Here is a 57,671-nt window from a genome sequence, read left to right on the forward strand (position 1 = left end):
CCTACAACTCAAATAGAACACTACGATCACATGGCTAGTTTATTTGATGCCATGAAACGTGTAAATACCATTTTAATTGATTTAGATAGAGATATTTGGACATATGTTTCAATGGATTATTTTAAACAAAAAATAAAAAAAGGAGAAGTAGGCTCTTCTGCAATGCCTCATAAGGTTAATCCTATAGATTTTGAAAACTCTGAAGGTAACTTAGGTATTGCCAATGCTATTTTAGAGCATTTAGCAGCAAAACTTCCTGTATCTCGTTTACAACGTGATTTAACTGATAGTACTGTATTAAGAAATATTGGCGTTCCGTTTGGACATACAATTATTGCTTTTAAAGCTACTTTAAAAGGTTTAAATAAGCTGTTGCTTAATCAAGAAAAATTTGAAGAAGATTTAGAAAGAAACTGGGCTGTTGCTGCAGAAGCTATTCAAACCATATTAAGAAGAGAAGCTTATCCGAATCCGTATGAAGCTTTAAAAGGATTGACGCGTACCAATACAAAAATTACACAAAAATCGATTGCAGATTTTATTGATACTTTGGAAGTTTCTGAAAATATCAAAGACGAATTAAAACAAATAACACCAGCTAACTATACTGGTATTTAAAACAATATGAAACATTTTTTATCAATATTTACAGTAATTTTTATCATAACCGGTTGTTCACCAAAAACTGAAGGTAATCCTGAACGCTTTAAAGTAGGTAATTTTGAAATTCCTGCAGGTGATGGTTATGGAAAAACTACAATTACTCGTACAGATTCTTTACAAATAGAAAAATACACAAAATTAATTAGCGTTTCAAATGATAGTGCTAACTATACTAAAGAAGAAGTACATATTGATACATTATTTGTAACCTGGAAAAATAATTTTGCATACACTTTACGTATGAAAAACCCAAAAACAGCATTAGATAAAGATCCTATTTTTGTTCAAATAACCAAAGTTACGGACACTTCATACAGTTTTAATGCAAAAATTGGCTATTCTAATTTTAAAAATAGCGGAACTGTGTATATTAGCAAAAATTAAAAATTAATTGTAAATGGAAATATTCTTACAAGCAGATACTTGGGGAGCATTAGTAACACTAACTTTTTTAGAAATTGTTTTAGGTATAGATAATATTATTTTTATATCTATTGCTGCTAGCAAATTACCAGAAAATCAGCAAAAGAAAGCAACCAATATAGGTTTGTTTTTAGCCATGGTATTGCGTATAGCGTTACTATTTGGTATATCGTTATTAATTGCCATGAATGCCCCATTATTTCATGTAAATTGGTCTTGGTTTGAAGGTGGTTTTACAGGACAAGCATTAATTTTATTTGCCGGAGGAATATTTTTACTTTATAAAGCTACTAAAGAAATACATCATAAAGTTGAAGGTGGTTTTGATGAAGGTATTAATGAAGAAACAAAAAAGAAAAAACATACCTTATCGCAAGCAATTTTACAAATTACCTTAATAAACATTGTATTCTCTTTTGATAGTATTTTAACAGCAGTTGGAATGACAAATGGTGTTGAGGGAGCCATGATAATTATGATTGTTTCTGTAGTACTATCTATGATTATAATGATGTTGTTTGCTAACCCAGTAGGAAAGTTTGTAAACAAACACCCAACTATTCAAATGTTAGGGTTATCTTTCTTAATACTAATAGGTTTCATGTTAATTGCTGAAAGTGCACATTTATCACACGCAAAATTATTTGGTGAAACTATTGGTGCAATTCCAAAAGGTTACTTATATTTCGCAATTACTTTCTCATTAGTTGTTGAAATGTTAAACATGAAAATGAGAAGCAACAAGAAAAAATAAAAAACTGAAATCATTTAAAAAACATATTGCCATTGTAAGCTTACTTGTATTGCTAACTCCTTTAGCAATACAAGTAATTCATGTTTTTGAAAATCATGAACATTCTGTTTGTGTATCTATTAATGATCCTCATTTTCATGATAATGATAATCTTGACTGTGAACAGTTGCATTACTTACAAAAAGTATTCTCAACGGAAGTTTATAATGATTATGAGCCTATTGCTCTACAATTTTATATTGACAAAAGCCACGAACAACCATCAATTTTAAAGGTTGTTCATTCTTCTAATCAATCGTCTAGAGCGCCACCTGAAGTATAGTTTAACGTTTATTTACAAATTTGTTAAAACTATTAATTTTATTAATGATTCATAGAATTTTATTACCTCTTGTTTTTCTATGTATTAATATTACTGTAGCTCAAAACTGTAACTTAGTTTTTGAAGGAAAAGTAGAAGATTTTCATGAAAAATCATTCTTAAACAATGCAGTTGTACATATTAAAAACTTAAAAAGGTATACAACAACCGATGAAAATGGATATTTTAAGTTTTCTGATATTTGCGAAGATCAAATTTTAGAAATTGAGATATCTCACATAGCTTGTGAAAACAAAAAGATTTCACTTACTATTACAGAAAATACGTATAAATTATTTTTGTTAGAACACCATACTGAAGACTTAGATGAAGTTCATGTTAGTTCTACTGAAAGAAATACAGCTACTAAACAAACTACAAGCATTAAAACCTCTACACTAGAAAATTACAGTAGTGGTAATCTTGGTGATGCTTTAAAAGAAGTTTCAGGTGTATCGTCGCTAAATACAGGTTCTTCTATAGTAAAACCTGTAATAAACGGAATGCATAGTAGTAGAGTTTCTATTTTAGTAGATGGTGTTAGATTACAAGATCACGATTGGGGTGTTGAGCACGCTCCTAATGTAGATGTAAACTATGCAAATAATATTACGGTTTACAAAGGTGCTAACGCATTAGAGTTTTCTGGAGATGCTATTGGTGGTGTTGTTACCATTGAGCCTAAACATGTTATTTTAAAAGATACCTTGTTTGCTTCAACAATAGTAACTCAAGAAACTAACGGTAGATTATTTTCTGTAAATACAAAAGTTCATAAATACACACAAAACGGTTGGTATGGTTCTGCTTATGGTACATATAAAAAATCTGGCGATGTAGAAACTCCAGATTATTTTTTAACAAATACAGGAGCACAATCTTCATCATTAACATTACAAACTGGTTTAAAAAAGTTTGAATATGGTTTTGATATTATGCTTTCTCAAGTTAAAAATGACATCGGTATTTTAAGTGCTTCGCATCTTGGGAATATAGAAGATTTAGTGATTGCTTTAGAAGCTGATGAACCTTTAATAATAGATGATTTTAGTTTTGACATAAATAATCCAAAACAAAAAGTAACACATCAAATTGCAAAACTTGCTGGTTATAAAAGATTTAAAGGATTAGGTAGATTAGACGTTTTTTACACATTTCAAAAAAATAGAAGACTTGAGTTTGATAAAAGAATAGGAGAAAATAAGTTTAAACCTGCTTCAGATTTAGCCTTAAAAACTCATACACTTAATAGTATATTTAAATTTGACGCCAATACTAACAAAGTATTTAAGGTTGGTTTTAATTTACAATATCAAAACAATTTTGCGGATCCTGCAACAGATGTTAGAAGATTAATACCTGACTATAACAAATATGATTTGGCTCTTTTTGCTATTAGCAATATAAACTTATCTGATTTTCTTATAGATTTTGGTGTTAGATATGATTTCAATTATTATGATTCTAAGAAATTTTATATAAAATCTAGATGGGAATCATTAGGTTATGATCAAAATTTTGCAAATTTTGTAATCAACGAACAAGGTAATCAATACTTAACAAATCCTGTATTTTCATATCACAACCTAGCATTATCAGCGGGTATTAATTATTCTTTAAATAATTACCAAAGTATAGCATTTAGCTACGGTTTATCAAACAGAGCTCCAAATCCATCAGAATTATTTAGCGAAGGTTTACACCATTCTGCATCAAGAATTGAAATTGGTAGCTTATATTTAAATCAAGAACAATCTAATCGATTTGGATTAACCTATCGATACAACAACAAAGCATTAAACTTTAATGCTGAAGGTTATGCTAATTTTATTAACGACTATATTTTTATAGCACCAACAGGAACTGAAAAAACCACTAGAGGCGCATTTCCTGTTTATAATTATCAGCAAACAAATGCTGCTATTTATGGAGTAGACACTAATTTAAATTACAATTTTATAAAAAATGTAATTTATAGTAACAAGTCTTCATTTATTATTGGTGATGATTTAACAAATAACACACCCTTAATAGATATACCTCCATTCCAAATCACCAATAGCATTACCTATAGAAATGAAGAAATTAAAAATATCTATTTGACGTTTGAAAATATTTATGTTTCAAAACAAAATAGATATCCAGATAATAATTTTTATACTTTTTTACCTGTCAGACAAGAAGAAGTTTTAGTAGACATTAGTAGCACTCCAAAAGCATATAGTATTTTTAATATCAAGACAGGAGCTAGCTTTACTATAAATAAAACTAAATTTAGTTTGAATTTTTCAGTAAATAATTTATTAAATACAAAGTATAGAAATTATCTAAACAGACTTCGTTTTTATAGTGATGAATTGGGCCGAAATTTTAAAGCACAATTAATTATTAACTATTAAATTTTTCAAATTATGAAAACAATTAAATTATTATCAATTTTATTTATTGGATTAACCGTTTTTACTGCATGTTCAGACGATGACAACCCAATATTGATTAACGAAGAAGAAGTAATTACAACAGTAGAAGTAACACTAACTAATGATGCTGATACTACAGATCAAGTTATTTTAACTAGTACAGATTTAGATGGTGATGGACCAAATGATCCTGTTGTTACCATTCAAGGTACTTTAACAGCAGGGGTTATGTACAATGGTATGGTTAAGTTTTTAAACGAAACAGAAGATCCTGCTGAGGATATTACTGAAGAAGTTGCTGCAGAAGCTGATGAGCACCAAGTATTTTATCAAGTTGGTAACTTAGGAACTGTTACTTACAGTGACGAAGATGCTAATGGTAACCCAATTGGTTTAGCCTTTGTTTATAATGCAGCTGCTACAGCTGGAACTGGAACAATCACGGTTACTTTAAGACATGAGCCAGTTAAAGATGCTGCTGGAGTTAGTAATGGCGACATAACTAATGCTGGAGGTTCTACAGATGCTAGTGTTTCTTTTGATGTAACATTAACTGAATAATTAACTAACATACACACATGTAACAAGAAAAGGATGGTTTATAAAACCATCCTTTTTCTTTATAAAAAATCAAATTATTGAATAATATTAAGCGATATCAAACCTATCTGCATTCATCACTTTTACCCAAGCTTTAACAAAATCATTTACAAATTTCTCTTTACTATCATCTTGTGCATATACTTCTGCATAAGAACGTAAAATTGAATTTGAACCAAACACTAAATCAGTTCTAGTTGCTGTCCATTTAACTTCACCAGTTTTACGGTCTTTAATCTCATACAAACCTTCTGAAGTTGGTTTCCATTCATACCCCATATATGTTAAGTTTACAAAGAAATCATTAGTTAAAGCCCCTTCATTGTTTGTAAAAACACCATGTTTTGTTCCTCCAAAATTAGTACCTAAAACTCTCATACCTCCTAACAAAATAGTCATTTCAACTGCTGTTAAACCTAATAATTGTGTTTTATCCAATAACATTTCTTCAGGACTCACAATATAATCTTTCTTTAACCAATTTCTGTATCCATCTGCTAAGGGCTCTAAGTATTCAAAAGATTCGGCATCTGTCATTTCATCTGTAGCATCACCTCTACCTGGTGAAAACGGAACAGATATATCAAAACCAGCAGCAGAAGCAGCTTTTTCAATACCTACATTTCCAGCTAAAACAATAACATCAGCAACACTAACATTAAATTTATCAGCAATTGGTTCTAAAACACCTAACACTTTTGACAATCTAGCTGGCTCATTTCCTTCCCAATCTTTTTGAGGAGCTAACCTAATTCTCGCTCCATTTGCTCCTCCTCTCATATCAGATCCTCTGAATGTTCTTGCACTATCCCAAGCTGTAGCAACTAGCTCTGAAACTGTTAAGTTTGAATTTAGAATAGCATTTTTTACTGCTGCTACATCATAATCTGAATTTCCAGTTGGAACTGGATCTTGCCATACTAAATCTTCTTTTGGAACATCAGGCCCGTAGTAACGAACCTTAGGTCCCATATCACGGTGAGTTAATTTAAACCATGCTTTAGCGAATGTTTCTGAAAAGTAAGCTGGATCATTCATAAACTTTAAACAAATTTCTTTGTAAACTGGATCCATTTTCATTGCCATATCAGCATCTGTCATGATTGGATTATGTCTTATAGATGAATCTTCAACATCTACAGGCTTATCTTCCTCTTTAATATCTACAGGTTCCCACTGCCATGCTCCTGCCGGACTCTTTTTTAATTCCCATTCATGATTAAAAAGCATGTCAAAATAACCATTATCCCATTGCGTAGGATATTTAGTCCATGCTCCTTCAATTCCACTTGTTACAGCATCTCTACCCTTTCCTTTACCGGTTGGATTTCTCCACCCCATTCCTTGTTCTTCAACTCCAGCTGCTTCAGGCTCTGGGCCTAATATATCTGCATTTCCATTACCATGAGCTTTACCAACAGTATGTCCTCCTGCTGTTAATGCAGCAGTTTCCTCATCATTCATAGCCATTCTCTTGAATGTTTCTCTTACATGAGCTGCTGTTTTTAATGGATCTGGCTTTCCGTTAACACCTTCTGGATTCACATAAATTAATCCCATTTGTACAGCTGCTAACGGATTTTCCATTGTTTCAGGAGCATCAACATCTTTGTAACGTTCGTCGCTGGGAGCTAGCCATTCTTTTTCAGCCCCCCAATACACATCCTTTTCTGGATGCCAAATATCTGGTCTACCAAAGGCAAATCCGTAAGTTTTAAGCCCCATATTCTCATAAGCTATAGTACCTGACAGTACTATTAAGTCTGCCCAACTAACTTTGTTACCGTACTTCTTTTTTAAAGGCCATAATAAACGTTTTGCTTTATCTAAACTTGCATTATCTGGCCAAGAATTTAACGGAGCAAAACGTATGTTTCCAGTCCCTCCTCCTCCTCTTCCATCAGAAATTCTATATGAACCTGCGGAATGCCAAGCTAAACGAATCATTAAACCTCCATAATGTCCCCAATCTGCTGGCCACCATTCTTGACTATCAGTAAGTAAAGCATGCATATCTTTTTTCAATGCTTCTACATCTAAGTCTTTTAATGCTTCATGATAGTTATAAGCTTCTCCTAATGGGTTTGTTTTTGTATCATGTTGATGTAAAATATCTAGATTTAAACTTTTCGGCCACCATCCAGTTACTTCATTTTTTAAGGTTGTATTTCCCCCGTGCATAACAGGGCATTTTCTATTACTTTCTTGAGTTGGGTAGATTCCATTTCCACCTCTTTCAGACTCATGACCAAAAGGACATTTTCCTTGTGATTGTGATTCGTGAGAATTATTATAGTTTTCCATATGTATTAAGATTAATTTGGTTTTAAAATTTAGCTACTTCAAATTTACAATTTTATTAACTATTGAAAATCAAATGATTAATTTTTAAGATTTATTTCACTATAAATTAATATTATAGAAACACTAAATCAGATACTTAAATCAAATACCTGAAACAACAAAAAAAGCCATCTAAAATTAGATGGCTTTTAAAATAAATTTGATAACAATTGTTAATGAACGTATTTTGTTTTTTTCATAGTTGACAAAATAATATAAGAAGCTAAAAAGAATATAGCCAAACATAATACACTCCATTGCATAGAATCTGTAATTGCATATAGTACTCCGTATACAGCAGTACCTAATACAATGGCTATTTTTTCTGTAACATCATAAAAACTAAAATATGTAGCATGGTCTTCAGTGTCTGGTAATAATTTTGAATAGGTAGAACGCGTTAATGATTGTATGGCTCCTTGCACTAAACCCAACAATCCACCAAGTCCGTAAAAATATATTCCTACATTGGGTTGATTTTTATCTAGCATAAAAGCGGCAAAACAAACTAACATCCAAATAACAATGGTAGTTTTTAAAGCATAGATATTACCGTATTTATCTGACAATCTAGAAAAAAGGAAAGCGCCTGCAATGGCAACTATTTGAACTAATAAAATGGTAATAATTAAATTAGTAGAAGATAAACCTAGTTCAGACGAGCCAAAAATAGCAGCCATTAAAATAATTGTTTGCACACCAATACTTAACAAAAAGAAAGACATTAAAAACTTTTTTAAACTTGGATTTCCTAGAACTTCTTTTAAAACCATTTGCAACTCCTGATATCCTCTCCATAAATAATCTTCCGCTGGTTTTTTATTGTAAATATTTCCGGGTAATTTTTTAAAAGTGAATTGGGCAAAACCAATCCACCATACACCCACCATTACAAATGATAAACGAGATGCTAAACCACTTGTTATTCCAAACAATTCAGGCTTTTGAATTATAACTAGATTAATAATTAATAAAATTACAGACCCTGTATATCCATAAATAAATCCTTTAGCACTGGCTCTGTCTTGTTGTTCAGGTAAAGCTATTTCAGGTAAATAAGCATTGTAAAATACTAAACTCGCCCAAAACCCAATACTTGCTAAAATGGTAAATACAATTCCAATCCAAACTGTATCAACGTCTTTAAAAAAATATAAACTCATAACAGACAAACCACCCAACCAACAAAAAAATTGCATGAATTTCTTCTTGCTTCCTGTATAATCTGCGATTCCTGATAAAACAGGAGAAATAAAAGCTACTATTAGAAAAGAAAAAGACAAAGCATAACTGTATAAACTACTTGGGTGTGACCAGTCAATCCCTAAAAACTGAACTATCTTTCCTTCTGTTATAGCATCATAATATAAGGGAAAGACAGCCGTACTAATTACTAATGAATATACTGAGTTAGCCCAATCGTAAAAAGCCCAACTGTTTATCAGTTTTTTATCTCCTATTTTATACATAAATGAATTGTTTGTTTTAACAATAAAAAAAACCGCTCTTAAACAGAACGGTTTGCAATATAATAAAAGTATTTTGTTACTTTTTTGATGAACCTACAGAAGCAGCTTGCTTATTATATTTTGCAGCCAAAGCTTTAGCTTCAGGTAAGTAAGCTCTAAGTGTTTGAATTCTTGATTGATTAGATGGGTGTGTACTTAAAAACTCTGGTGGAGCTTTTTGTCCGCTTTTTTTAGCATTTTCACTCATTCTTACCCAAACTTTTGCAGCTTCTTCGCCTTTATAACCTGCCATTATCATAAAAACCAAACCTAACTTATCTGCTTCTGTTTCATGGGTTCTACTAAAAGGAAGCATAACTCCTACTTGAGAACCTAAACCATAAGCCATGCTCCATAGTTGTTGTTTTTGAGGACTTTCATTCGCTGTTGCAATAGCCACAGCAACTCCTCCATATTGTTGTAATTGAGAAGATGACATTCGTTCTTGACCATGTTTTGCAAAGGCATGTGCAACTTCATGCCCCATAACTGCTGCAACACCATCTGTGTTAGCACAAATTGGCATAATTCCAGTGTAAAAAACAACTTTACCACCAGGCATACACCATGCATTTATTGTTTTATCATTAATTAAATTAAACTCCCATTTGTAAGCATTTGCCTCTGAAGTCATTCCGTTAGCCCTCATAAACTTATCTACTGCATCTGCAATTTTGTTTCCTACTTCTACAAGTTCTTTTGCTTGAGGTGTGTTCTTTATTACTTTGCTACTATTTTCTTTTAAAAAACCATCATATTGTTGAAAACTCATGGGTAAAATTTGAGCATCACTAACAAAATTTACTCGTTTTCTTCCTGTAATTGGCACTGTACTACACTGAATAAAAAAAGCAGATACTAATGCGGTAATTAAAATTTTCTTCATTTTCTTTCTTGATTTTTTGTTATCATCAACACTACAAAGATGTAGCTTTTTCTAAAATTTAAAGATACAAATTTCTATCTTTATAGTTTAAACGTTACACTCTAATATACTAATGGCTAATTTCAACACCTTAAATACAATGCCACCAAGCTTAGCTGTTCCTAAATTTATAAAAAACACAGCTAAGGGTATACAATTTATATCTAATCACTTAGCAATGCGATTTTCAGGTAAATTATTCATGACACCTGTTAACTTCCAAGTTCCAGAAAGAGAAAAATTCATGTGGAAGAGTGCTCAAAAAAAAAGAGTAAAAATAAATGCATTAAATAAAGAAATAGATGTGTTAACCTATGGTTATTCACCTAAAAAAGTATTATTGGTTCATGGTTGGTGTGGCCGAAGTACTCAATTATTTATGATTGCTGACAAACTCTTAGAAAAAGGCTTCATGGTGGTATCTTTTGATGGGCCAGCTCATGGAAAATCTGAAGGAAAACAAACCAACATGCTCGAATTTATTGCAACTATCATGCAATTATCTGAAGAGTTTGGACCTTTTGAAAGTGCTGTAGGACACTCTTTTGGTGGAATGACACTTTACAATGTTGCTAATGAAATTGGATTAAAAAATTTTGTTTCCATAGGCGCAGGAGATAAAGTAAGTACCATAATTAATAATTTCACAACAAACATTGGTTTACAACCCAAAATTGGAAAGAAATTATACCATCATTTTAATAAAAAAATGAAATTGACTGCTGATGATTATGCAAGTTCCGTAAAAGCAAAAGCCATAAAAACTCCTGTTTTAGTTGTTCATGACGCAAATGATGGAGATGTAGCTGTAAGTTGTGCCATAAATATTCGTCAAAATTTACAAAATGGTAGTTTATTAATTACAAATGGTTTAGGTCATACTAAAATTTTAAGAGATAAAACTACTATGAATACTGTAGCTAATTTTATTATTAATAATTTATGAGAACAATTTACTTGCTTTTAATCACTTTATTATTAACACATTGCAAAACCGCATCACAAAACAAAAAAATGGAAAACGATAAAAAAAATTACGAAATAGAAAAAACAAATCAAGAATGGAAAACGAAATTAACTCCAATGCAATTTCATGTTTTGAGAGAGGCTGGTACAGAGCGCCCTGGAACTAGTGAGTTTGATCAGTTTTTTGAAAAAGGAACTTATGTTTGTGCGGGTTGTGAAACACCTTTATATAAATCAGACAGTAAATACGATGCGGGTTGCGGATGGCCCTCTTTTGACGAGGCTATTAAAGAAAATATTGAATTGGATGTTGATTATAAAATAGGATATGCCAGAACTGAGCTAAAGTGTAAAACTTGTGGTGGTCATTTAGGACATAGATTTAATGATGGACCTAGAAATACTACTGGAATTAGACATTGTGTTAATGGAGCTGCTTTGAAATTTATTCCTGACAATAAATAACCTAATAAAGTTATTTTAAAACTTAAAATAATTGACATACAAATTATTAACTATTAATTAATAGAACTTACAAAATACCAATTAAATAGCTATATTTGTGCCTCTAAAAATGAAGTAGACACAGATGTTTAATAATTTAAGTGATAAATTAGATAAGGCGTTTCATACGCTTAAAGGACACGGAAAAATTACGGAAGTTAACGTTGCTGAAACCATTAAAGAGGTTAGACGTGCTTTGTTAGATGCCGATGTTAACTTTAAAATAGCAAAACAATTTACCAATTCAGTTAAAGAAAAAGCACTTGGTCAAAACGTATTAACTACGTTAAACCCAAGTCAATTAATGGTTAAAATCGTAAAAGATGAATTAACTGAATTAATGGGTGGAGATACCGTAGGTATTAACCTTGGTGGAAATCCTACTGTTGTTTTAATGTCTGGTTTACAAGGATCTGGTAAAACTACTTTTTCAGGTAAATTAGCTAACTACTTAAAAACAAAAAAAACAAAACAAGTTTTATTAGTAGGTTGTGATATATATCGTCCTGCCGCAATAAACCAGTTAAAAGTAGTTGGTGAGCAAATTGGTGTAGAAGTATATGCCGAAGAAGGAAATCAAAATCCTGTAGAAATTTCTCAAAATGCTATCAAACATGCGAAAGCAAATGGTAAAAATGTGGTAATCATTGATACCGCTGGACGTTTAGCTGTTGATGAAGAAATGATGACTGAAATTTCTAACATTCACAAAGCAATAACACCACAAGAAACTCTATTCGTTGTAGACTCTATGACGGGGCAAGATGCTGTAAATACTGCAAAGGCCTTTAATGATGTTTTAAATTTTGATGGAGTTATATTAACCAAATTAGACGGTGATACTCGTGGAGGTGCTGCTTTATCTATTAAATCTGTAGTTGATAAACCAATTAAGTTTATTGGTACAGGTGAAAAAATGGATGCTATTGATGTATTCCACCCAAATCGTATGGCAGATCGTATTTTGGGAATGGGAGACGTTGTATCTTTAGTAGAACGTGCACAAGAACAATACGATGAAGAAGAAGCTAGAAAGCTTCAGAAAAAAATAGCGAAAAATCAATTTGGTTTTGATGATTTCTTGAGTCAAATTCAACAAATTAAAAAAATGGGTAGCATGAAAGACTTAGTTGGTATGATACCTGGAGCTGGTAAGGCTTTAAAAGATGTTGATATTGATGATGATGCTTTTAAAGGCATAGAAGCAATAATACATTCTATGACTCCTGAAGAAAGAAGTAAACCATCTGTAATAAATGCGAGCCGTAAAAAAAGAATTGCTAAAGGTTCTGGTACCACTATTCAAGAAGTGAACCAACTAATGAAGCAATTTGATCAAATGAGCAAAATGATGAAAATGATGCAAGGTGGCGGCGGAAGACGTATGATGCAAATGATGCGCGGCATGAAATAAAAAACACAAAAAAGGGAAGCTTATGCTTCTCTTTTTGCTTTAAAAAGAAAACGTAACAACAACAAATACAACACAACACACATACAATGATTTTATTAGACGGTAAAAAAACATCCGCAGACATTAAAGAAGAAATTGCTTTAGAAGTTGCTGAATTAAAAAGAAACGAGCAAAAAGTACCTCATTTAGCAGCTATCATAGTTGGTAATAATGGCGCTAGTGTTACTTACGTAAACGCTAAAGTAAAAGCCTGCGAACGCGTTGGTTTTGAATCTACATTAATTAGGTTACCTGAAAATATTTCTGAAGAAGATTTATTAAACGAAATTGAAGTTTTAAATGTAGATAATGATATTGACGGATTTATTGTTCAACTTCCACTACCCGATCATATAGACGAACAAAAAGTTTTAATGGCTGTTGATCCGGATAAAGATGTAGATGGTTTTCATCCTACAAACGTAGGTAAAATGGCACTAAACTTACCTACATTTATTTCAGCAACACCATTTGGTATTTTAGAACTTTTAGAGCGTTACAATATAGAAACTTCAGGCAAAAATGTAGTTGTTATTGGAAGAAGTCATATTGTAGGAAGTCCAATGAGCATCCTATTATCTCAAAAAAGAAAAGTAGGAAATGCAACTGTAACATTAACTCATAGTAGAACAAAAAATTTGTCTCAAATAACAAGAGAAGCAGATATTATTATCGCAGCTTTAGGTATTCCTGAGTTTTTAAAAGCTGATATGGTTAAACAAGATGCTGTAATTATAGATGTAGGAATTACAAGACTTGCTGATGCTTCTAAAAAAAGTGGATATCGATTGGTGGGCGATGTAGCTTTTAACGAAGTAGCAGAAAAAGCCTCTCACATTACTCCTGTTCCGGGAGGTGTAGGTCCAATGACAATAGCCATGTTGTTAAAAAACACACTATTAGCTAACAAAAGAAGAGCTTAATAAAAAACAAAAAACCAACTTTTTAAAAGTTGGTTTTTTTATACTATTACTTTTGAGTTACTTGGTATTTCTCTAGGTGATTCATTAGCTTTAAATAACCTTGCGGTGTAATCTCCACGCAATACAATATCTTTATTAATTACTTCTAACCAACTACCTTCACGCAAACCTAAAACTGGTGTTGTATTAAATACATGATACTCTTTAATTCTAGTTTCTCTTGTTTCACCCATGTGAGTTGAATCTGGGTTTGGATCTAAATAATGTGCATTAATGTTAAAAGGTATAAAGCCTAGTGTAGTAAAACTTGGTGGATAAACAATTGGCATATCATTAGTATTCATCATAGTTACTCCACAAATATTACTACCTGCACTTGTTCCTAAATAAGGAGTTCCTCCATTAACCGCTTCCTGCAAACTATTAATAATATCTTGTTTGTATAATTGATTAACCAACTCAAAAGTATTACCTCCTCCGGTAAAAATTGCTTCAGCTTTTAAAACTGCATCTTTAGGATTATTATATTCATGTATCCCTTTCACTTTTATATTTATTTTTTCGAAAGCTTTTTTTGCTTTAATAGTGTAATCATCATAAGAAATCCCACTAGGTCTTGCATAAGGAATAAACAAAATTGTAGATACTTCTTTGAAAAAAGTAGCCAACGTTGGTAAAATATAAGATAAATAATCACTTCCGTGAACAGTAGATGTACTTGCTATTATTATTTTTTTCATTTTTCAAAATTAACAAAAGTTTACCACAGCTTTAAAACATTTTTAAGACCTATTGCAACTTTATTTGTAGCATGAAAAAACTATGCTTCATTTTAATTCTCATTATCAGTTTTTATTCATTTGGGCAAAAAACACCTAAAATTATTCAAGGAACAGTATTTATTGATAGTATTCCGGTTGAAGATGTTCATATTTTAAATAAAACTAAAGAAATAGGAACTACTTCATCTAACAAAGGCTTTTTTCAAATAATAGCTAATGAAGGTGACGTACTTTTAATCTCACATTTAAACTATGAAATACAAGAGTTTAATATTACTAAACAAAATGTTAAATCAGAACTGATTAATTTATTTTTAGAAAAAAAGACGTATCTTTTAGATGAAGTTGTTATTAATGATAGAAAAGGAATTTTTGATATCGATAGTGACATTAAAACTAATTTTTCACCAGAAATAAACGCCAAAACGTTAAAATTGCCTTATGCGAAATCAATGGCTGACAAAGAAAAAACCATAAAAATTAGATCTGGTTTAACAGTTAATATTAATGGGGTTTACAATAGTTTAAGTGGAAAAAACAAACAAAAAAAACTGTTACAAAAACTTACTAAGGAACAAGAAGTTTTAAATAAAATAAGAACTTTTTATACTGATGGCTTTTTCATAAAACAATTACACATTAGTAAAGAACAAATTAATTACTTTTTAGACTTTTGTTACAGTAAAGGGATTTTACAACTTTATAGTCAAGAAAAATACTTAGAACTCACTACAGTATTTGTAGAAAGAAGTAAATATTTTAATTACAATCAAAACAAAGATAGCACACGAATCACAAAAAAATAAACATGAAAATAAAACTACTAACCACTTTATTATTGTTAACATCATTAGTTATCTATTCTCAAAATAAGAATCGAATTTTACATGGTTTTGTATTAGACAAATTAGGCCCTGTTCCCGATGCGCATGTTATCAATAAATCTCAAAAAAGAGGGGCTTATTCAGATATTAATGGAGAGTTTACAATAACTGCTAAAGAAAATGACAGCATTCATATTAGCTCAGTTGGATATAAAACCTTTAAAATAAAGGTTAACAATCAACACTTTAGTATTCAAAACAACAATTTTAATTTAGAAAAAATTACTATTGAATTAGATGAAGTTGAAGTTAAAAAACATGATTTAACAGGTAATTTAGAATCTGATCAAAAAAAAACACCTGTTGACAGAAGAGCCAAAGCTTTAAAAAGTACTATGGATTTTTCAAATATTGACATGGATGCGCCCAGAATAGAACCCATAGATCAAATACAAAGAACAAAAGCACCAGATTCACGTCTAATGACAGATCCTACCGCAGCATTTGCAGGAGTTGGAGGTGCAGCAACCATACCCTGGAAAAACTCCGAAAAACTTTGGGCTCTTAGAGAAGATCTTGCCTTTAAAGAAGGTATGCCTAAAAAATTATTAAGTGAATTAGGGGAAAAGTTCTTTTTTGAGGAATTAAAAATACCTGTAGATCGGTATTATCATTTTCTAGAATATTGTAATCCGCTTGGTATAGAAAAGCTTTACAAAAAAGGCAAAACCTTAGAGGTAATAAAAATTTTAAGGCAAGAGCACGTAACTTATTTAGATATTATTAAAAAAGAGTAATTTGGCATCAAATTAGATTATAAAAATCATATGAAACAATTAACAGCTATTTTATTCTTAAGTATAACTTTAATTAGTTTTAAAGCACATAAATATTATTTAGCACTTACAGAAATTGAGCATAATATTGAAAATAAGAGTGTTCAAATGATAATGAATGTGTTTATGGATGATTTTGAATTAGCTATAAATAACGATTATAATGTTGATTTAAAATTGGCCTCTAAAGAAGAATTAAAAAATGTGGATGAGTTATTTACTAACTATCTAAAAAAACACTTTAAAATATCAATTAACAATAAACAACAAAGCTATAACTACATTGGTAAAGAGTATGATGGCAATATCATCTATTTTTATTTAGAAATAGAAAATATCTCCGAAGTAAAAACAATTGATATTCAAAACACTATACTTACAAATCATTTTTCAGACCAACAAAACTTAATAAAAGCTAAAATCAATGGAGAGAGAAAAAGTTTATTTCTTTCTAAAAAAAATGATAAAGGTTTGTTAAAATTCTAATAAAATCACAGCAACACTGCCATAAATTCTGTATTTTTCAGCTTATTTTTTAAATCAATTCAAACTACAATGAAAAAAGTAACAACCTTACTACTTTCAGCTCTTTTAATTTCTGCATCGGTTTTCGCACAAGAACCTGCACAAAAAGGGCCTCAAAAAGGTCATACGGATGATAATAAATTCCGTCAACTAAAAGACCAATTAGCAACGCCAAATAGCCAAAGAAATGCTGCTGGTGCTCCAGGTCATGCATACACACAGCAAAAAGTTGACTATGTAATGGATCTTCGTTTAGACGAAAACACTAATAAACTATATGGTAATGAAACTATTACTTACCATAATAACTCTAAAGATAATTTAGAATATTTATGGTTACAGTTAGACCAAAATATGCGTGCTCCAGACTCGCAAACACCATTAGCTGAATCTAAAGGAGCTAACGGATGGCAAAGCCCTGCTAAATTTGTTGAAGACAACATGGGGAAAGCAAAAGATTTTGGTTTTAAAATTGAAGAAGTTAAATACGTAGATGGTAGAGATTTATCTCACACTATAAACCAAACTATGATGCGTATTAACTTACCTACTCCACTTGCTCCGGGTGAAACATTTAAATTTAGAATTAAATGGAATTATTTAATTAATGATATTAATGTTGACGGCGGTCGTTCTGGGTTAGAAACTTTTCCTGACGGTAACATAAACTATACTATTGCACAATTCTTTCCAAGATTATGTGTTTATGATAACGTAGAAGGATGGCAAAATATGCAGTTTTGGGGACGTAGTGAATTTGCATTAGAGTTTGGTGACTATGATGTTAAATTAACAGTACCTGCTGATCATATTGTTGAAGCTACTGGTGAACTACAAAACGAAAAAGACGTTTTAACAAAAGAACAACGCGCTAGATTTGAGAAAGCAAGAAAGTCTTTTAAAAACCCAGTATTTATTGTTACACAAAAAGAAGCTGAAGCAAACGAAAAGAAAAAATCTAATAAAACAAAAACTTGGCATTTTAAAGCCAATAATGTTCGTGATTATGCATTTGCTTCTTCAAGAAAATACATTTGGGATGCAATGGCTGTAAATATTAATGGAAAAACTGTAATGGCTACTTCATTATACCCAAAAGAAGGTAACCCTTTATGGGAAGAGCACTCTACAAGGGTAGTTGCTAATACATTAGAGGAATATTCAAAAATGACTTTTGATTATCCATACTCAAAAGCTGTATCTGTGCATTCAGAAAGACAAGGTATGGAGTATCCAATGATTTGTTTTAACTACGGACGTCCAAATCCTGATGGAACATATTCAGACAGAGTAAAGCATGGTATGATTGGAGTAATTACTCACGAAGTTGGTCATAACTTCTTCCCGATGATTGTTAACTCTGATGAGCGTCAGTGGACATGGATGGATGAAGGTATTAATTCTTTTGTTGAAATTTTAGCAGAATTAGATTACGATCCGAACTTTAATACTGGTAATTTACCAAAAGACATAGTTCGTTACATGAGCTTAGATCAAGAACGTTTATCTCCTATCATGTCACAAGGAGACTACGTTAAAAACTTTGGTCCTAATGCATATACTAAGCCAGCTGCTGGTTTATACATGTTACGCCAAACAATTATGGGTCCTGAATTATTTGATTATGCATTTAGAACTTATGCTAGAAGATGGATGTTTAAACACCCAACTCCGGCTGATTTCTTTAGAACTATGGAAGATGCTTCTGGTATGGACTTAGATTGGTTCTGGAGAGGATGGTTCTATACTACTGACTATAGTGATATGGGAATTAAAGAAGTTAAAACTTTATATGTTACTGACAAACAAAGTGACCGTGTTAAAGAGTTAATTAAAACAAACCCAAGAGCTAAAGCTTATTTTGAGTCATTAGGTGATTTAGTATTCTTAACTGATAAAAAAGAAGATGCTAACACAGGGAAAATTGACACTTATTTAAAAACATTACCTGCCGATAAAAAAGCAACTATTAAAAGTATACCTAAATACATTTACCAAGTTGAATTTGAAAAACCAGGAGGTTTAGTTTTACCGTTAATTGTAGAGTTAACCTATGCTGATGGTACGAAAAAGCGTGAAAAGTATCCTGCTGAAATATGGAGAAAAAATGATGAAAAAGTATTCAAAGTATATACATCTGACAAAGAAATTAAGAGTTTCCAAGTAGATCCAGATTTAGAAACTGCAGATATTGATACTTCTAACAATAGCTGGCCTAAACAAACTGAAAATAAGTTTGATAAATTTAAAAAATCTGTAAAAAACTAATTTTTACTTACATAAAATTTAAAAACGCAACTAATTAGTTGCGTTTTTTTGTTGATTATTTATAATAATTATAAAAAAATACTTCTATTTGCACTCTCTAAATAAAAGACTTGTTAAATACATTTCTTTATATTAAATTCACTTTACAACAAAAAAACAAATAAAACGGTTGTTTAATATGGGTTACAGCGCAACGAAAGAAGAGGAAAATAAAGAGATAGCAAATCGCTATAAAGACCTGTTAAAAGGAACCTATCAAACACTTTCTGAAGAGGACAAAAAAATGATCAGAAAAGCGTTTGATGTATCTGTAGAGGCACATTCCGAACAACGAAGAAAATCTGGAGAACCTTATATTTTTCATCCAATTGCTGTTGCTAAAATCGTAGCATATGAAATCGGTTTGGGAGCTACTTCTATTGCTGCTGCTTTACTTCATGATGTTGTTGAAGACACACACTACACTGTTGAAGATATTGAACGTTTGTTTGGTGAAACAGTTGCTAGAATTGTAAGTGGTTTAACTAAAATTTCTAAGCTAAAAAAAGAGCAAGATTATTCTATTCAAGCAGAGAATTTTAGAAAAATGTTATTAACCCTAAACGATGATGTAAGGGTTATTTTAATTAAGATAGCGGATAGATTGCATAACATGCAAACTATGGATGCTATGCCTAATTACAAGCAAGTAAAAATAGCTTCTGAAACCTTATATATTTATGCACCACTTGCTCACAGATTAGGTTTATATAATATTAAAACCGAATTAGAAGATTTAGGTTTAAAATATACAGAACCTGATGTTTACAATGACATTTTATTTAAAATTAAAGAGAGTAAAGAAGATCAGCAGCAATATATTGATCGATTTACTGATAAAATTAAAGAAGCCCTTTCCAAAGAAAATTTTGAATATGAAATAAAAGGACGTTTTAAGTCTATATACTCTATCAGAAGAAAAATGCTAAAGCAAAATGTTTCTTTTGATGAAGTGTACGATAAGTTTGCTATAAGAATTATTTACAAACCAACTAGTTTAGATGAGAAATTTGATGCGTGGAAAATCTATTCTATTGTAACTGATTTTTACAAACCCAATCCATCTCGACTTCGTGACTGGATTTCTCAACCCAAATCTACCGGATATGAAGCGCTACACATAACAGTAGTTGGTCCAGAAGCAAAATGGGTTGAAGTTCAAATACGCTCACAAAGAATGGACGAAATTGCCGAAAAAGGCTACGCAGCACACTTTAAATATAAACAAGGAGACGCCAAAGAAACAGGTTTAGAGGGTTGGTTAAATAAACTAAAAGAAACGCTAGAAAATCAAAGTTTAAATGCAGTTGATTTTGTAGAAGATTTTAAACTAAACCTATATGCTAAAGAAATCTATGTATTTACACCTAAAGGTGACTTAAAATCATTACCTAAAGGTGCTTCTTCTTTAGATTTTGCTTTTGCTATTCATACAGATGTTGGTTTAAAATGTAGAGGAGCAAAAGTAAATGGTAAATTAGTTCCGCTAAGTCACGAGTTAAAAAGTGGTGATCAGGTAGATATTTTAACCTCGCCTACCAACAAACCAAATACTCGATGGTTAGACTTTGTAATTACAGCAAGAGCTAGAACCAAAATTAAATCAGCATTAAAAGCCGAAGAAAAAAATATTGCTGAAGAAGGTAAAGCTATTTTAGCACGTAAATTAAGGCATTTAAAAATTACGTATAATGAGAAAATTGTACATGAAATTGCCAGCTATTTCAACCTAAAAACAAGCTTCGACCTGTTTTACAGAATTGGTAACGGTGCCATAGACAATACACAGTTAAAAGAGTTTGTTAAGCAGCGCTCAAGTACCTTCATGAATTTCTTAAAAAATCCATTTAAAAGAAACGGTGGTAAAGATATTACTGATAATGAAGAAGTAACAAATAAATATGACGCTTTAGTGTTTGGTAAAGAAGAAGAGCGTTTAGATTATACCTTAGCACAATGTTGTAAACCCATTGCTGGTGATGATGTTTTTGGTTTTATAACTATTAATGATGGAATTAAGGTACATAAAAACAATTGTCCCAATGCTATATCATTACAATCTAATTATGCCTACAGAATCATAAAAGCTAAATGGATTGACTCTACCAAGCAAGAATTTTCTGTCATACTTCACATCTCTGGAGTAGATAATAAAGGAATAGTTAACAACTTAACTAAAATTATATCTAGTAATATGGATGTGTTTATTAACTCTATAAATATCTCAGGTAATGCAGGTATTTTTGATGGTAAACTATCTATAACTATTAAAAACAAAACACAGTTAAATAAACTGGTTGAAAAGATTAAAAAAGTAGACGGTGTACTAAAAGTAGATCGTGTTAATACAATGTAAACATCTTTACCAATAATTACTTTTTTTATTAATAAATAACCGTAAATTTGCCTGTCGCAAAAAAATAACCGAATGAGTAATTCTGCAGAAAATCAAGAAATCGTAAAAAAAGTGTTTACTTCTTTTTTAGAAGACAACAAACATCGAAAAACACCAGAACGTTACGCTATTTTACAAGAAATTTACGAAGCGGATGAACATTTTGATATTGAATCTTTATACATCAAAATGAAAAATAAAAACTATCGTGTTAGTAGAGCAACCCTTTACAATACTATGGATTTATTATTAGAATGCGGATTGGTACGTAAGCACCAATTTGACGGACAATCTATGGCTCGTTATGAAAAGAGTTATTTTGACAAAAACCACGATCATGTAATCTTAACAGACTCTGGTGAAGTTAAAGAATTTTGCGACCCTAGAATACAAATAATCAAAAAAACTATTGAAGAAGTTTTTGATATTGATATTCACAACCACTCATTATATTTCTACGGAACAAAACGAAACACTAAATAAAACAACAAAACTTAACAACACATAACTTAATGGCAGTAGATTTATTACTAGGATTGCAATGGGGTGATGAAGGAAAAGGAAAAATAGTTGACGTTCTTACTTCTAACTACGATATTATTGCAAGATTTCAAGGTGGCCCTAACGCTGGTCATACTTTAGTATTTGACGGTAACAAATACGTTTTACACACTATTCCTTCAGGAATTTTCCATAAAACTGCATTAAACATAGTAGGAAACGGTGTAGTAATCGACCCTGTTATATTTAAAAAAGAATTAGAAAATTTAGACGATCATAATATTGATTATTCTAAAAAATTATTAATTTCAAGAAAAGCTCATTTAATTTTACCTACACACCGATTATTAGATGCTGCCTCAGAAACCTCTAAAGGTAAAGCTAAAATTGGATCTACTTTAAAAGGTATTGGTCCAACTTACATGGATAAAACTGGGAGAAACGGTATGCGTGTAGGTGATTTAGAATTAGATGATTGGAAAGATAAATACCGTGCTTTGACAGAAAAGCATATTAAAATGCTTGACTTTTTTGAAGTTCAAATAGATTATGATTTAGATGAATTAGAAGCTGAGTTCTCGCGTGGTATTGAAAAGTTAAAAACACTTCAATTTATTGATAGCGAAGAGTTTTTAAACAAAGCTATTAAAGAAGGGAAATCAATTTTAGCAGAAGGAGCTCAAGGTTCTTTATTAGATATTGACTTTGGTACTTATCCTTTTGTTACGTCAAGTAATACTACTGCTGCTGGAGCTTGTACTGGTTTAGGTGTTGCTCCTAATAGAATTAAAGAAGTGTTCGGTATTTTTAAAGCCTATACAACTCGTGTTGGTTCTGGTCCATTTCCTACAGAATTATTTGATGAAGATGGTGAAACAATGGGACGAGTTGGTAATGAATTTGGAGCTACAACTGGACGTAAACGTAGATGTGGTTGGTTAGATTTAGTTGCTTTAAAATATGCATGCCAAGTAAATGGAGTTACACAGTTAATGATGATGAAAGGTGATGTTTTATCTGGTTTTGATACTTTAAAAGTATGTACTGCCTATAAATATAAAGGTGAAGAAATAAGTCACTTACCTTATAATATAGAACCTGAAAATGTAGAGCCAGTATATACCGAAATAAAAGGTTGGAAAGCAGACTTAACAGGAATGACCAATAAAGAAGACATGCCAGAAAACTTGGTTAAATATATTGAGTTTATAGAAAAAGAAACTGAAATACCAGTTACTATTGTTTCTGTTGGTCCAGACAGAAAACAAACCATTAACAGGTAAAAAAATAAAACATAAAAAAAACCATCCTCAAAAGGATGGTTTTTTTTTAAGTTAATAATGTTCTACCTATTTCTTCACATTGTTGTAATGTTGATAAAACATCTTCCATAGATGTTTTTGGATTAATCAAACACATTCTAAGTACAACCTGTTTATTTAAAACTGTAGTTACTAAAACTGCCTCTTTAGACTCCATTACTTTCTGAGAAATTTGCTGATTTAAAGTATCTATCTCTTTTTCAGATAAATTAGCACCAATAGGGTTATACCTAAAGTTAATAACAGCCAACGTTGCTGGTGAAATAACCTCCCATTCCCTACTCGATCTCATGTGAGATTCTACCTCTTCTGTTAACTCTATATTATAAGTTACAGCCTCTTTAAAAGCTTTTAAACCATACGTTTTAATAGACATATAAAACTTTAAAGCACGTAATCTTCGTGTTAATTGTATACCATAATCATAAAAATTGATTTCAGATTCGTTACCTTCTATATCTCTTAAATATTCTGGTTTTTCACTAAAAGTATTACTTAACCACGACGCATCTTTTACTAATAAACATCCTATTTCATAAGGTTGATAAAACCATTTATGCGGATCTACTGTTAAAGAGTCTGCTCTGTCAATTCCTCGTAAAGCTCTAGCGCCTTTTTTAGATAAAATTGCAGCACCTCCATAAGCTCCATCTACATGAAACCACATATTTTCATCCTCACAAATATCTGCAATATCATGTAACGGATCTACAGTACCTGTATTAGTTGTACCAGCAGAAGCTATAAAGCAAAAAGGTTGTAATCCTTCTAGTTTATCTTTTGCAATGGCGTTTTTTAACTTATTCAAACCTATTTTAAATTCAAAATCTGTCGGAATAATTCTAATTTGCTCTTTTTTAAATCCTAAAACACGAATTGCTTTTATGTTAGATGAGTGTGCTTGATCTGATAAATAGATCACCGCTTTAGAAAAATCATCACCACATTTTAGTCTTCTAGCAGTAACCAATGCTGTTAAATTAGCCATAGAACCTCCACTAGTAAAAATACCTCCTCCTTCCTTTACAGGAAAATTATACATTTTTAACAACCAATTCATTGTTACTATTTCCAGCTCAGCAGCAGCAGCAGAAACTAACCATCCTCCAGAAAATATATTAAAACCTGTTGCTAAGGTATCAGACATAGTACTAATAAAATTACTAGGCCCTGGTACAAACGAATAAAACTTAGGGTGCGATATTACATTACTATTAGGAATTACGTTTTCCATAACAAAATCTAACACCTGATTAGCTTCCATTCCTTCTTCTGGTGCCTCCTGTAAAAAAATAGAATCCATTTCTTTACGTGTGGCTGTAGCTACTGGTTTTTTATTTTCTAAAGTTGCCCAATGTTCAGCAATTAAGTCAACAATTTTATAACCATAGGTTTTCATTTCTTCTAACGATAAATCGAACCTTCCTTTCATATAAATCATTTAATTTTATGCAAAATTAGGCATCTTTATAAGCATAGAAAAACCTTATGTTACTAATTTTATCAATTACTTAAGAAGTTTGGCATATAGTTTTCATTATTTTTGCCAAGTTAAAAATCAATATTTTGAAAAAAGTTTTCTTTTTACTCATATTATTAAGTACTTCTGTATTTAATGCACAAAACAAAAAAATTCAGATTTTATCTTCTAAACTAAGTACTGTAGACGAAGAAAAATTTCCTGGTGCTACCATTTTAATTGGTAATGTAAAGATTAAACATGAAGGTGCTACTTTAGATTGTAAGAGAGCTTTACTTTATAAAGAAAAAAACTTATTTCAGGCCATTGGAGAAGTTGTAATTGAACAAGGAGACTCTATTATCCAATACGCTGATTTTGCAACCTATGATGGTAATACTAAAATGGCAAAATCTTGGGGAAACGTTGAAGTTAATGATAAAGAGATGACATTAAAAACAGACACTCTTTATTTTGACAGAAATGAGCAGCTCTTATATTATCCCACCGACGGAAAAATAACTGATAAAAAAAATATCTTAACTAGTAAAAAAGGAACTTACTATTTAACTTCAAAGAAGTTTTCTGCAAAAAATAACGTTCATGTTGTTAACCCAGATAATGAATTAGATTCCGATCATTTAGATTATTACACCAACTCACAATTAGCTTATTTATACGGCCCTTCTACAGTTACTAATTTAAAAGACAGTACAAAAATATACTCTGAAAAAGGTTTTTATGATACCAATACAGATATTTCTTACTTTGTGAAAAATGCTAAATTATTTTTGAAAGAAAAAACAATTTTAGCTGATAGTTTATATTATGATAAACCTAAAGGTTTTGCATCAGCAACTAATAATATTAAAGTTATAGATACCGTTCAAAATATGGTAATTAAAGGTAATTATGCTGAAGTTTTTGAGCATTTAGACTCTCTTTTTATCATTAAAAAACCTGTAGCTATTTCTGTAATGGAAAAAGACTCTTTGTACATGCATGGAGATACTATTTTGGTTACTGGTAAACCAGAAAAAAGAGTTGTAAGAACATATCATAACGTAAAAATATTTAAAAAAGATTTACAGGGTAAATGCGACTCTATTTATACTAGTCAAGAAACAGGTTTAACTAAAATGTATAGAAATCCAGTACTATGGTCTGGCAAAAACCAAATTACAGGTGATAGTATTCAGTTTTTATCTAACAAAACAACCAATAAACTAGACTCTTTATTTGTGTATAACAATGCTTTTATGATTCAAAAAGACAGCTTATCTGATGATAATTTTAATCAAATAAAGGGTAGAAACATTTACGGTAAGTTTGAAGAAAACAACCTAAAAGTATTATTAGTTAAAGGAAATGCTGAGTCTTTGTATTACAATAGAAATGAAGAGACTCAAAAACTAGAAACAATTACTAAATTAATAGCTAGTGACATAGAATTTACGTTAGAAAATAACGAAATAATTCAAACTAAGTATTTCAAAAAATCAGAAGGTAAAACATTTCCACCCTCAGATTTCCCAACAGAAAATGCAAAATTTAATGGTTTTATATGGAGAGAAGATGAACAACCTAAAACCATGGAAGACATTTTTATAAAAGATAAAACCGTAGACAGAACTCCTGTTAAAAAACATTTTAGTAAAGAAATTAATCAAGCTAAAAATACATTTAACAAAGAAGCCTTACGTAAAGGAAAACCAAAAACTAAAGGAAAATTAGCACCAGAAACAGAACTGTGATAAACGACTTTTTAAAATATCAAGGACAAACAACTCCACATCCATTAGCTATAGAAATCTCTCATGCTAAAGACTCTTATATTTTTGATACATCAGGTAACGCTTATTTAGACTTTGTAGCGGGTGTATCTGCAAACAGTTTAGGTCATAACCACACAAGTGTAAATAAAGCAATTCAAGAGCAGTTAACACAGTATACACATGTAATGGTTTACGGAGAATTTATTCAAAAACCACAATTAAACCTATGCAAAGCATTAGCTAGTACACTACCTGAAAAACTACAAGCTGTTTATCTTGTCAACTCAGGAACTGAAGCTACTGAAGGAGCTTTAAAATTAGCAAAAAGATTTACTGGTAGATCAGAAATTATTGCTGGGAATAATGCTTATCATGGAAACACTATGGGAGCTATGAGTGTTTGTGGTGCTGAACAACAAAACAGCGCTTTTCGCCCATTGGTTCCTGGTTCAAGATTTATTCAATTTAATTCTGAAAAAGACATTGCTAAAATTTCACATAAAACCGCAGGTGTTATTTTAGAAACAATCCAAGGAGGTGGTGGATTTATAGAGCCTACCAATGGATATTTAGCTAAAATTAAAGCAAGATGCGAAGAAGTTGGTGCGCTCTTAATTCTTGATGAAATTCAAACAGGAATAGGTAGAACTGGAAAGTTTTGGGGTTTTGAAAACTACGATGTTATACCTGATATTATTATTACAGGTAAAGGTTTAGGAGGTGGAATGCCAATTGGAGCTTTTATAGCCTCTCATGAAATAATGAGTAGTCTTAAAGACAATCCTAAATTAGGGCATATAACCACTTTTGGTGGGCATCCAGTTATAGCAGCAGCTGGCTTAGCAACTGTAAATGAAATAACTCAATCAGAGTTAATGCAAGAGGCGCTAAGAAAAGAAAAAATCATCAGAGAGCATTTAACGCATCCAGCCATTAAAGAAATAAGAGGAAAAGGATTAATGTTAGCTTTAATTCTAGATAATCCTGCAATAGCTGACTATGTGATTTTAGAGTGTATGAAAAAAGGATTAATATTATTTTGGTTATTATATGAAAAAAGAGCTGTAAGAATTACTCCTCCTTTAACAATTTCTGACGAAGATTTAAGAAAAGGTTGTGAAATTTTAACATCAGTAATAAACAATATGCCCTCTTCCCTTGCGTTATAATTATGCATAATAGGTTGGGTTAGGGGATTTATCATTTATCTATTAGACGGAAGATCGGTTAAAATTGTTTTTAACCGATTTTTTATTAGATTTAACTCATGCAAAAATCTGATATTAAACGCCTTTTCGATTTTCCTTATTATCAACTGGCTAACCACACACAAGAAAAATGTTTTGTTTATAAGCAACATGATGCATGGCTAAACATTTCAACTCAAGAGTATTTAGAAACAGCTACTAAAATTAGTAGTGCTTTATTAAACTTAGGAGTAAAGCCTAATGATAAAATTGCAGTGATCACAAATAACAATCAGTATAAATGGTTTATGTTAGATGTTGGTGTATTGCAAATTGGAGCTGTTAATGTTCCTCTCTATCCTACTTTTTCAGATACTGATTTTGAATACATATTAAATCACTCTGATGCCAAATTTTGTTTCGTTTCTGATGATGAACTATATCAAAAAGCACATAAAATAGCAGGTAAAACTCAATTAGAGAAAATATTTTCTTTTGAAGAAATAAATGTAGACTACAGTTGGAATCACTTTTTAAGTAATGCAACTACTAATAACATTAATGAAATAGAAAACTTAAAAAAACATGTTTCTCCTCAAGACCTAGCTACCATTATTTACACTTCAGGCACAACAGGAACACCTAAAGGTGTAATGCTAACTCATGATAATATTACTAAAAATGTATTTTCTGTTGCTAAGAGAATCAATTTAAATGAAACTAATAAAAGAGTTGTTAGCTACTTACCTATTTGCCATATTTTTGAAAGAGCAAGCTCTTATTATTGTCAACAAATGGGATTTGAAATTCATTTTGCAGAGAGTATAGAATCATTAGGTGATAATTTAAAAGAAATTAAGCCTCATTTTATGGCTGTTGTACCAAGACTTCTAGAAAAAGTATTTGATAAGATAGTTGATAAAGGAAGTGAACTTAGAGGCATAAAAAAACAATTATTTTTTTGGGCACTACATTTAGCCGAACAATATCAACCTTATAAAAAAAATGGTTTTTGGTATGAATTTAAACTTAAAATAGCTAACAAAATCATTTTTACCAAATGGCGTGAAGCCTTAGGAAATCATTTAGAATTTATGCTTGCAGGTAGCGCACCAATGCAACCACGATTGGTAAGTGTATTTACAGCAGCTAAAATTCCTGTTTTTGAAGGCTATGGAATGACCGAAACATCCCCAGCAGTATCTGTGAGTGACATGAGAAATAACGGATTTAAATTAGGTACTGTTGGTAGAGTTTTAGATGATGTTAGTGTAAAAATTGCTGATGATGGAGAAATTCTAGTTAAAGGTCCTAATGTAATGAAAGGATATTATAAAAATGAAACACTAACTAACCAAACAATCGTTAATGGTTATATTCATACTGGAGATATTGGAGAGGTAGATGAAGACGGTTTTTTGAAAATTACCGATAGAAAAAAGGAAATATTTAAAACATCAGGTGGAAAATATATTGCTCCAGCTGTTCTTGAAGCCGAATTAAAAAAATCTAGATTTATAGAACAAGCTATGGTTATTGGAGAAGGTGAAAAAATGCCAGCTGCCATAATTCAATTACATTTTGATTTTATTAAACAATGGGCTAAAAAGCATCGTTACACCATTTTAGATATTACTTCTGATGAAAGATTAATAAAAAGAATTCAAAAAGAAATAAATATTTGCAATAAAAAGTTCGGAAAATGGGAACAAATTAAACGTTTTGAAATAACTAGTGATGAATGGACAATAGAAGCAGGACATTTAACTCCAACTTTGAAGATGCGTAGAAAAATCATCAAAAAAATGTATGAAAAACTATATAATAAAATATATAATTAACAGATATTCAAAACATAAGCTTAACTTGTAAAAACAACATAATTTTTATAATTTGCCAGACGCAAAACAAACGAACTTATGGCGATTGAAATTACACGTCTATTTGACTTTCCCTACTATCAATTAGAAAAGTACAATTTAGAAAAATCTCTTACTACCAAATATAATGGTGAATGGAAATCTATATCTACTAAAGAGTATATAGATAAAGCAAATGCAGTAAGCCGAGGTTTACTAAGATTAGGTGTACAACCTAATGATAAAATTGCTGTTATCTCTACTAATAACCGTACTGAATGGAATATTTGCGATATAGGTATATTACAAACAGGAGCACAAAGTGTACCTATTTACCCTACTATCTCAAAGGAAGATTATGAATATATCTTAAATCACTCAGAAGCTATATACTGTATAGCATCAGATAAAGATATTATAGATAAATTGAATCAAATTAAAGGTAATACACAATTAAAAGGTGTATATACTTTTGATGAAATAACTGGAGAAGCAAATTGGTCTGAATTATTAGATTTAGGTGCTGATGAAAGTAATCAAGCTGAAGTTGAAGAGCGTAAAAACAATGTTAAATCTGATGATTTAGCAACCTTAATTTATACTTCTGGTACTACAGGAAGACCAAAAGGTGTAATGTTATCTCACAAAAACATTGTTTCTAATGTTTTGGCTAGTGAAAAACGTGTACCATTAGAATATGGTAAATCAAGAGGTTTAAGCTTTTTACCAGTATGTCACATTTTCGAACGCATGATCTTGTATTTATATCAATATTGTGGTGTTTCAATTTATTTTGCTGAAGCTATTGATAAACTAAGTGAAAATGCTCAAGAAATTAAACCTAACGTAATGACTGCCGTTCCTCGTTTATATGAGAAAATTTACGATAAAATTTACGCTAAAGGAGCAGAATTAACAGGTATTAAAAAGAAATTATTTTTCTGGGCTATCGAACTAGGTTTACAATATGAACCATACGGAGCAAACGGATGGTTATATGAAAAAAAGTTAGCGGTTGCAAGAAAACTAATTTTCTCTAAATGGCAAGCTGCTTTAGGTGGTGAATTAAAAATTATGGTTTCTGGAAGTGCAGCTTTACAACCTAGATTAACAAGAGTATTTACTGCTGCAGGAATGCCTGTAATGGAAGGATATGGTTTAACTGAAACTTCACCTGTAATTGCTGTAAACGATCAAAGAGATGGTGGTTTTAAAATTGGCACTGTAGGAAGAATGATTGATGGTGTTGAAGTTAAAATTTCTGAAGAAGATGAAATTTTAGTTAAGGGTGACAATGTGATGATTGGGTACTACAAAGATCCGGAAAAAACCGCTGAAGTATTAAAAAATGGATACTTCCATACGGGTGATAAAGGAAAAGTTGAAAACGGTTTCTTAAGCATTACTGGTCGTATTAAAGAAATGTTTAAAACTTCTGGAGGTAAATATGTAATACCTACTTTATTAGAAGATAGATTAAAACAATCTCGTTTTATTGAGCAAGTAATGGTAGTTGGTGAAGGAGAGAAAATGCCTACTGCTTTAATTCAGCCAAACTTAGACTTTGTTAAAGAATGGGCAAAACGTCATAAAACTTCAATTAATAGTATAGAAGAAGCTTCTAAAAATGAGCAATTAACAGCTCGTATTCAAGAAGAGATCGACGAATGCAACAAACATTTTGGTAAATGGGAGCAAATTAAACGTTTTACCATTACTCCTGATGAGTGGAGTATAGATGGAGGACACTTAACTCCTACTATGAAGATGAAACGTAAAATCATCAAAGAAATTTACAAAGACTTGTACGAAAAAATGTACGATAGAGCATAAAACAAAATCCGTAGTTAATTCTACGGATTTTTTATTTTTGCGCATTATTAAAAATACACATGGATAAATTAATTGATTTTAAAACTAATATTTCAAACCTAGAAATACCTAAAACAATTAATTACCCTTACAATTACACTCCATATAAAATAGCACAAGTTGCTTCAGAAGAATTACAGTGTTATTTAGAAAGCGAAATAGTTTTTAAACATAACTTCGGTATAAAAAATAATAATGAAAATGCTTTAGGGAAAATGTTTGGTGTATTAGTTGTTCAAAATTCTAAAGGAAAAATAGGTTATTTAGCTGCTTTTTCTGGTAAAATAGATAACTCGCAAGTTCATAATTATTTTGTGCCTCCAGTTTCTAATATTTTATCTGACTATAATTTTTACAGAAAATCCGAAGATAAAATTAGTGATATAACTAATCAAATTGAAACTATAACTAATAATCCTGAGTATATAAAGGTTAAAGCTGAATTTGAAAATTTAACCAATATACATGAGCAAATACTAGCTTCTGAGAAAATTAAAATTCAACAAAAGCGACAAATAAGAAGAAGTAATTATAAAAAAAAGAAACAATTAATTGATCGTAAGGAACTTAAAAAACTTCAACAAGAAATGAATCAACAAAAATTAAATGAAGATTTTTTCTTGAATGAATATAAAATTTATCTTGATCAGAAAATAAAACCTATAAAGGAAGCCTATGATTTTTATAACCAACCTTTAGATAAAGTATTAAGTAAGCGTAAAAAGCTATCTGCTAAAGCTCAAGAAGATATCTTTGATAGTTATAACTTTATAAATGCTAAAAAAGAAGAAAAATCTTTAAAAGATATTTTTTCTCAACACAAAACAAATATACCTGCTGGTGCTGGTGATTGTTGTGCTCCTAAATTATTTCAGTATGCTTTTAAAAACAACCTCTCTCCTATTGCCTTAGCAGAATTTTGGTGGGGAAAACCTTTAAAAACATCTATAAGAAAACATAAAAATTATTATCCTGCATGTGTTGGTAAGTGCAAACCTATTCTATCACACATGTTATCAAATACTAACGTAAGCAATAACCCATTAACTAATAAACTATCAATGAAAATTGATTTAGACATTATTTATGAAGATGACGTTTTATTAGTTATAAATAAGCCAGAGGAATTTTTAACAGTTTCTGGCACTGAAATAGAAAACTCTATACATAGTATTGTAAGACAAAAGTATCCAACAGCCACAGGCCCTTTAATCGTTCACAGATTAGATATGTCAACATCTGGTGTATTATTAATAGCTAAAGAAAAAAGTATTCATAAAGCATTACAAGAGCAGTTTATAAACAGAAGCGTTAAAAAACGTTATTTAGCTGAATTAGATGGAATACTTGAAAAAAATGAAGGTACTATTTCGCTTCCTTTAAAAGTAGATTTTCATAACAGACCTCAACAAATGGTTTGTTTCAAACAAGGAAAAAATGCAACTACCCACTTTAAAGTTTTATCTGTAAAAAACAATAAAACACGCTTGTATTTATATCCAATTACAGGACGAACACATCAACTAAGAATGCATACCGCTCATCCTCTTGGTTTAAATACACCAATTATTGGTGATGATTTGTACGGTAAACGAGCTAACAGATTGCATTTACATGCAGAATCTCTAACATGTAAACATCCTGTAACTGGAAAAACAATGAACTTTTCAGCTCCTTGTAATTTTTAATCTTTTAAAAGTAACGGACAACTCTTTTTAAAACGCTCTAATCTTGGAATAGAAACGCTTTTTACATACGGGTTGTTAGGATTTCGTTCTTCAAAGTTTTGATGATATTCTTCTGCTACATAAAATACATCAAACTTACTTACCTCTGTTACAATTTTACCATTATACTTCTCTTTATTTAGTGTATTAATGGTATTTTTAATAATGTTTTTTTCTTCTTCTGTTTGATAAAAAGCAATAGATCTATATTGTGTGCCAAAATCTGGATACTGTCCATTTAAAGTGGTAGGATCATGCGATGCAAAAAAAGCGTCTACTAACTCTTGAAAAGTTACTTTTTCAGGGTTATAATAAACTGCAACGGTCTCTGCATGCCCTGTAGTTCCAGTTCCTATTTGTTGATAGGTTGGATTAATAACATGCCCACCAGAATATCCTGATACTGCTTCTTCTAAACCTTTTATTCGTTCATAAATAGCTTCAACACACCAAAAACATCCGCTGGCAAAATAGGCTACTTTTTTATTGTTTTGTGCATTCATTTGTAATGATATTAATACCAATAGTAAACTAAAAAATTGTTTCATTGTTTTGTATTTAGTGCATTGGTCGTACAAAATTACGAAAACAAACAAAAAAGCTACCCGAAATTCATCAGATAGCTTTTTCTTACAAAAACTAACAAAGTTCAATAATTACTTATTGAAGATTTTTATCTCCTTGATTAGGATTATAACTGTAATTAAACGTATAATATCTTGAATTGTCTAAATCTGATGAATCACCGTCTTTGTAATACGATAAAATTTCCATCTTAGCATAATGTCCGTTATGTGTTTTTACAATAATAACGGTGCCTAAAACAGGAGAAATTAAATGTGTTTGTCCGTTATAGGTATACCAACCATTTCCACTACCTGTAGGTAAAGCATACGTATTAGCAGCATCTTGAGTAAAAAATTCATCAGAAGGAGCAGTAACAACTTCAGTAAAAATTCCATTTTCTAATGCTATAGCACCATTTCCAGTTCTTGAAGGCTCATCTGTTAAACCTATTTCTGATCCTCCATTAACAATAATAGAAGTACCTCTAAAGGCGACATCCCAATTTTCTCCTGTTACAACCGCTCCTGTTGAAAAACTAAATTTTGTAAATTCTCCTGATGTTACAGGCGGATTTTGAGTATAATCTGTAATTACTGGCGCATGTAAATTTACCATTTGACTACTTACATTTGGATCTACTAAAGAGATAGTTTCATCATCTGAACATGATGCAAATCCTAAAGATATAATAGCTACTAATACTAGGGTTTTAAATTGTTTCATTTTAAATTAAATTTTGATTTATATATAATGTTAAATAGTTAATAATATACTTGAGAAGAATGTTCTACCGAGTTGTAAAACACTATCGTTATTCATAAATTCTTGATAATTATGATTTTCAATTCCTGTATCATTAAAAAGATTATTTATACCAAATTGAAGACTTAGTCTATTAAATAGTTTTTTTTGTAATGACATATTAACTTGTGTATTAGACTTTACAAAAGCATCATAATTATCTATAATTCCTGAACTACCATTGGTATCAAACAGTGCATATTTACTTCTGTAAAGCACTCTTATATTTCCAGAAACTCCATTTTTGTCATTGGTATAAAATAGCTTTGCGTTGGCTGTATGTTTTGATCTATTCGCTAACCCAAAATAATTACTGCTTGATAATCTTTCTGTTGGAGCATTAGTATTCCTTTTAAAAAAAATATTACCATTTTTAATTGCTGCTAACTCTTGTTTATCACCAGTATCTAGGTATTGGTAACCAAACACTATTTTTACTTTATTGTTTATATCAAATGAAGTGTCAAACTCTATACCTTGCGTAAAAACACTTTTTCTATTTTCATACGTAAAGACATTGGTATTAGGTAAATTTTCATCAATAATTCCTAATGAAAATGTGTTTATTAAGTCTTTGATATCATTTCTAAATAAATTAATACCTAACTCAAGGTTTTTAATAGGTTTAATAGTAAAACCTAAATTATAGCCTATAGAACTTTCTGGAGATAATTCAGACTTTAAATTTTGTACTTCAGTTACAGTAGGATATAGTTTTTTTATTGTTTCTGATCCTAAAACAATATAACCGGAACTTGTATTTCTAAAATTGAAAAACAATTGTCTAAAATCAGGGGTTTTATATCCAAAACCAATAGACCCTTTAATTGAAAAAGTATTGGATAGTTTGTGATTTAAAGAGACTTTAGGACTAAAAGCAGGTGCAAATTTGTTAAAATGATCATACCTTGCTCCTATTACTACGTTAGTGTTTTTCCATAAATCAGTATCTAGTTGAGCATATACATATTGAGAGTTAAATGTTTCTTTGCCATCAAAAAACGTTCTATCTAAAGCATCATAATTAGCACCAATACCACCAATTAAATCGATATTTTTAAATGCTATTTGTGTTTTAATCTCCGGTCTAAATAAACTCTGATTAAACTCTGATAATTCATTATTAAAAATACTTGATGTTTTATAATTAGTGTAATACAAAGAATAATTAAGCTTCCAATCACTATTTATTGTATGATTAATAGTTCCTGTTAAGTTTAAATCGTTTCTTTTAGAATTTCCCTGTGGCTCAATAAATTGTTCTGTAAAATATCGTTGCGAAATTGCAGCTTTTATATTGTCTGATATTTCATAAGTAACTCCAATATTATTTGTAAAGTTTTGATATGGATATCCTGTGTTTGCTGTGGTTGCAGGTGATAAATCAAAAGCACTTGCAGAATTTGCATTAATGGCGGCTTTTAATGAGAGTCTATTATGCTTATGTAACACATTAGATGATAAATCTAATTCGTCTTTAGCTCCAAACCTAGTTAGGTATTTGATGGTTGCTTTTGTAGCATTATAGGTTGGCTCTTTAGTTATAATGTTTATTACTCCACCCATAGCTTCAGACCCATATAAAGCTGAGGAGGGACCTTTAACAATTTCAATCTGTTTAATGTTACTCAAAGATAATCTACTTAAATCTAAGTTACCTGATGTTCTTCCAATAACAGGTAAACCATCAATTAAAACCAGAGTATACTCAGCATCCATACCTTGCAATTGTATTCCTTTACTACCTCCAAAATCACTTACGTAGTTAATACCCGTTTGTTCTAATAATATTTCTTGTAATCTCACAGAACCAACAGCTGCTATTTGTTTTGAAGACACTAAAGTAACTGGCATTGGTAAAGAAGATAATTGTCTTTTAGTCCTGGTTGCTGTTATCACAACATTATCTAGCTCATTATTAAAGATAGAATCTAATTTTTGTTCATTGCTTTGTGCTATTAAAAAGCTATTGAAAAAAAACACACTATATATTACTTTCTTATTTAGAAACATTCTTAATAATTTTGATGCAAATGTATCATTTATTTTTAATCAATCTAAATAAATTTTATATTTTTGTAGAATAATAAAAAATCAATTAAAAAATGAGAAAATATATTATGGTTAGTTTATGTGTGATAGCATTCATCAACACATTACAAGCACAAAACAAAAAAGACAATGCAGCAATTAAAGAGATGTGCGGATGTTTTGAGGTTACTTTTAACTTTGCAGAAACATTTAACTACAGTAAAGATTCATTATACAAACCCTCTAAAAACAAACTATCAAAAGGACTAGAATGGGCTCAATTAATTGAGGATGAAAAAGAAAAAATTTCTATTCAACATTTATTACAAGTAGGCAATCCTGCTAATCCGCATATAGTTAAACATTGGCGACAAGATTGGATGTATGAAAACCAAAATTTTTACATGTTTAACGGAGATAATCGTTGGAAATATATCACGAAACCTAAATCTGAAGTAAAAAAACAATGGACTCAAAAAGTATATCAAGTAGATGATAGTCCACGTTACGAAGGATCGGGATCTTGGGTACATATTGATGGTAAAAGTTATTGGGAAAGCACAACTGATGCTCCATTACCAAGAAGAGAATATACTAAAAGAAGTGACTACAACATTACTGAAAGAGGGAATAGACATGAAATAACTTCTTATGGTTGGTTACACGATCAGGATAACAAGAAAATTATTAGAAAAGATGGGGAAAAAGATTTTATTTTAGCACATGAAAAAGGATATAACACTTATGTTAGAGTTGCTGATGAAAAGTGTAAAGCTGCTCAAGACTGGTGGATTAAAAACCAAAATAAATGGCAACTTGTAAGAACTAAATGGAATGAGGTTTTTAATAAAAAAACAGATTTATCATTAGAACAAAAAGTTGATAATAAGGTATTATTTAAACATCTATTTGATGACACTATTGATACTGAACCTGAAATTAATAAAGTAATAGAATCTTTTGTAAAACAATAAATATGCATTCATCATATCTAAAAAAATTAATAACCATCACATTATTTGTGGGTTCCATGCAAATAAAAGCACAAGTTAAAAATGTGTTTTTAGACAGAAGTTTCTGGAAAACAAATCCTACAACTGCTACTATTGATCAAAAAATAAAAGAAGGTAATAACGTTTCACAGGCTAATGGGGCTAATTTTGATGCTACAGTTTATGCTATTTTAGAAAATGTTGATAATAAAACCATTAAACATTTACTTACCAAAAATGGAAATGGTGTTAATAAACTAACTCATGACGGTAGAACATACATTTTTTGGGCTGCTTATAAAAATAATACCGAATTAGTAAAACATCTTATTAATAATGGAGCAAATACTAATATTCTAGATGATAAAGGTTATTCTGTATTAAATTTTGCTGCCGTTGGTGGTGTTACAAATACTAAATTATATGACTTATTATTAGCTAATGGTGCTAACCTTACTAAAGATGTAACTCCTAAAGGTGCAAATGCTTTACACTTAGTAGCTCCAAACGTTGACAATTTTAAGGTTATTGATTACTTTATCTCTAAAGGTTTATCAATAACTAGTACCGATAACGATGGAAATACAGTATTTAATTACGTAGCTCAAAAAGGAAACACTAAAATGTTAGACTTATTAATAAAAAAAGGGGTTCCTTACCAATCATTAAACAAAAACGGTGGTAATGCCATGATTTTTGCAACTAAAGGAGCAAGAAGACATACCAACTCTCTTAACTTTTTTAAATATTTAGAAGGCTTAGGTATTTCACCTAACATTACCACTAAAAACGGAACTACACCTTTACATAATTTAGCTTATAATAATAAAGACCTAGCTTCTTATAATTATTTCATAAGTAAAGGAGTAAATACAAATCAAGCTGATAAAGATGGTAACACTGCGTTACTGAATGCTGCATCAAGAAACTCTTTAGAAATTATAAAATTATTGGTACAAAAGTCTGATAACATCAATCATACTAACAATAGTGGATACTCTGCTTTAACTAAAGCTATGCGAAATTCACCAGAGGTTATTGAGTTTTTATTACAAAAGAAAGCTGAAGTTTCTGTAAATGATAAAAAAGGATACAATTTAGCTTACCATCTGTTTAAAACATACAATGATAAAAATATAGTTGACTTCAATAAAAAATTAACATTATTAGAAGCAAATGGTTTAAAAACAGCAGCAATAAACAAAAACGGATCATCTTTATATCATTTAGCTGTTGAAAAAAATAGTACAAGCATGATTCAGTTTATTAAAAAGTATGCCATAGACATTAACACTAAAAATAAAGATGGACTAACACCTTTACAATTGGCTGTTATGGTAGGTAAAAATCACGAGCTAATTAAATTATTAATTGCAGAAGGAGCAAATACATCAGTTACCACAGATTTTGATGAAACTTTGTACGATTTAGCTAAAGAAAACGAAGCTTTAAAAAATACCGATATCAATTACTTAAAATAAACCCTTATAAAATGATAAAAAAAACAATATCATTAGTAGTCATAGTGCTTACTTTAATGGCTTTTTCAATACCTACTAGTAAAAAATACAAGTGTATGATACAAATGAAAAACTATACTGGTGAAGGAGCCTATGTAGTAATTTCATTAATTAATCCTGAAGGTTTGTATGAAAAAACCTTATACGTTCAGGGAGATGATGAAGAATGGTATCATGATATTACTAGTTGGTGGAATTTTCAAGGAAAAGTAAGATCGGACATCGATGCTATTACTGGAGAAACTATTAGCGGCGGAAATAGAGCAATTAGTGTTATCGAAATTGATGATTCATATATTGACGCTGGTTATAAATTACGTTTTGAAACAGCTGTAGAAGATCAAGAATACTACGAAAAAGATGTAGAAATTAATTTAACAGCTGCTTCTTTAAAAGGTAAAGCAGAAGGCGCTGGATTTATAAGATATGTCCGATTAATGCCTCAATAATTTATGAAAAGTATCACATCTATATGGAGATATAGCCACTTTATATTGGCTGTATCTTCATTTGTTTTTATCACCATTGCTTCCATTACTGGTATTATTTTAGCTACAGAGCCTATTTTAAATAAAACCAAATCACAATCTATAAGTAATTTACATACAATCACACTTCAATCTGTTATCAACAAACTTAAAAATGAATATGATGAAGTATTAACCGTAAAAGTAAATGAACATAATTTTGTTGAAGCCGCTGTGATAACCAAAAATGGCGATAATGATACTTTTTATATCAACCCTGAAACTGCTAAAAAAATTACAAAACTTAAAAACCGTCCTACGCTTTATAAATGGACTACAAGTTTACATCGATCTTTATTTTTAAAATCTACTGGTCGATTTTTAGTTGCTTTCTTTACGTTTTTACTGTTACTAATTACTATTAGCGGTATCGTATTAATAAGTAAAAGACAAGGTGGAATACGTAATTTTTTTTCAAAAACTGTAAAAGAAAATACACATCAATACTTTCATGTTATTTTAGGAAAATATACTTTAATACCGCTATTAGTAATAACATTAACAGGTATATTTTTATCGTTAGAAAAGTTTGAGGTTTTACCTAAAAAAAACAACAACCATATAATACAAACTACTTCAGATACTAAAAAGTCAGCTCTTAATGAAATTACCTTAAATCAAGTTAAAAACATTGAGTTTCCTTTTTCTTCTGATGAAGAAGATTATTTTATTATTCAATTACATAACGCTGAAATATTTGCAAACCAATATACAGGTGCAATAATTAGCAAAAAAAATATTTCTTGGATTAAAAAAACTAGTAATCTTAGTTTAGACTTGCACACAGGAAATAGCTCTTTAATTTGGGCTTTTATTTTACTTATCAGCACTTTTAGCTTATTGTATTTTATTTTTTCTGGTTTTTCTATTTATTTCAATCGAAAAAAACATCAATTAATTAAAAATAATTGTAGTAAACAAAAAGCTGAAATTATCATACTTGTTGGATCTGAATCTGGTAGTACTTATAGTTTTGCAAATTCATTAATTAAAGCATTAAGAAAAACCCATAAAAAAGTATTTGTGGATGTTTTAAATAATTATACCCATTATCCAAATGCGAAAGAACTTATTGTTTTAACGGCTACTTATGGTGATGGTGAAGCGCCTTCTAACGCTAAAGATTTTTTATCCAAAATACCAAAAACTAATAATAAAAACGTCATAAACTTTACGGTGGTTGGCTTTGGTTCATATGCTTATCAACATTTCTGCAAATTTGCTTTTGATATTCATGAAACTTTAAATAGCAATCCTAATTTTAACAATATAATACCGTTAAAAACTATTAACAATCAATCTTTTAATGATTTTAAAGATTGGGTTTTAGATTTATCAAATTATTTTAATACAAATATTCCAATTGTTCAAGAGCATAAAAAGACACAAAAACAATCTTTATTTACGGTAAAAGATAAAACAGAACTCAATACAGATGATACTTTTTTATTGACACTTTCTACTAAAAAATCATTTGAATCTGGAGATTTATTAGAAATTACACCAAAACAAGATTCAATACCTCGCTATTACTCTATTGGTAAGGTTAACAATTTAGCTATAATAAGTATTAAGAAACATGAATTTGGAATATGCTCTAACTTTCTAAACTCTTTAGAAATCGAAACTACTTTTAAAGCTCGCATTAAAAAAAATCCAGAATTTCATCTACCTAAAAAAAACAAAGAAGTATTATTTATTGCTAACGGAACAGGCATTGGTCCGTTTTTAGGAATGATTAATTCAGCTCAAGCAAATAAGTATTTATTTTGGGGTGTACGTACTTCAACTTCCTCTAAAATTTACATGCCTATAATTAACCGTGCATTGCAAGAAAAAACATTAAATGGATTTTTTACCGCTTATTCCAGAGAAGAAAATAAAATGCATGTGCAAGACATGCTTATAAAAGAAAAAGAACTCGTCTCTTCAATTTTAAAAAACCAAGGAGCAATATTTATTTGTGGTAGTATACAAATGATGAACGGTGTACTTACAACTTTAGAACAAATTTCTAAAGAAAACCTTCAACAACCACTAAATAAAAACCTTATAAAAACAGACTGCTATTAAGCAAAACTATTGTTTACAACTTTGTTTGTTTGTAGTTATCTTGTTTGTTACATTTGCTATGTAAAATAACCCTTGTACATGGAACACTTTATAGTATCTGCACGTAAATATCGTCCTCAAAACTTTGAAGATGTGGTTGGTCAACAAGCCATTACCAATACGTTAGAGAATGCTATAAAAAACAATCATTTAGCACAAGCGTTACTTTTTACAGGACCTAGAGGTGTTGGTAAAACATCTTGTGCGCGTATTTTAGCAAAAAGAATTAACCAAGAAAGCAGCACCAATCCAGAGGAAGATTTTGCTTTTAATATTTTTGAGTTAGATGCCGCTTCAAATAACTCTGTAGATGATATTAGAAATCTTACAGATCAAGTTAGAATTCCACCACAAACAGGAAAATACAAGGTTTATATTATTGATGAGGTTCATATGTTGTCACAAGCAGCATTTAATGCCTTTTTAAAAACCTTAGAAGAGCCACCAGCGCATGCTATTTTTATTTTAGCAACTACTGAAAAGCATAAAATTATACCTACTATTTTATCGCGTTGTCAAATTTTTGATTTTAAGCGTATAACTGTTTTAGATGCTAAAAACTACCTAAAAACTATTTGTGAAAGAGAAAGTATTACGGCTGATGATGATGCATTACATATTATTGCTCAAAAAGCAGATGGTGCCATGCGTGATGCTTTATCTATATTTGATAGAGTAGTAAGTTTTTCTGGTAACAACCTAACAAGAGAGGCTGTTACTCAAAACTTAAACGTACTTGATTATGATGTTTATTTTAACATGACGGACTTATTGTTAACCAATAAAATTCCGGAAGTATTAAATGCCTATAACGATGTATTAGCAAAAGGTTTTGAAGGTCAACATTTTATTAGCGGACTAGCTTCTCATTTTAGAGATTTATTAGTTGCAAAAGATGTGGCTACTATTCCTCTTTTAGAAGTTGGAGATAATACCAAGAAAAAATATCAAGAACAGGCAGCTAAGGCTCCAATGCAGTTTTTACTCACCGCTATCGATAAAGCTAATGACTGTGATTTAAAATATCGAGCAAGTAAAAATCAACGATTGTTGGTAGAACTTACTTTAATGCAAATAGCCTCTATCACTTTTGATGGAGCAAAAAAAAAATCTAGCAACTTCATAATTCCAGCTACTTTTTTTACGGCATTATCACCATCAAAAAAAGTACAACAACAAGTTAAAACTGTTCAAAAAAGTACAGAAACAAAAGTAAAAGCTACTCAAAACAGAGTAACTCCACCTGTTGAGGAAAAGAAAATTCCATCTATTAAAAATGTACAAAGAAGAACCTCTGCATTTTCTTTAAAAAGTATTCAACAGAAAAAAGAACTTAAAAACGTATCTGTAGAAGAAGAAAACTACGACAATCATCCTCGTACACCTTTTAACCAAGAGCAATTAAAAGAAACTTGGAAAAAATACTATTTTCATTTACAAAAACTTGGAGAAAAGAATATTGCTTCTATTTTAATTGCAGGTGAACCTGTATTAAGTTCAGGTTTTTTAGTTACTATATCACTTCCAAATAAGCTAATGAAAAATCAGCTTAAAAAGAGCAAACCAAAATTACTTAAATTTTTAAGAGAAAAATTAAACAATTACGGAATTAGCATTAAAATTGAGGTAAGTGAAACTGTAGAAAAGAAATTTGTTTACACACCTTTAGAAAAATACGAAAAGTTAAAAGAGAAAAACCCTTTATTAGAAAAACTTAAAAATACTTTTGGTTTAGAACTCTAACTCTTTTCCTAAATAAATTAACTTCCAATTTTCTACTTGTTTTACCTTACTTTCAAATTCATTAACCAATAAAAGCTCATTGGTTTGACTTTTTACTAAAATTGGTACAGACTTTAACTCCTCATGTAACTTATCTATCTTACGCTTATATTCTTTTATAGAGTTGATAGGTGTTTCGTGAATTTGTGGATAATCTCTAATAGTTTCCATTAAATTGATATAATCATCTTTAATAGTAAATAACTGAGTTACATCATCGTATTCATCCGTAATAATTTCTTGAGAGCTAGCTAACCTGTATGCTCCTTGCTCTCCAAAAATTGATGAAAAATTTGATATTGCATATTTGTTTACAGCATCACTACCTGTTAAAGCGATTAAATATCCAACATCATTTAATTCGATATTATCCGTTAATTCATCATCATAAATGTTTACTTCGTAAGCATCAAAACCATCGTTTTTTGCCTGTTCAACAGCCTGATTGTTAGAATCTATTAGAACTACTCTCCTATTGTGTTGCTTTAAATATTCTGCTATTAGTTTACCTAAGCTATTGGCTCCAATAATCATAATAGCATTAGATCTTTTTAAGAAAACACCAACCGCTTTTGCAAAAATACGTGCTGTTGTAGCGTTTAATAATACAGTACCCAATACAATCATAAACACCATTGGTGTTATGTATTCTGCACCTTCAACTCCTTGTTTAATTAATTTTGAACCAAATAAAGAAGCAATACCTGCTGCTACAATACCACGAGGTCCAACCCAACTAATAAACATCTTTTCATTCGTTTTTAAGTTTGAATTGTGTGTACTTAAAAAAACTGATATCGGGCGTATGATAAATACAACAGAGGCAAATAGTAATACGGTATTCCAATTATATAATAGCATTAGCTCTTTAATATCAATATTAGCCGCCAATAGGATGAAAAGAATAGAAATTAATAACACACTTAAAGACTCTTTGAAATATAAAATTTCATTTAGGTTTTTAAGCTTACTGTTACCCAATACCATTCCCATTACCACTACAGATAATAAACCAGATTCATGAGCAAATACATCAGAAACAACAAAAACAAGTAAAACTGTAGATAAAGCAACTACATTTAACAAGTAATGTGGTACCCATTTTTTATTAATTATTACTATTAAAGCATGGGCAAATGTAAAACCAAAGGTTGTTCCGAATAATAATATTTTAAAAAACTCTATTAAAGCAGTTTGTGTAAATCCACTACCACCACCAACACTTATAAATTCAAATACTAAAACGGCTACCAAGGCGCCAATAGGATCTATCAGAATACCTTCCCATTTTAAAACAGCAGAAACATCCTTTTTTAAGGGTATGTTTCTAAGAATTGGAGTAATTACTGTAGGTCCAGTAACAATAATTAACCCAGAAAACAAAAATGATAACTCCCAACTTAAATCAAAAGTATAATGTGCAACAATACCTGCTCCAAAAAAAGTAACTACAGAGCCTAATGTTATTAATTTACTAATAACTGGTCCCACATTTTTAATTTCACCTCTACGTAGCGTTAAACCACCTTCAAAAAGAATAATACTGATAGCTAATGAAACAAAATAATACAACCCTTCACCAGGAAATAATCCTTTTTTTCCATTCCAAATTGGTTCTATTAATTTACTACCATCTTCGGTAAAATATTGAGATGCTATAGGACCAACTAATAATCCTATTAAAATTAAAGGTAAAATAGCTGGTAACTTTAATCTCCAAGCTACCCACTGTGCTAAAATTCCTAAAATAATTATCCCTGCTAATTCTACCATATTAAAATTTTAAACCCTAAAAATACAGATTTTAATACAAACTAAAATCTATTCTAAACTAATTTTTAACATCTATTAATCTAACCTCTTCATTTCCAAAATTATCAACAGCTGTTACCTTATAAAAACCTTTACTTGGCGCAAATGGAAGCTCATGATATTGAGTAGTTTTTTTGATAAAATTTTCATTTATATACCAAAAAACCTCAGCATGTTGATTTTGATGTGTTAATTTTAAGAGAATTGAATTTTCTGAACCATCTAATTTTTTAGTTAATGACATTTCAGATTTATACTTTGTAGGAAAGATAAATTCCATTTGGTGATTTGACAAGGCTTCGCAACCTTGCTTAAAATTTGGTAACACTACGTAATCAGAATTGTGCTGTTGATAATATAAAGCCATTAAAGGAGGTAAAACAAACCATGGCTTTGATTTAATTTGGTGTGCCGAAACACAGTTAGCATTAACTCGATATTGCTCATTATTATCTACTTGTATAAGTTGATGATACGGACAAGGAGAGGCTTTAATTCCGTTAATTGGAACTAACTTTTCTTCCGATTCACATATAGGTAATGCTAAGTAGCCACTTTTTTTACAAACATTTAAAGTTGTTAGATTTTCATAAGGAATAGTAAACCAATCTGATTTAGGCAAAGCATCAAAAACATCAAATAAAATAGGCCCTGCACTTCCTACACCTGTTAATTCTGGTCTTCCTTCACCGTCAGAGTTTCCAACCCAAACACCAACAGCATATTTAGGAGTAGTTCCTACTGCCCAAGCATCTTTGTTACCAAAACTAGTACCTGTTTTCCAAGCTATTTTTTGAGCAGAATCAAAATATTTCCATGAAACCTCAGTTTCTGGTCTGTTAACTTCAGTTAGAGTTTCTAATGTTGTGTATGCTGTTCCTGCATCTATTGTTTCGTATTCTTCTTGAAGTTTTCCATAATCTGGTTGAGCATCATTACTAATAAATGGATTTAAAAATTCATTTTTATAATATCTAAATTTAGACAAGTCATAATGATTGATGATACTAGCATAAGCAGCAAAGGATTTGGTTACATCCCATAAACTGGCCTCTGCTCCACCTAAAATTAATGACAAACCATAATAATCTGCTGGTTTAGTAATGTGCTTTAATTGATAATCTTGTAAATCAGCTCTAAACTTTGCCAACCCGTAACTTCTTAGCATTCTTACAGCTGGTATGTTTAACGATCTTGTTAAAGCTTCGTTTGCTGGAACTGCTCCATCAAAAGATAAATTAAAATTTTTAGGAGTGTATCCTGCTATTTCTGTGGGAACATCAGCTACTAATTGTGTTGGCAACAATTCTCCTGTTTGTAACATTTGAGCATATAAAAAGGGTTTTAATACACTTCCTGTACTTCTAGGCGCTTCTACATTATCTACAAAGTTATGATGTAAACTATCTGTTGGAGAATTGCCTATGTATGCCAGTACTTTTCTTGAAGAAACCTCAACCACCATAATAGCCATGTTATACACTTCATTTTGTTTTAATTGCTGATAATGTTTGTTTGCAATACTATTAATCTTGTGCTGTAAGTAAATATCAATACTACTTTGTAATCGTTTACCTTGATAGTTTTTATGTACTTTTTGTACAAAATGTGGAGCAATTTGAGGTAATTTATATGGTTTTTGAGGTAAATTTTCTTCTAATGCTAAAGAATAGGTTAAACTGTCTATTATATTTCTTTGATACAGTTTGTATAATAGTTTATCCCTTTTCTTTTTTAATCGTTCTTGATTTTTTCCAGGATATATTAACGATGGTGCATTAGGCAATACTGCTAATGTAGCCGTTTCTGCCCAAGATAATTGATGTGGTTGCAATCCAAAGTAACGCCAAGAAGCCATTTCAAGTCCCACAACATTTCCGCCATAAGGTGCATGAGAGGCATATAAATTTAATATCTCTTTTTTTGAATAACCAAATTCTAGTCTAGTTGCTAAAATTAACTCTTTAATTTTTTCTAAATAGGTTCTTCCTTTGTGGTTTCTAGACAACCTAATGACTTGTTGTGTTAAAGTACTTCCCCCTCTAACTACTTTTTTAGCTTTTATGTTGGTGATTAAAGATTTTACAATTGACAAAGGATTAAAACCAGGATGATACTCAAAATAAGCATCTTCAAACTGTAAAATACAATGCTTAAATTTTAAAGGAACACTATCTAACTCCGGAAAACGCCATTGTCCATCTTCTGCAATTACAGCTCCTAATAATTCATTGTTTTTTGCGGTTACTACAGTTGACGTTGGTGTTTTAAATAACTGCTTAGGTAAACTAAAATAATAAAACACAACACCTAGTAAAATTGCAAAATATAGTAGTACTTTTTTATTTTTCAAATCAAATTTTTAGCTAAAAACTTAATAACAAAGTAAGCGAAAAATGTAACGAATTTGTATAATTTTTAATGAAAAATTAAATTGATTAACTATTACATAACCAAAAGCTAACACGCTTGATTTTAACAAAATAGAATATTATATATATTTTTGATTTTCATTCAATTAACCCCCGAATGGGATATCAAACTTAATTTATTATGAAACTTTTAAAATTCAATTACCTTATTAAGTTCTTTTTATTAGGACTTTTTGTTACAACTTTCAATGCTTGTCAATCTGATGAAATTGTTACAAACTCAGACATTGTAACGCTTCAAGAAATTTCATCTGATAAAGAAGACTCGTATAGTGCAAGGTACACAAGCTCTTTTTTACCAACTCATGAAAACTGTGGTGGACACACCATTGAGCGTCATATAGAAAAATCTGACAGCTATTTACGTAACCGCTTAAATAACTCTAATATTAGTGCAGCCAGTACATTTTACAATTTTAACCAAGCCGGACAAATTATTTACAATACTATTTATTACTACAATAATAATTACAATAGAGTAAATGATTGGTTAAATTCTAGCAGTACTTCTTATTTGGTGTTATATTACACGCATTATAAAGTATTAGGTAAAGTTATGAATAGAAATTACAGCACTTTTGAATCTAAAAGCATAAAAGTTGTGTTAGCCAAAAGCAATTGTTCTAGCTATCCTTTTAGAATTGTAACAGCATATCCTTATTAATTAAAAAAAACAAATCTCTAAAGACAATTGAACTGTGTTTAGAGATTTTTTTTGTTTCTTAGTACTATGGAAAAGATTTTAAACGATTTTATAGCAAACAAACCAGATGTTTTAAACTTTTTTGCAGGATATTTTCCTGAAGCTGAGTTTACCAACAAATCTGATGAACAAATTATTGACAACTACCTTGCATCAAATACACCTTTAACTATTTCTTCAACAAAAAATCAATTAGATACTATAACTAATGATGAAGAAGTAATGCTTTTTCTAGCAAGGGAAATTAACAGGCATTTTGAATCATCAAACGCTATTTGGCTATGGTTTTTAGACGTTAAAGAATATTTCTTCAAAAAATCAATCTAACAAATAAGTATCAGAGAGATACTTTTAGTATGGATATAATTTTTTAACAACTTAAAGAAGTCAACAAAAAAAGACAGCCTTTTGAAGCTGTCTTTTTTGATTTATTTAAACAAGAAATTACTTAACTACTTTTACCCATTTTCCTTGGGTACGAACTAAGTAATCATGATCATACATTGCCTCTGCTTGAACTCCTGGTAAATAATAAGTACCCAAATAAGAAGCATTTACTAATACCGAAAAAGTCTTTGTTTGATATTCTCTTAGTGTAAAATAGTTACTAACCCAATCGTCTCGTATGTCTGTATAATCTACCTCAGATGATGATGTATTATTACCAAAATCTGTAAAACGAGTGTTTATAATTTCCCATCCAGATGGTATAAATTGAGTAAGTGCAACATTTTCTATTTTAGAATTTGTAGTATTTTTTATTGAAACTTCTATCTTAAAATTGGTTCCTTGAGAAAGTTCATCAGGAGAAATATAATCTCCATTTTTAGCATAATAATTTACTTTAACTTCTAAATTATTCTGAATCTCTTTTTCTGAACCTACTGGAAGTATCCCCTTATTAAATACTCTTGCATACAATACTCCAGCACCTTTATTATCTATAGTCACGGTATTAGCATCTTCAACCTTGTTAGTTGTAAAAGTATACATAGATTTATTGGTAGTTGCTTTTTGCTTTGAGCCATTTACAGAAATAAATGCATTAATACCATTGGTTGTACCATTTTGTAAGGCGTATTTAGCCATTGCTAATAATCCGTACGATGTTGTTTGTGTGCTTAACCAATCTTTTGATGATAACTTATCGGCTATTTCTTTAGCTAATTTAATAGCATTCACATCGTTATTAAGCAACACATATGTTTCTAAAGACATTGATTTATTTCTGGTTTCAGAACCATATCCATAGTAATAACTCTTTTGATATGTAGTGTTGGTAATGGTATTTAAAATATCATTAGCAACAGATTTTTTACCAATTAAAGCATAAGCACTGGCCAATCTAATTTTTGCTTCGTTAGATACCCCACTGGTTTCTCTAAGCCTATTCATTGAAGCTATATCAGCATTATTTGCCAAACACAACGTATATAAACGATATGCTTGTGATAAATCATCATCATTATTGTAAGATTTATAACGCCAATTTCTTGCTTCTTGTTTTTGGTACTGAATCCATTTATCTAAAAAACCAATAGGTAAGACATAACCCTTTTTCTTTGCTTCTAGCATAAAATGACCAGCATAAGTTGTTCCCCATTTACTAATCCAACTTCCACCTTGCCAATAAGACATTGCCCCATTTGACATTTGAAAGCTTGATAAACGTTGAATTCCTGCTTTAATATTTCTTTCTATTGATGATGATTTAGCCTCAGGCAAATCAAATAAATCATTCATAAACAACTGCGGAAATACACTTGATGTAGTTTGCTCCACACAACCATGAGGATATTGAATTAAATATTGTAACCTTTTGGTAAAATTCATTGGTGGTAATGAAGATAACTCAACTGTAGTTTCGTTTGAGCCTTTTGTACCAAACTTCGTGTAATTTACACTTGCACTTTCATTTCCTTTTAAAACTAAATCTAAAGTTTCTGTAGTTATTGGATTAGGATTTAAAACATCCAACTCTACTTCGTAACTTGCTTTTTCACTCCCAGAAACTGCATAGATTTTAACTTTTCCTATTCCATTAAAATCATTAATTTTTAATTGAAAATAAGCCATTTTCTCATCTGGCTGCTCAAATGTTAAACGTTGTGTATTTTCTCCTTGTACAGTAAATGCTTCATTAGCTTCGATAGTAACTTTTACATTTTTTACAGAGGGTTTCATGGCGAAAACAGTTACAGGTAAGGTTACTGTTTCTTTTGGTGTTATTTTTCTAGGTAAAGAAGCTAATACCATTACAGGTTTTCTTACAAAAGCTGTTTTTTCATCACTACCATACGCTTCTTTTTTAGTATTAGAAGCAACAACCATAGCTCTAACAGAACCTACATACTTTGGTATTTTAATTTGATGATTTCTAGTTTCTCCCATTTTTAAATCAAACGGACCTAAAAATGTTACCATTGGCTTAAACCTGTTGGCTTTTTTATTTTTACTACCAGCTTCTGCTTCATCTCCTCCAATGCTTAAAATCTGATTAATCTTACCTCCATAAGCTCCTATTACATCATCAAAAATATCCCAAGTTTTAACTCCTAAAGATTGTCTTGCATAAAATGTACTCCAAGCATTTGGAGTTTTAAAACGAGTTAAATCTAACAATCCTTCATCTACTAATGCTACGGTGTAACTCATTGGTTTTCCATCTTTTTCAGTAACTCTGATAGTTGCAGTAGACTCTGGCTCTAATTCATCTTTTAATTGAATTTGAGGAGTTAACTTTGTGTCTGGGTTTTCTACCAAAATAGGAACACTACCATACATTCTAATAGGCAAATCATTTGCAGTTTGACTATGTGGCTGCAATAATGTAATATTTACGTAAACATTAGGCGTATAAGTTTCTAAGACAGGAAAAGAAAACGCTGTAAGTTTATCTGTGGTATCAACCCAAAAATGATTTAATACTTCTGATCCGTTTTCTACAGTAATTAAAGCTCTTGCTCCTGCTGAAGAAGGAAACTTTACGGTAACATTTTCTTTGGTAGTATATTTTTCTTTATCTGTAGTAAATACAAGCATATTTGCTTCAGATTGATTTTGGTTCTTTTTTCTTCCGTACCAAGATGGCCAATCAAAATACACAACTCTAGATGTTGTATGATTGTTTTTTGGATCTGTAACTTTTACTAAATACCTTCCCCAATCTCTTTCATCAACTTTAAGTGTAAAACTACCTTTTCCGTTGGCATTGGTATTAACTTTTTTATAATCATAGGTTTCATGATAACGAGAACCATCATACTGTGATAAACCATGATCATCGGTATTCCACCACCAGCGCCAAGATATTTTATAAACGCTAACATTTAAACCGTTAGTGGCTACAGGCTTTCCTTCTTCATTAACTGTAACTACCTTAAAATCGTAGTTTTTATTGGTATATAAATAGTTTTTAGATTCTTTTTCAACACCATTTTTTAATCCAACATAAGTTTGATAAGGAGATACTTTTTGTGTGTAAACATCTGTACTAAAGTCTCCTCCATTTTCATAAACTTTAGTAATAAATGCTGCTTGAAGCATACCAGGTGCTTTTGAATTTAATGACGGATTTACACTAAATTTGGTTTTTCCTTCATCATTTAATTCACCAGATAATACTCTAAACTCTTCTGTACCAAAATTTCTAGTTATATCATCAAAATTATACTCATTATATCCTTTAAAACTAGTTTTAGTTTGTTTAAATTTTGCATCAATATCTATCTTTAAACCTCTTGCAATGGCACCGTGTAACCATTTAACTTCTACGTTTGCATTAATTGGTTCTGTAGCTTTTACAACTGCGTCAGAAGTTTTAATTTTTATTTTTAAACGATTTGGTTTAATAGTTTCAACTTTAATAGTTTTACTAAATACAGCTCCTCCTACACTAACTTTTAAACGCCAATTACCTGTTAGTGCATCTTGCGAAGTAAACGGAGCATAAGCATACATGTTTTGCTTATTTTTATATTGAATTGTTCTGTCTACAATTTTACCTTGTGAATTAATCAATTCAAACTTAACAGGATGTTTTTCTGGAATCGGGTTTGCATTATCATTTAAAATAAAGGTTAAAAAAAGTTGGTCACCTGGTCTCCAAACACCACGTTCACCATAAATATATCCTTTTAAACCTTTTTGAAGTTTTACTCCAGACACATCAAATTTACTCATAGACAATGAGTTTCCATCATACAATCTCAAATATGTAGTACTATTTCCATTACTTGCAGAAGCAAAAAATGAAGGTGGAATATTTTCAAACCTAGCAATACCATCTTTATTAGTTTTAGCAGATGCTATAACTTGTTGTTGTAAATTATAAAGTTTAACTTCTACTCCGTTAATTGGTGCAGTAGTAGTTATGCTAGAAACTGCTACAAATGTGGTGTTATTATTTCCTTTTTTAACAATTAATCCTAAATCGCTTGCTAAAATATTAGTACTTACAGAACTGTTGTAGTAATATGAAGAGGTACAAGGATCTTCTCTATCACTCCATCTATAATCTTCATAATATTCATCATCATAATAACTACTTGATGCTTGATCGTACCCATTGGTATTTACTTCTTTTTTACCATAAATTATAGTAGTTTCTTCTGAAGATTCCTCACATGAATAGTTTGAATATTCTTTTAAAAATGATAATTCTACACGGTACATTGCTCCATTTTCAACAGAAATTAATTCAGATAAATCAAAAGCAAAAGCATTCATTTTATCTAACTGTAAACCTTGATCCGATAAATTAATAGTATGTTTTGCTACTGGCCTACCAACATATTTTAAATTTGATTGATTGGTAATATTATTATTTTGTAGAAATTGTAAAACATTATCCTTATAAATTTTATAAATAGTAGCATCTACAGCTTTTAAATTAATTGCGTTGAAATTTATTTTTAAATTTTGAGAGTTTGGCAAAATAGCACCACTATTAATAAAAGTAACACTTGGCTTAGGTTCTTCAAAATAAACGGACCTTTTAAAATTTTCTTTCAGTGCAAAACCATCCGTGTTTTTTAACTCTTTAAAAATTTCTAACCCAACACTATTTTTAAAGCTGGTTCTAGGATAAATAGTTAAAACATTACTGTTTATTTTGTAACTGTAACTATTATATTCAGAAAACTGAAGCAAACTTTTTATATCTTGATTTTTAGCAATAGGATCTGAAAAGCTAATTTCTAATTCTTGACTAGAACCGTTGGAAACATTGATATCTAAAACTTTAAAGTTATTTTTACCAACAATATCTATCGTTCTATCACCTTTTGATGTTGATTTAATTGGTGCTCCGTTCCAAGTTACTAAAACCGATTTATCGTTCTCATAACGTTGTAAACTATCAATTTTAAAAGTAACTTTAGAGACTAACGCTGTATTAGTATTAAAAGTAATTGGAACTATTTTTCCGTCATAACTTGCTTTTAAAACTTCAGGTAATTTATCTACTTCAAAAACATCACTCGCATTAAAAAAACCTTCTATATAGTTGTAGTTTTTATTATAAACTCTAGGAGACTCTAACGTTACTGTATAAAACAACTCCTTTGTTTTACTTACAAAAGAAAACTCTTTAAACTCATCTTCTGCATTAGTAAATAATTTATCTACATGTAATGTTATAGTGTATTTGGTATTGGGCTGAAGTTTTTCTGTAGGATTTACCAATAAGGTTTTATTATTTAAAGTAACTTCTACTGGCACCTCTGGACTTATACTTACCAGATTGTCTGGTAAAGTAGTAACGGTTACAGATTCTTTTAAAAAAAATTCAAAAGTAGGATACACAGAAATTAGCTTTTCTGGAAATACAGAAACATATTTATTAAAGCTATTTGTAGAAACAGATGAATCCTCTTTTTTTTTACAAGCTTGAAGTAACAACAAACTTGTAAACAATAGTAATACAGTTTTTTTCATGATTAGTAATTCTTTTTCTTTTTGTAAGTACATCCAAAGGTAACTAAATTGTGAAATTAAATGGTTTAGCCTGTATTATTTTTTACTTTTGCAACATATTTATAGTACTATGTTAGGATTAAAATTTGAAACTGAAACTTCTTGGGTAGATGTTGCTAAAAACGGATTAGAACAATTACTTACTGATCATGCATTTGCAGAAATTAAAGCATCTGGTAACGCAACATCTATCATTATTAATTATTCTGAAGAAACTGAGCTTGTAAAAGATATGAGTGATATTGCCATTGAAGAAATGGAACACTTTAGAATGGTACATGAAGTAATGGTGGCGAGAGGAATGACGCTGGGACAGGCTACAAAGAATGATTATGCACTAAATCTTCAAAAGTTTTTTCCAAAAGTATCTAACCGAACTGAAGCTTTGGTTCATAGACTGCTTGTAGCTGCTTTAATTGAAGCTAGGAGCTGTGAACGCTTTAAGGTATTTGCTGATAACATGGAAGACAAAGAATTATCTAAATTTTATCATGATTTAATGATATCTGAAGCAAATCATTATACGCTATTTTTAGGATACGCACGTAAATACATGAACCGTGAAATTGTTGATAAAAAATGGAATGATTTATTAGCTTTTGAAGCAGAAATGATGCAAAACAGAGGTACTATTGCCAAAGTACATGGATAACATGTGTACAAATAATTAGAAATACATTTATATGTTTTCAAAAGAAGAATCGGCACGTTTACGAAAAGAATTTTGGACTAGTTTTGGTAAATCATTTCCCAGAAAATGGCTATTGTATAATACTAGTATTAAAGGGTTTTCTTTTAAATTTCAAGCAGATAGAAAAAAAGCCTCTGTATGCTTAGATTTTGAACATCCAGAAGAAATTGCTAATCAATTACTTTATGATCAACTTTTATCTTTGAAGAATATTTTAGCTTCAGAATACTTACCTGAAGTTATTTTTGATGATTTTTTTGAGCTAGAAAGTGGTAAATTTATTCAACGTATATACGTACCATACAATAAAAAATTTAGCATTCATAATAAAAATACTTGGCGAGATTGTTATGAGTTTTTTGTTGAAACCATGACACAGTTTGAACTTTTTTATTACGAATACGAAGACTTTATAAAACAAGCAATTTAAAAAACGCCTTATTGGCGTTTTTTTATATAAACTGAATGCTAAACGGATAGTTAGGCTCTTCTTCATTTATTGCCTTAATCGCATTTAAAATTGGGAAAATAGCATAGAAAATTCCTAAAACGCAAAAACCTAAAAAACCTAAGCCAAAAAATAATATTAAAGGAATACAAATTAAAAAGTATATAAACATGGTTATTCTAAAATTAAGAATTGCTCTACCATGTTTATCCATGTTAATAATTTCATCTTTTTTTAAAACCCATATTAAAAAAGGCACTATTAAACCACCCAGACCCGTTATAAAATCTAACAACTGACTTAAATGTGTTACTGCTAATAATTCTTTATTTTTTTTCATAGTTAATATGTTTTATTTACTATTTAAATGACGACCATAGACCTATTTTGTTACAATAAAACAGAAACAACAGCGCTCACCAAAATACATAATCTTTTAAAAAACAAACAGTTATTTGTATAACTGATAAAAATTTATACCTTTGCATCCGTTTTAGTAAATAATCCCTAATCCCCAAGATTATGATTAACTATCCCCAAAAGTTAATGGTAGCTTTGTGCACCATTATTTTGATGTATTCATGTACGTCTGAAGAAATTTTTACAGAACCAGATAATGTTGCTACAGAAGCCATATATTCACATCCTATCGAGTCTGAAATATTAACATTAATTAATAATCATAGAGAAAATCTAGGTTTAAATCAATTAAAAAAGTTAGAAGTTATTAAAACTCAAACTCAAGAACATACCCTATATATGGTTGATAAAAATGAGTTATCTCATGACTTTTTTTATAAAAGAAAAGAATATTTAGTTGAGAATGCAAATGCATCTTCAGTTAGTGAAAATGTTGGTTACGGATATACATCTGCTAGTTCACTTGTTAATGCTTGGCTACAAAGTGAAGGACATAGAAAAAATATAGAAGGTGATTTTACACATTTTAATATTACCGCAAAATATAATGAAAATGGAGACTGGTTTTACACCAATATTTTTATTAAAAATTAACTCCTTTTTATTCCCTACACACAAAAAATCCCTAAAAACAAAAATCGAGTGTATTAAACACTCGGTTTTTTTGTTTTTAATACTTTTTACTTGTTAGTATCCATTTAACTTACTTTTTAATTTCGATGAACGGTTAGTAAAACTGGCTTGTTTTAGTTTATCTACAAAAAATATCATGTAACCGACACTTTATCTCAATACGGCTAACATATTAAACTTAACCTTAAAAAAATAAAGAAATTGCAGGTGTATTAATAAAATATTAATCCCCATAACAATGAAATCTTATTTAAAAAACTTATTAGTATTTACTTTATGTTTTGCATTATTCTCATGTACTTCAGAACAAATACAAATAGAAGCACAAAATGATACTATTAATATTGAAGGTACTAAAACAATAGAAGCAGAAATATTAAACTTAATTAATGAGCACAGAAATAATTTAAACTTGCCTTTGTTAGGTGAACTTGAAATTATTAAATCACAAACCCAAGCTCATACAAAATACATGATTGAAAAAGGTGAGTTATCACATGATTTCTTTTATGAAAGAAAACAATATCTGGTTAGCAAAACAGATGCTTCTGATGTTAGCGAAAATGTAGCTTATGGTTATACATCTGCCAGAACTGTAGTGAATGCATGGCTAAATAGTGATGGTCATAAACAAAATATTGAAGGTGATTTTACACATTTTAATGTTACAGCACAGCAAAACGAAGAAGGTAAATGGTATTATACCAATATTTTTATAAAAAATTAGTTTTCCCACACAATCCCCAAACCTAAGAACGAGTGTTTTAATAACACTCGTTTTTTTATTGTGATACAATTATAAATTTTGATCGTCTGTTTTCTTGATGTTCATCTTCTGTACATTTAACATTATTAGTACATTTATTAACAAGTTGTTTTTCACCATAACCAATTGCACTTATAATTCTGTGTTTTTCAATAGCCCTTGAGAACAAGTAATCTCTTACAGATTTTGCTCTTCTATCAGATAATATTTCATTATAATCATCTGCTCCTCTACTGTCTGTATG

46 protein-coding genes (2 of these 46 only partly in view) are annotated in these 57,671 nt (G+C 30.3%); 33 read left to right on the top strand and 13 right to left on the bottom strand.

All coding sequences use genetic code 11. From position 1 onward, the window contains the following. The 6 genes in view from purB to ACFQ1U_RS01970 are tightly spaced (at most 49 nt apart) and all read left to right on the top strand, a layout consistent with a single transcriptional unit that may run on beyond the window. On the top strand, positions 1-618 hold the 3' portion of the coding sequence (gene purB / locus ACFQ1U_RS01945) for an adenylosuccinate lyase (protein ID WP_386104751.1). It extends 726 nt beyond the left edge of the window; the window shows 618 of its 1,344 coding nt (coding positions 727-1,344); the start codon falls outside the window, past its left edge; the stop codon is at positions 616-618. 6 nt (positions 619-624) lie between these two features. Beyond that, positions 625-1,047: a hypothetical protein gene (locus ACFQ1U_RS01950; protein ID WP_386104753.1), complete on the top strand. Its 423-nt coding sequence runs from the start codon at positions 625-627 to the stop codon at positions 1,045-1,047. 13 nt (positions 1,048-1,060) lie between these two features. Next, positions 1,061-1,840 carry a TerC family protein gene (locus ACFQ1U_RS01955; protein WP_386104754.1) on the top strand — a complete coding sequence of 260 codons (780 nt, stop codon included), beginning with the start codon at positions 1,061-1,063 and terminating at the stop codon, positions 1,838-1,840. Positions 1,841-1,889: 49 nt separating this feature from the next. Next, positions 1,890-2,162, top strand: a complete 273-nt coding sequence (locus tag ACFQ1U_RS01960; RefSeq protein ID WP_386104756.1) for a hypothetical protein — start codon at positions 1,890-1,892, stop codon at positions 2,160-2,162. 44 nt (positions 2,163-2,206) lie between these two features. Beyond that, the gene (locus ACFQ1U_RS01965) at positions 2,207-4,600 is read left to right on the top strand and encodes a TonB-dependent receptor (protein ID WP_386104758.1); all 2,394 of its coding nucleotides are present in this window, start codon (positions 2,207-2,209) and stop codon (positions 4,598-4,600) included. 12 nt (positions 4,601-4,612) lie between these two features. Further along, complete coding sequence (locus ACFQ1U_RS01970) at positions 4,613-5,182, top strand: type 1 periplasmic binding fold superfamily protein (RefSeq protein ID WP_386104760.1); 570 nt, start codon at positions 4,613-4,615, stop codon at positions 5,180-5,182. Between the two features lie 87 nt (positions 5,183-5,269). Here ACFQ1U_RS01970 and katG read toward each other — a convergent pair whose 3' ends face one another. The 3 genes from katG to ACFQ1U_RS01985 all read right to left on the bottom strand — a co-directional run bounded on the left by katG (position 5,270) and on the right by ACFQ1U_RS01985 (position 9,958). After that, positions 5,270-7,525: a catalase/peroxidase HPI gene (gene katG, locus ACFQ1U_RS01975; protein ID WP_386104762.1), complete on the bottom strand. Its 2,256-nt coding sequence runs from the start codon at positions 7,523-7,525 to the stop codon at positions 5,270-5,272. 212 nt (positions 7,526-7,737) lie between these two features. Further along, entirely contained in the window at positions 7,738-9,033 is a 1,296-nt protein-coding gene (locus tag ACFQ1U_RS01980; RefSeq protein WP_386104764.1) for an MFS transporter, read from the bottom strand. A gap of 76 nt (positions 9,034-9,109) precedes the next feature. Next, positions 9,110-9,958 (bottom strand): M48 family metallopeptidase, encoded by an 849-nt coding sequence (locus ACFQ1U_RS01985; protein WP_386104766.1) that lies wholly within the window; start codon positions 9,956-9,958, stop codon positions 9,110-9,112. Between the two features lie 112 nt (positions 9,959-10,070). Between ACFQ1U_RS01985 and ACFQ1U_RS01990 the strand changes: the two genes are divergently transcribed. From ACFQ1U_RS01990 to folD, 4 genes are all read left to right on the top strand, one after another. Further along, positions 10,071-10,943 carry an alpha/beta hydrolase gene (locus ACFQ1U_RS01990; RefSeq protein ID WP_386104768.1) on the top strand — a complete coding sequence of 291 codons (873 nt, stop codon included), beginning with the start codon at positions 10,071-10,073 and terminating at the stop codon, positions 10,941-10,943. Positions 10,944-11,011: 68 nt separating this feature from the next. Next, positions 11,012-11,428 (top strand): peptide-methionine (R)-S-oxide reductase MsrB, encoded by a 417-nt coding sequence (gene msrB / locus ACFQ1U_RS01995; protein WP_386104770.1) that lies wholly within the window; start codon positions 11,012-11,014, stop codon positions 11,426-11,428. 124 nt (positions 11,429-11,552) lie between these two features. After that, positions 11,553-12,881 (top strand): signal recognition particle protein, encoded by a 1,329-nt coding sequence (gene ffh, locus ACFQ1U_RS02000; protein WP_386104772.1) that lies wholly within the window; start codon positions 11,553-11,555, stop codon positions 12,879-12,881. Between the two features lie 86 nt (positions 12,882-12,967). Beyond that, positions 12,968-13,843, top strand: a complete 876-nt coding sequence (gene folD / locus ACFQ1U_RS02005; protein WP_386104774.1) for a bifunctional methylenetetrahydrofolate dehydrogenase/methenyltetrahydrofolate cyclohydrolase FolD — start codon at positions 12,968-12,970, stop codon at positions 13,841-13,843. A 38-nt stretch (positions 13,844-13,881) separates the two neighbouring features. Here the strand turns inward: folD and pepE are convergent, their stop codons facing one another. Continuing rightward, on the bottom strand, positions 13,882-14,583 hold the full coding sequence (gene pepE, locus ACFQ1U_RS02010; protein WP_386104776.1) for a dipeptidase PepE: 702 nt from the start codon (positions 14,581-14,583) through the stop codon (positions 13,882-13,884). Positions 14,584-14,654: 71 nt separating this feature from the next. Here pepE and ACFQ1U_RS02015 point away from each other — a divergent pair, with 71 nt between their 5' ends. The 7 genes from ACFQ1U_RS02015 to ACFQ1U_RS02045 all read left to right on the top strand — a co-directional run bounded on the left by ACFQ1U_RS02015 (position 14,655) and on the right by ACFQ1U_RS02045 (position 23,296). Continuing rightward, positions 14,655-15,431, top strand: coding sequence for a carboxypeptidase-like regulatory domain-containing protein (locus ACFQ1U_RS02015; protein ID WP_386104778.1), 777 nt, complete (start codon positions 14,655-14,657; stop codon positions 15,429-15,431). Between the two features lie 2 nt (positions 15,432-15,433). Next, positions 15,434-16,246: a carboxypeptidase-like regulatory domain-containing protein gene (locus tag ACFQ1U_RS02020; RefSeq protein WP_386104780.1), complete on the top strand. Its 813-nt coding sequence runs from the start codon at positions 15,434-15,436 to the stop codon at positions 16,244-16,246. Between the two features lie 30 nt (positions 16,247-16,276). Continuing rightward, the gene (locus tag ACFQ1U_RS02025; protein ID WP_386104782.1) at positions 16,277-16,771 is read left to right on the top strand and encodes a DUF6702 family protein; all 495 of its coding nucleotides are present in this window, start codon (positions 16,277-16,279) and stop codon (positions 16,769-16,771) included. A 69-nt stretch (positions 16,772-16,840) separates the two neighbouring features. Continuing rightward, positions 16,841-19,078 (top strand): M1 family metallopeptidase, encoded by a 2,238-nt coding sequence (locus ACFQ1U_RS02030; RefSeq protein WP_386104784.1) that lies wholly within the window; start codon positions 16,841-16,843, stop codon positions 19,076-19,078. A gap of 178 nt (positions 19,079-19,256) precedes the next feature. Next, complete coding sequence (locus ACFQ1U_RS02035) at positions 19,257-21,473, top strand: RelA/SpoT family protein (protein WP_386104786.1); 2,217 nt, start codon at positions 19,257-19,259, stop codon at positions 21,471-21,473. Positions 21,474-21,545: 72 nt separating this feature from the next. Next, positions 21,546-21,995 (top strand): Fur family transcriptional regulator, encoded by a 450-nt coding sequence (locus ACFQ1U_RS02040; RefSeq protein WP_386104788.1) that lies wholly within the window; start codon positions 21,546-21,548, stop codon positions 21,993-21,995. A 29-nt stretch (positions 21,996-22,024) separates the two neighbouring features. Continuing rightward, positions 22,025-23,296 carry an adenylosuccinate synthase gene (locus ACFQ1U_RS02045; protein WP_386104790.1) on the top strand — a complete coding sequence of 424 codons (1,272 nt, stop codon included), beginning with the start codon at positions 22,025-22,027 and terminating at the stop codon, positions 23,294-23,296. A gap of 46 nt (positions 23,297-23,342) precedes the next feature. On the opposite strand, the gene ACFQ1U_RS02050 is transcribed toward ACFQ1U_RS02045, so the two are convergent. After that, the gene (locus ACFQ1U_RS02050; RefSeq protein ID WP_386104792.1) at positions 23,343-24,767 is read right to left on the bottom strand and encodes a pyridoxal phosphate-dependent decarboxylase family protein; all 1,425 of its coding nucleotides are present in this window, start codon (positions 24,765-24,767) and stop codon (positions 23,343-23,345) included. Between the two features lie 134 nt (positions 24,768-24,901). On the opposite strand from ACFQ1U_RS02050, the gene ACFQ1U_RS02055 reads away from it, so the two are divergent. From ACFQ1U_RS02055 to ACFQ1U_RS02075, 5 genes are all read left to right on the top strand, one after another. Further along, on the top strand, positions 24,902-26,548 hold the full coding sequence (locus ACFQ1U_RS02055) for an OstA-like protein (protein ID WP_386104794.1): 1,647 nt from the start codon (positions 24,902-24,904) through the stop codon (positions 26,546-26,548). Then, positions 26,545-27,738 carry an aspartate aminotransferase family protein gene (locus ACFQ1U_RS02060; protein ID WP_386104796.1) on the top strand — a complete coding sequence of 398 codons (1,194 nt, stop codon included), beginning with the start codon at positions 26,545-26,547 and terminating at the stop codon, positions 27,736-27,738. Before ACFQ1U_RS02055 ends, ACFQ1U_RS02060 begins: the two co-directional genes overlap by 4 nt. Positions 27,739-27,836: 98 nt before the next feature. Next, a complete protein-coding gene (locus ACFQ1U_RS02065; protein ID WP_386104798.1) occupies positions 27,837-29,597 on the top strand; it encodes an AMP-dependent synthetase/ligase in 1,761 nt (586 codons plus the stop codon). Positions 29,598-29,675: 78 nt separating this feature from the next. Continuing rightward, positions 29,676-31,448 (top strand): AMP-dependent synthetase/ligase, encoded by a 1,773-nt coding sequence (locus tag ACFQ1U_RS02070; protein ID WP_386104799.1) that lies wholly within the window; start codon positions 29,676-29,678, stop codon positions 31,446-31,448. A 59-nt stretch (positions 31,449-31,507) separates the two neighbouring features. Further along, positions 31,508-33,175, top strand: a complete 1,668-nt coding sequence (locus tag ACFQ1U_RS02075; protein WP_386104801.1) for an RluA family pseudouridine synthase — start codon at positions 31,508-31,510, stop codon at positions 33,173-33,175. On the opposite strand, the gene msrA is transcribed toward ACFQ1U_RS02075, so the two are convergent. From msrA to ACFQ1U_RS02090, 3 genes are all read right to left on the bottom strand, one after another. Then, positions 33,172-33,762, bottom strand: coding sequence for a peptide-methionine (S)-S-oxide reductase MsrA (msrA, locus tag ACFQ1U_RS02080; protein WP_386104803.1), 591 nt, complete (start codon positions 33,760-33,762; stop codon positions 33,172-33,174). The two genes, ACFQ1U_RS02075 and msrA, sit on opposite strands and share 4 nt — an antisense overlap. A gap of 112 nt (positions 33,763-33,874) precedes the next feature. Further along, positions 33,875-34,504, bottom strand: a complete 630-nt coding sequence (locus ACFQ1U_RS02085) for an HmuY family protein (protein WP_386104805.1) — start codon at positions 34,502-34,504, stop codon at positions 33,875-33,877. A 30-nt stretch (positions 34,505-34,534) separates the two neighbouring features. Continuing rightward, on the bottom strand, positions 34,535-36,595 hold the full coding sequence (locus ACFQ1U_RS02090; RefSeq protein ID WP_386104807.1) for a TonB-dependent receptor plug domain-containing protein: 2,061 nt from the start codon (positions 36,593-36,595) through the stop codon (positions 34,535-34,537). Positions 36,596-36,687: 92 nt separating this feature from the next. On the opposite strand from ACFQ1U_RS02090, the gene ACFQ1U_RS02095 reads away from it, so the two are divergent. The 5 genes from ACFQ1U_RS02095 (at position 36,688) to dnaX (ending at position 43,507) form a co-directional block, all read left to right on the top strand. Further along, positions 36,688-37,587, top strand: a complete 900-nt coding sequence (locus tag ACFQ1U_RS02095; protein ID WP_386104809.1) for a DUF6607 family protein — start codon at positions 36,688-36,690, stop codon at positions 37,585-37,587. A gap of 2 nt (positions 37,588-37,589) precedes the next feature. Further along, positions 37,590-39,086 (top strand): ankyrin repeat domain-containing protein, encoded by a 1,497-nt coding sequence (locus ACFQ1U_RS02100; RefSeq protein ID WP_386104811.1) that lies wholly within the window; start codon positions 37,590-37,592, stop codon positions 39,084-39,086. Between the two features lie 11 nt (positions 39,087-39,097). Then, complete coding sequence (locus tag ACFQ1U_RS02105) at positions 39,098-39,574, top strand: DUF2271 domain-containing protein (RefSeq protein ID WP_386104813.1); 477 nt, start codon at positions 39,098-39,100, stop codon at positions 39,572-39,574. A 3-nt stretch (positions 39,575-39,577) separates the two neighbouring features. Then, complete coding sequence (locus ACFQ1U_RS02110) at positions 39,578-41,725, top strand: PepSY domain-containing protein (RefSeq protein WP_386104815.1); 2,148 nt, start codon at positions 39,578-39,580, stop codon at positions 41,723-41,725. A gap of 78 nt (positions 41,726-41,803) precedes the next feature. Then, positions 41,804-43,507, top strand: a complete 1,704-nt coding sequence (dnaX, locus tag ACFQ1U_RS02115) for a DNA polymerase III subunit gamma/tau (protein WP_386104818.1) — start codon at positions 41,804-41,806, stop codon at positions 43,505-43,507. Here dnaX and ACFQ1U_RS02120 read toward each other — a convergent pair. Both ACFQ1U_RS02120 and pbpC read right to left on the bottom strand, forming a co-directional pair. Continuing rightward, complete coding sequence (locus ACFQ1U_RS02120; RefSeq protein ID WP_386104820.1) at positions 43,496-45,319, bottom strand: cation:proton antiporter; 1,824 nt, start codon at positions 45,317-45,319, stop codon at positions 43,496-43,498. The genes dnaX and ACFQ1U_RS02120 overlap by 12 nt on opposite strands. Before the next feature lie 58 nt (positions 45,320-45,377). Beyond that, entirely contained in the window at positions 45,378-47,711 is a 2,334-nt protein-coding gene (pbpC, locus tag ACFQ1U_RS02125) for a penicillin-binding protein 1C (protein ID WP_386104822.1), read from the bottom strand. Between the two features lie 200 nt (positions 47,712-47,911). Between pbpC and ACFQ1U_RS02130 the strand changes: the two genes are divergently transcribed. Continuing rightward, positions 47,912-48,454 carry an RNase A-like domain-containing protein gene (locus ACFQ1U_RS02130; RefSeq protein WP_386104824.1) on the top strand — a complete coding sequence of 181 codons (543 nt, stop codon included), beginning with the start codon at positions 47,912-47,914 and terminating at the stop codon, positions 48,452-48,454. 66 nt (positions 48,455-48,520) lie between these two features. Continuing rightward, the gene (locus tag ACFQ1U_RS02135; protein WP_386104826.1) at positions 48,521-48,820 is read left to right on the top strand and encodes a hypothetical protein; all 300 of its coding nucleotides are present in this window, start codon (positions 48,521-48,523) and stop codon (positions 48,818-48,820) included. 117 nt (positions 48,821-48,937) lie between these two features. Here ACFQ1U_RS02135 and ACFQ1U_RS02140 read toward each other — a convergent pair whose 3' ends face one another. Beyond that, a complete protein-coding gene (locus ACFQ1U_RS02140; RefSeq protein WP_386104828.1) occupies positions 48,938-54,430 on the bottom strand; it encodes an alpha-2-macroglobulin family protein in 5,493 nt (1,830 codons plus the stop codon). Between the two features lie 109 nt (positions 54,431-54,539). Between ACFQ1U_RS02140 and miaE the strand changes: the two genes are divergently transcribed. Together miaE and ACFQ1U_RS02150 are read left to right on the top strand one after the other, a co-directional pair. After that, positions 54,540-55,121, top strand: coding sequence for a tRNA-(ms[2]io[6]A)-hydroxylase (gene miaE, locus ACFQ1U_RS02145; RefSeq protein ID WP_386104830.1), 582 nt, complete (start codon positions 54,540-54,542; stop codon positions 55,119-55,121). Positions 55,122-55,152: 31 nt separating this feature from the next. Next, positions 55,153-55,590 carry a DUF4268 domain-containing protein gene (locus ACFQ1U_RS02150; RefSeq protein WP_386104832.1) on the top strand — a complete coding sequence of 146 codons (438 nt, stop codon included), beginning with the start codon at positions 55,153-55,155 and terminating at the stop codon, positions 55,588-55,590. 22 nt (positions 55,591-55,612) lie between these two features. Here the strand turns inward: ACFQ1U_RS02150 and ACFQ1U_RS02155 are convergent, their stop codons facing one another. Continuing rightward, positions 55,613-55,948 (bottom strand): DUF4870 domain-containing protein, encoded by a 336-nt coding sequence (locus ACFQ1U_RS02155; RefSeq protein WP_386104834.1) that lies wholly within the window; start codon positions 55,946-55,948, stop codon positions 55,613-55,615. Between the two features lie 182 nt (positions 55,949-56,130). On the opposite strand from ACFQ1U_RS02155, the gene ACFQ1U_RS02160 reads away from it, so the two are divergent. Both ACFQ1U_RS02160 and ACFQ1U_RS02165 read left to right on the top strand, forming a co-directional pair. After that, complete coding sequence (locus ACFQ1U_RS02160; protein WP_386104836.1) at positions 56,131-56,622, top strand: CAP domain-containing protein; 492 nt, start codon at positions 56,131-56,133, stop codon at positions 56,620-56,622. 277 nt (positions 56,623-56,899) lie between these two features. Continuing rightward, positions 56,900-57,388 carry a CAP domain-containing protein gene (locus tag ACFQ1U_RS02165; RefSeq protein WP_386104838.1) on the top strand — a complete coding sequence of 163 codons (489 nt, stop codon included), beginning with the start codon at positions 56,900-56,902 and terminating at the stop codon, positions 57,386-57,388. 55 nt (positions 57,389-57,443) lie between these two features. On the opposite strand, the gene ACFQ1U_RS02170 is transcribed toward ACFQ1U_RS02165, so the two are convergent. Beyond that, on the bottom strand, positions 57,444-57,671 hold the 3' portion of the coding sequence (locus tag ACFQ1U_RS02170; RefSeq protein WP_386104840.1) for an OmpA family protein. 1,647 nt of this gene lie beyond the right edge of the window; the window shows 228 of its 1,875 coding nt (coding positions 1,648-1,875); the start codon falls outside the window, past its right edge; its stop codon occupies positions 57,444-57,446.

The sequence above is a fragment of the Tenacibaculum geojense genome, assembly GCF_042676005.1.
Classification (GTDB): domain Bacteria; phylum Bacteroidota; class Bacteroidia; order Flavobacteriales; family Flavobacteriaceae; genus Polaribacter; species Polaribacter geojense.

Coding starts and splice junctions, on each gene's coding strand:
- ACFQ1U_RS02030 (WP_386104784.1), top strand. CDS start 16,841: ATGAAAAAAGTAACAACCTTACTACTTTCAGCTCTTTTAATTTCTGCA.
- ACFQ1U_RS02165 (WP_386104838.1), top strand. CDS start 56,900: ATGAAATCTTATTTAAAAAACTTATTAGTATTTACTTTATGTTTTGCA.
- ACFQ1U_RS02045 (WP_386104790.1), top strand. CDS start 22,025: ATGGCAGTAGATTTATTACTAGGATTGCAATGGGGTGATGAAGGAAAA.
- ACFQ1U_RS01990 (WP_386104768.1), top strand. CDS start 10,071: ATGGCTAATTTCAACACCTTAAATACAATGCCACCAAGCTTAGCTGTT.
- ACFQ1U_RS02110 (WP_386104815.1), top strand. CDS start 39,578: ATGAAAAGTATCACATCTATATGGAGATATAGCCACTTTATATTGGCT.
- ACFQ1U_RS02020 (WP_386104780.1), top strand. CDS start 15,434: ATGAAAATAAAACTACTAACCACTTTATTATTGTTAACATCATTAGTT.
- ACFQ1U_RS01955 (WP_386104754.1), top strand. CDS start 1,061: ATGGAAATATTCTTACAAGCAGATACTTGGGGAGCATTAGTAACACTA.
- msrA (WP_386104803.1), bottom strand. CDS start 33,762: ATGAAACAATTTTTTAGTTTACTATTGGTATTAATATCATTACAAATG.
- ACFQ1U_RS02090 (WP_386104807.1), bottom strand. CDS start 36,595: ATGTTTCTAAATAAGAAAGTAATATATAGTGTGTTTTTTTTCAATAGC.
- ACFQ1U_RS02075 (WP_386104801.1), top strand. CDS start 31,508: ATGGATAAATTAATTGATTTTAAAACTAATATTTCAAACCTAGAAATA.
- ACFQ1U_RS02135 (WP_386104826.1), top strand. CDS start 48,521: ATGGAAAAGATTTTAAACGATTTTATAGCAAACAAACCAGATGTTTTA.
- pepE (WP_386104776.1), bottom strand. CDS start 14,583: ATGAAAAAAATAATAATAGCAAGTACATCTACTGTTCACGGAAGTGAT.
- msrB (WP_386104770.1), top strand. CDS start 11,012: ATGGAAAACGATAAAAAAAATTACGAAATAGAAAAAACAAATCAAGAA.
- ACFQ1U_RS02140 (WP_386104828.1), bottom strand. CDS start 54,430: ATGAAAAAAACTGTATTACTATTGTTTACAAGTTTGTTGTTACTTCAA.
- ACFQ1U_RS02100 (WP_386104811.1), top strand. CDS start 37,590: ATGCATTCATCATATCTAAAAAAATTAATAACCATCACATTATTTGTG.
- katG (WP_386104762.1), bottom strand. CDS start 7,525: ATGGAAAACTATAATAATTCTCACGAATCACAATCACAAGGAAAATGT.
- ACFQ1U_RS01965 (WP_386104758.1), top strand. CDS start 2,207: ATGATTCATAGAATTTTATTACCTCTTGTTTTTCTATGTATTAATATT.
- ACFQ1U_RS02095 (WP_386104809.1), top strand. CDS start 36,688: ATGAGAAAATATATTATGGTTAGTTTATGTGTGATAGCATTCATCAAC.
- folD (WP_386104774.1), top strand. CDS start 12,968: ATGATTTTATTAGACGGTAAAAAAACATCCGCAGACATTAAAGAAGAA.
- ACFQ1U_RS02025 (WP_386104782.1), top strand. CDS start 16,277: ATGAAACAATTAACAGCTATTTTATTCTTAAGTATAACTTTAATTAGT.
- ACFQ1U_RS02050 (WP_386104792.1), bottom strand. CDS start 24,767: ATGAAAGGAAGGTTCGATTTATCGTTAGAAGAAATGAAAACCTATGGT.
- ACFQ1U_RS02155 (WP_386104834.1), bottom strand. CDS start 55,948: ATGAAAAAAAATAAAGAATTATTAGCAGTAACACATTTAAGTCAGTTG.
- ACFQ1U_RS02070 (WP_386104799.1), top strand. CDS start 29,676: ATGGCGATTGAAATTACACGTCTATTTGACTTTCCCTACTATCAATTA.
- ACFQ1U_RS02035 (WP_386104786.1), top strand. CDS start 19,257: ATGGGTTACAGCGCAACGAAAGAAGAGGAAAATAAAGAGATAGCAAAT.
- miaE (WP_386104830.1), top strand. CDS start 54,540: ATGTTAGGATTAAAATTTGAAACTGAAACTTCTTGGGTAGATGTTGCT.
- ACFQ1U_RS02085 (WP_386104805.1), bottom strand. CDS start 34,504: ATGAAACAATTTAAAACCCTAGTATTAGTAGCTATTATATCTTTAGGA.
- ACFQ1U_RS02120 (WP_386104820.1), bottom strand. CDS start 45,319: ATGGTAGAATTAGCAGGGATAATTATTTTAGGAATTTTAGCACAGTGG.
- ACFQ1U_RS01950 (WP_386104753.1), top strand. CDS start 625: ATGAAACATTTTTTATCAATATTTACAGTAATTTTTATCATAACCGGT.
- ACFQ1U_RS02065 (WP_386104798.1), top strand. CDS start 27,837: ATGCAAAAATCTGATATTAAACGCCTTTTCGATTTTCCTTATTATCAA.
- dnaX (WP_386104818.1), top strand. CDS start 41,804: ATGGAACACTTTATAGTATCTGCACGTAAATATCGTCCTCAAAACTTT.
- ACFQ1U_RS02040 (WP_386104788.1), top strand. CDS start 21,546: ATGAGTAATTCTGCAGAAAATCAAGAAATCGTAAAAAAAGTGTTTACT.
- ACFQ1U_RS02150 (WP_386104832.1), top strand. CDS start 55,153: ATGTTTTCAAAAGAAGAATCGGCACGTTTACGAAAAGAATTTTGGACT.
- ffh (WP_386104772.1), top strand. CDS start 11,553: ATGTTTAATAATTTAAGTGATAAATTAGATAAGGCGTTTCATACGCTT.
- ACFQ1U_RS01985 (WP_386104766.1), bottom strand. CDS start 9,958: ATGAAGAAAATTTTAATTACCGCATTAGTATCTGCTTTTTTTATTCAG.
- ACFQ1U_RS02015 (WP_386104778.1), top strand. CDS start 14,655: ATGAAAAAACTATGCTTCATTTTAATTCTCATTATCAGTTTTTATTCA.
- ACFQ1U_RS01980 (WP_386104764.1), bottom strand. CDS start 9,033: ATGTATAAAATAGGAGATAAAAAACTGATAAACAGTTGGGCTTTTTAC.
- ACFQ1U_RS02130 (WP_386104824.1), top strand. CDS start 47,912: ATGAAACTTTTAAAATTCAATTACCTTATTAAGTTCTTTTTATTAGGA.
- ACFQ1U_RS02105 (WP_386104813.1), top strand. CDS start 39,098: ATGATAAAAAAAACAATATCATTAGTAGTCATAGTGCTTACTTTAATG.
- ACFQ1U_RS01970 (WP_386104760.1), top strand. CDS start 4,613: ATGAAAACAATTAAATTATTATCAATTTTATTTATTGGATTAACCGTT.
- ACFQ1U_RS02160 (WP_386104836.1), top strand. CDS start 56,131: ATGATTAACTATCCCCAAAAGTTAATGGTAGCTTTGTGCACCATTATT.